The sequence below is a fragment of the Pseudomonas sp. 01L34 genome (assembly GCF_056400265.1).
Window position 1 is genome coordinate 228,590 of the sequence record NZ_JBFTSX010000008.1, and the last position, 56,895, is coordinate 285,484.

Sequence of the window (56,895 nt, forward strand, 5' to 3'; positions counted from 1 at the left end):
ATAGGCGTAAGCGGTGAGGAACGCATCCGGCTCGCCGTCAAAGCCCCACCAAGTGAAGCAGGCCGACGGCCCGGCCATTTGCACCAGACGCAGGCGGCTGTTCTGCATGATCAAACGCAAGCGATCACGGATCTGCGGGTTCGACGACAGCGTTGGATAGGCGATGCTCAGCGGCAGCAGACGGCTGGCGGTTTGTTCGACGCCGCCATACGGATAGCTCAGCAGATCATCGAGGGCCGAGCGGAACACTGCTTGCGGGCTGTCATCCAGACGCAGGCGAATATCCGTGGCGTCCGCCGGCAAGGTCAACGGCGTGTCGCCGCTGACCGCGTCCAGGCTTTGGCTCTGGGTCACCTGCCAGCCTTCGCCAGTCGCGGTCAGGCGTACGGCCAAGGCGTCAGCGGTTTTACCGTCCTGCACCAGCTCGGCGGTCCAATCGCCATTGGCCAATGTGAATGCCGGCAATGGGACGTAGTTGACGCCGTTGTTCAGTGTGACCGGCACACGTTGCTCGGCACCCGCGTAATGAATCACCAGCTCAGCCTTGACCGGTTTCTCGGCCTGACTGAAAGCGAATACGCCAAGATCCGGTTTGTCGCCGTTACGGAATTTGGTCGGGCCGCTCCACTTCAGGTACAGCGGTTTTTCCGAGCGCACGAATTGCTTCTTTTGCCCGACCTGACCGTCATCGGCGATGGCGCGGGCGGTGATGCGCCAGCGGGTCAAGGAGTCCGGCATCTTGAAGGTGAAGCGGGTCTTGCCGTTGGCGTCGGTGATCAATTCCGGCTGCCACGCGGCGGTGTCGACGTCTTCACGACGCGGCCGCTCCAGCACTTTCACCCCACGCTCGCTGCGGTTGGCTTTGCCCGGCGCGCCCGGGCTGCCCGGCAGTGCCACGTCGTAGCTGATGAACGACAAACTGGCGCTGGTGCGCACGTTGTTGCGGCGCGGGTGGTAGAAGAACTGGTCGATGGTCGGCGCCACTTCCGGTTGCAGCGCGTAGATCATTTCGTCGACCACGCTGACCGTCAGGTGCGCCGGAATCGGCTTGCCGGCGAACTGGGTGGAGAGGTCCACGGACACGGTATCGCCGGGTTGATACGCCTCTTTGTCGGTAGTGATCGCCACATCGATCTGTGGCGCGACCACCTTGATACCGGCGTTCTGGAAGCTGTACTGACCGCCCTTGGTATAGAGCACGGAGAACGTCAGGTTCGGCGCGAAGTTGTCCTTCACCGCGATGCGCGCGCGGTATTGGGTGTCGCTGAGTTTTTCCATCTTCAGCCAGTCGCCGCCCTTGGACAGCAACGCCGTGGCCTCGACCTTGTCGCGCTCGAGCGACAACAACGCATCGCTGACCGGCTCGGGGAAAGTGATCAACGCGAGGGCTTCGTCACCGGCCTTGTACTCGGGTTTGTCGAGGACGATTTCCACGGTGCCGGGCACGGCTTTGACGCCATCACCCGTGACCGAATGACCGGTCGCGCCAAGCACGCGGCCATGATCATCCTTCAACGTCAGGTTGTAAGTGCCCGGACGGTCGAAGGCCAGGCTGAAGCCTTTGTCCTTGGCGGCGAGTTTTCCTTCGCCAGTGGTCTGATCTTCGAGTCGCACCCAGCTGTAGCTGCTCGGGTTGACTGCTTTGCTCTGCTCGCTGCCACCTTCATTGGCGTAGCTGAAGGCAACCTTGTCGCCCACCGCGCTGAACCGTTGCGGCGCGCTCAGGCGGAAACTGGCGGCACCACGGTCGATGAGGATTTCCTTGGTGGTCTTGACCCGGTACGCCGCGCCATCACTGGCGAACACGGTGAGCATGTAGCGGCTCGGTTTCTCGGCGGCGGGCAGGTCAAGCGTCGCGTTGCCCTTGGCGTCGGTGGTCAGTTCGGCGCTGGTCAGCTCCACCGGGAATTGCCCCAGGTATTGCAATTCGTTATCGACCATCGACAACTGCTGGGCGCGCAGGCTCAGGCTCACCTTGGCGTCGGCCACCGGTTTACCGTCCGGGTACAACAACACCAGGCTGCCTTTGACCGGCTCGCCAGTGCGGTAATCCTGCTTCGCCAGGTTCAGGGATATCTCGAAGTGCGGCTTGATGTACTCAGCCACGCGGAAGGCGCTGCTGTAGGCCTGATCCTTGTAGCTGAAACGCAGCTCATAACCGCCCGCCACCGCATTGTCCGGCAACTGGAAACGGCCCTGACTACCGGCCTTGGAATCGAGCTTCAACGCCAACGACTGCAGCGCAGTACCGGTGGCATCGAGCACCGTCACATTGACATCGGCAGCGGTCGGCGCCACGGAATCCCGGGCATTCTTGAACTCGCGACCAACGATTTTCAACGACACCCAATCACCCGGCCGGTACAGCGGTCGATCGGTAAACGCATAGAGTTTGGTGTCGTAGATTTCGCTGTCGTAATAGAAGTTCTCGGAGACGAACACCCCGCCCTCTTCGTCCTCGCCGATCACGAACGAACGCTCGGGGCTGACGTGTTTCAGGCGCAGCAAACCATCGGCATCGGTCGCGCCACTGCTCATCACGCCCAGGCCGTCGGTCCATAGCACATTAACCTTGGGCACCGAACTGCCTTCGTGTTTGCGCGCAGCCCACACCAGCAATTCATCACCGGCAATCTTGCTCACGGCCACGGTGTTGGAGACGAACACCATGGTGGTCGCGCGGTACTTGCCGATCAGCGCTTCCACCAGATACAGGCCCGGTTTCAGGTTGCCCAACGGGATATAAACGTTGCCCGGCGAGACGCTGACGAACTCACTGGAAGAACCAACCAGTTTCACACCTTCAGGCGGCTGGATCGGTTTGGCTTGCCATAGCGGATAACGGAATTGGCTGACCACCGGCAGACCCGGAATCAACGCGAATTGCGGCTGTGCGTCGTAGGGCGTTGGCGCGGCGATGGCGGTGCCCATCTTCAGTTCCGGCACTTCCTCGGTGACTTGTTTACGCGACTCGTAGGAAAACGCCCGCTGCATCACCCGACGGGATTTGCGGTACCAGTTGTCCCACAGGTACGCGAGGGTGTTCGACAGGCCTTCGCCCTTGAACTGGCCGTCGCTGACCACACGGTGCAGGTTCTTCTGGCGCTTGAGGAAATCCAGCGGCTTGTCGATGCGATACACCCGAATGTCCGCACCGCCGTAAGGCTCCATACGGAACCGGCGATAGTCACGACCCGGCGCTTCGAGGCGTACCACCGCCTGTTCGTCGCTGGCGAAACTGCTGTCGGCCAACAGGAAAAAGCTTTCACCGGCCACCGGCGTATAGCCGCTCGGCTCGACGGTGTCTTCGGCGTTGACTGCCGACAGAGGCAGAACCAACGCAAGCAAAAGAGGCAGTTTTGAGCAAATGCGCAGCATGCGGGCACCGATCATTGGGAGAGAAAGTTCAGTCGATAGACGCCGATGAAGTTGGGGTTGGCTGCGTCGGGTATCCATCGGGTGTCCTTCCATGTCATGAGTTGCTGCAGGCTTGCGGAGCGCATGCCGTTGTCGGTGGGGGTGGTGGTGCCGGTGTGATAGGCGATGAAGCGGCCCATCCAGATCATCAGGTGCTGGTCATCGCCCTGATCGAAAAACATCAGGTCGCCGGGCCGGGCCTGGGCCAGGTCTCGGCCGACCAGATGACTGTTGAACTGAATCAGTTTGATCGCGTTGACGTAGGGCCCGACCTTGCCGCCGCCCTGCTGCCATTGCTGGGCGAGGCCGCGTTGGGCGTCACTCAGCTGCAACTCCGGCGGCAGGTAGCGGTTGGACAGGCCATTGCTGCGCAGCCATTTGTCGTCATGGACTTTCAGCGCTTCGTTGGCGGCAAACCGCACCAGCCCGGCGCAGTCCTGCTGATACCAGCGCGGGCTCGGGCCTTGGGTCAATTGTTCCTGGGCGATGCGCACGAACCAGGCACGGAATACCTGGGATTGCTGCGGATCGAGCGCGGCGGCTTCGCTGGCGAATGTGCGGGTCCCCAGCAGCAACGCCAGCAAGCCGAGGCCTCGGATGAGTGCGGTCACAGGGCTTTCCACTCCAGCGGCAACCATTGCCAATGGCCGTCGGGCTCGCTGCCTTTGGGCAAGGTCAGGGCGTATTTGCCGTAGCCGCCAAGGGTGCGCAGTTTCGGGATCAGGTAGGTTTGCGCGGCGTTGTAGAACACCGGTTCCATGTCCTGCGGCAGGCTGTCGAGGGTTTCCTGCTGCATCAGTTGCGCCATGGAATCGGGGCCGAAATAGATCGGCATCAGCAGGTCTTTCGGCAGCACGTCAGCCAGCGGCGGGAAGCGTTTGTCGAGGGTGCCCAGCGCTTTGTCGACGAGTTTGTCGTCGAGGGAGAACAGCAGCGTCGAACCGTGGCGCGCCAGACTGACGCGCATGAAGGCTTTGCCGGTGATCGCGTCCGGCTGCTCGGCATCCTTGGCCTTATAGGGGCCGAAGTTGGAGCTGACCTGGCGCTGCCACTGGTGGGTTTTACCGTCCTGTTTCTCGACCACCGGGAATGCGTGCTCGGCAACATTGCCTTCGTAGGCACCGACCATCGAGCCGAACAGGTTGCCCAAGTCACCGTCGAGTTTGGCACTGTCATCGTCATTCAGGCTGGCCACCAGCAGCGGCGTGTACAGCCGCGAATCGGCGTACCAGCACAGGCCGGCGGCACCGGCCATATGTTCGGTCAGGGCCTGGGCCACGGACTCTTCGGCGCCAAGTTTCACCAGCAGCGGTTTCTGTTGTTCGGCGGCCAATGGCAAAGCCACGCAAGCGCTGGCGCCCATCGGCATGGCTTGCCAGATCGGTTTGAAGTCGAAGTCCGGCTGCTTGTCCAGTTCGTCCATGGCGAGGAAGCTGTGCCAGCCCTTGTCATCCATGTCGAAACGCAGGCCGGCAAAGTTCGGGATGAAGCGCTGATAACCCATGGCCAACACGCTGGAGTTGACCGAGAGGCGTTGTTTTACCTCGGGCGCACGCGGCGGCAGGCCGAAGGCTTCGGGGAACAGTTTGTCGCCGTTGAGCAAGGCGGCGATCGCCTTGGTCGAAACGCCGCCGGTTTCCTCCAAAGCCCCGTTATCCGGGTCGTAGAGTTTGGCCGGATTGGACAGCACCACCAATTTGTCGCCATGGGAAGCAAACACCAACGACTTGCTGGCGTTGTAGTTGAGCTGATAGAGGGTGACGGCGTCGGCACCGACTTTCACTTCGCCGAGCTTGCTCAGTTGCGAATCATCCAGCGCCACTTTCGCCAGCGGCTCCAGCACCTTGGCCAGTCCGCCGCGATCCATCACCAACAGGAAATCCTTGAGACGCCCATCCGCCCCACGCCACAGCGCCACATCCGCCGGTTGGTCGAAGAGCTGCTCGATCAGACTGTCCTGCAGCTTCAGGTCATGCTCGTAAATAATCCGCCGCAGACTGCCAATCAAACCGAGACGGTCGGCGTGAGCTTCGTAATAGAAGACGAAATCTTCGGTCAGGGTTTCCTTGAGGAACGGCACGGCCAGCAAATCCTTGGGCAGCTGACTCAAGGAATGGGTTTCGAGCAGACCGTCCGGCCGGCTCATGCCCAGTTTGTCACTGGCCAATTGCGCAGGCGGGGCCTTGGGTTTGTGCAGGAACCAGCCCAATCCGCCCGCCACGCCGGCCACCAGGCATAGCCCGATCACCAGCGCTGGCCAGCGGCGAGGAGGTTTGGCAGCGGGTGCGGCGGCCGGGGAAGCTGCTGGTGGAATCGTGTTATCACTCATGTTCACGCTCATTTTCACAAGGCTGAATTCAACCGTGGTGCGGGATGTTTAATAGTTGAAAGTCTTGACCAGCAGCAGGTCGCCGATCGCCCGCAAGGGCACGATGAACGTCTCGCGTTTTTCGTCGACGGTGTTTTCATTGAGCACCAGATTGATTTGCGAGGTGATCACCTCGTTCTGGTTGCTGTTCTCATCGAAGTTATAGCCACCGCTGCCATAGTTGCCCCAATAGTTCACGTAAACCAGATAGGTGCCGTGCATCGGCGCAGTCATGGTGAACATTTCCGGACCGGGGCCATCGACACCGTCCGGGTCCAGCCCACCACCGTTGCTCATCGCCGGACTGGCCCAGAACGCGTGCTGGCCGTCGGGGGTAATGATGTGCAGGTCGAGTTCGGCCTTGGGATCGTCCCAGCCCAGCACCACGCGAATCCGCGCCGGGGTGCGCAGGTTATTGGCTTCATAGAATTGAACGCGCTTGAGCGACTTGCCCTCGGAACTGCGCACTTCGACGCTGTTGGAACCGGCGCCGAACGCATACGGGCGGGCAAAACGCCCTTGATCGTCGGTGTACAGATTCAGGGGATTGCCGTTGACCGCCAGGCTGTGGGGCGGACGGAGCGTGCCGAGGGCCTTGAGCTGGCCTTCGATCATTGTGCGATTGCGCTGCACGCCCCGGTCGATAGGCGGTGTGGGATAGGCGACGCGAGGGTTTTCACTGCGGTCCAGCAAGCCGTGATAGCGCCAGCCGCCCACCGGTTCCGATAGCTCGGCCGTGGGCTCGGCCCGCGCCACTTGAGCGCAGACCAGCGTAATCAGCAGTGAAAGAACCCAACGCATGTGACGCCTCCTGCCATGCATAACGAAACCTGGCGCCTGATCCTCGGCGCGTTACAGATCAAAAAAACTGCGTTTCGTCAGAAGACCCTGAATATAGGGTCGTTGAAGGCGCGAAGATTAGCCATTCGGCAGTTTTTTAACAATCAGATACATCTATATTTGCGGTGAGAATCACGGTGTTTGTTGGGCGTGAGCCGAATAGCGATCTTATTCGGCTCATAAAGTGAGCCGAATAATCCACACAACCTATATAGACGACATACATCTGTGGCGAGGGAGCTTGCTCCCGCTGGGTAGCGTAGCGGCCCCAAAACCATACATCGCGTTTATTCAGGCCTACCGAGTCCAGAGGCTCGCGACTGCAGCGCAGCCGAACGGGAGCAAGCTCCCTCGCCCCAAGGTGTGTTGTCACCCCGGAACTGCTGCTCCAAATGGCCCAGCTCATTTGCCCATACCCCCCATGTCTGCTAGTGTCGCGCCGGTTTAACGTCAACCGGAAATAGCCGCCATGGCCCGCAAAAAAGCTGCACTGGATTTCGAACAATCCCTCGCTGACCTGCAAACGCTGGTGGAGCGTCTGGAGAACGGCGAATTGTCGCTGGAAGACTCGCTGACCGCTTTCGAGCAGGGCATCGGGCTGACCCGTGATTGCCAGGCGGCGCTGGCCCAGGCCGAGCAGAAGGTTCAAGTGCTGCTCGAGCGTGATGGCGAGTTGGCCGAGGAACCCTTCGACGCGGATCAGCCAGAATGATTGCAGCGTATTCGGCAGCCAGCCAGGCCCGCGTCAATGCAGCACTGGAAACCCTGTTCAACCCGCCGAGCCCTGAGCTCGCCCGCCTCTATGAAGCCATGCGCTACAGCGTGATGAATGGCGGCAAGCGTGTACGTCCGCTGCTGGCCTACGCCGCGTGTGAAGCGCTGGGCGGCAAGGCCGAGCAAGCCAACGGCGCAGCCTGCGCGGTTGAGCTGATCCATGCCTATTCGCTGGTGCACGACGATTTGCCGGCCATGGACGATGACGACCTGCGTCGCGGCCAGCCGACCACCCACAAGAAATTCGACGAAGCCTGCGCGATTCTCGCCGGCGACGGTTTGCAGAGCCTGGCCTTCAGCGCCCTGCTCGATCCGCACCTGAGCTCGCCGGATGCCGAAACCCGGCTGCAGATGGTCAGCGCCCTGGCGCTGGCGGCAGGCCCGGCGGGCATGGTCGGCGGGCAAGCCATCGATCTTGGCTCAGTGGGTCTGAAGCTCGATCAAAATGCCCTTGAATACATGCATCGGCACAAGACCGGCGCGCTGATCGAAGTCAGCGTCAAGCTCGGCGCCCTGGCCAGCGGGCATGCCGAGCAGGACGAGCTGAAGTCCCTGCAGAGTTATGCACAGGCCATCGGCCTGGCATTTCAGGTCCAGGACGACATTCTCGACGTCGAAAGTGACACCGCCACCCTCGGTAAACGCCAGGGCGCCGATATTGCCCGGGACAAGCCGACCTACCCGGCGCTGCTCGGTCTCGACGCGGCCAAGGCCTACGCTCTGGAACTGCGCGACCAGGCCCTGCACGCGCTGCGACCGTTTGACGCGGCAGCCGAGCCCTTGCGCGATCTGGCCCGATACATCGTTGACCGCCGCAACTGACGGCGTATCCGCCAAAAAAGACCAACGCGTGGGCAGGGGGCGATGCATCAGGTAAACTGCCGCATCTTTTATACCTATAACGATTCGCCTGATGCCCACGACGTTTCATGAGATTCCCCGTAAGCGCCCGACCACGCCCCTGCTCGACCGTGCCAACACGCCGGACGGCCTGCGCCGGTTAGGCGAAGCCGAGCTGGAAACCCTGGCTGATGAGTTGCGCCTGGAATTGCTCTACACGGTCGGCCAGACCGGTGGGCATTTCGGTGCCGGCCTGGGCGTGATCGAGCTGACCATCGCGTTGCACTACGTTTTCGACACCCCGGACGACCGGCTGGTGTGGGACGTGGGTCATCAGGCCTATCCGCACAAAATCCTCACCGGCCGTCGCGCGCGCATGAGCACCCTGCGCCAGAAGGATGGCATCGCTGCCTTCCCGCGTCGTTCCGAGAGCGAGTACGACACCTTTGGCGTCGGCCACTCCAGCACCTCGATCAGCGCAGCGCTGGGCATGGCGATTGCCGCCCGCCTGCAACACAGTGATCGCAAGGCGATCGCGGTGATCGGCGACGGCGCACTGACCGCCGGCATGGCCTTCGAGGCGCTGAACCACGCGCCGGAAGTGGACGCCAACATGCTGGTGATCCTCAACGACAACGATATGTCGATCTCGCGCAACGTCGGCGGGTTGTCGAACTATCTGGCGAAAATCCTTTCCAGCCGCACTTACGCGAGCATGCGCGAAGGCAGCAAAAAGGTCCTGTCGCGCCTGCCCGGCGCCTGGGAAATCGCCCGTCGCACCGAAGAATATGCCAAAGGCATGCTGGTCCCTGGCACGCTGTTCGAAGAGCTGGGCTGGAACTACATCGGCCCGATCGATGGCCACGACCTGCCGACCCTGATCGCCACCCTGCGCAACATGCGCGATCTGAAAGGCCCGCAATTCCTGCACGTGGTCACCAAGAAGGGCAAAGGCTTCGCCCCGGCGGAAGTCGACCCGATCGGTTACCACGCCATTACCAAACTCGAACCGCTGGACGCTCCGGCCGCCGCGCCGAAAAAAGCCAGCGGGCCGAAATATTCCGGTGTGTTTGGTGAGTGGCTGTGCGACATGGCCGCAGCCGATCCGCGCCTGGTCGGGATCACCCCGGCGATGAAGGAAGGCTCCGACCTGGTGGCCTTCAGTGAACGCTTCCCGACGCGCTATTTCGACGTGGCGATTGCCGAGCAACACGCCGTGACCCTGGCAGCCGGCATGGCCTGTGAAGGCGCCAAACCGGTGGTGGCGATCTATTCGACCTTCCTGCAACGCGGTTACGACCAGCTGATTCATGACGTCGCGGTACAAAACCTCGACGTACTGTTCGCCATCGACCGCGCCGGCCTGGTGGGCGAAGACGGCCCGACGCACGCAGGCAGCTTCGACCTGTCGTTCCTGCGTTGCATCCCCGGCATGCTGGTGATGACCCCGAGCGACGAAAACGAACTGCGCAAAATGCTCAGCACCGGCCACCTGTACAACGGCCCGGCGGCGGTGCGTTACCCGCGTGGCACCGGCCCGAATGCACCGATCGCGAAAGACCTCGAACCGATTGAGATCGGCAAGGGTGTGGTTCGCCGTCAGGGCAACAAAGTCGCCCTGCTGGTGTTCGGCGTACAACTGGCCGAGGCACTGAAAGTCGCTGAGAAGCTGGATGCAACGGTGGTCGACATGCGCTTCGTCAAGCCCCTCGACGAAGCACTGGTACGCGAAATCGCCGGCAGTCACGAGTTGCTGGTGACTGTCGAAGAGAACGCGATCATGGGCGGCGCCGGCGGCGCGGTCAGCGAATTCCTCGCCCGCGAGAACATCCTCAAGTCGGTGCTGCACCTGGGCTTGCCAGACATCTACGTCGAACACGCCAAGCCTGCGCAAATGCTCGCCGAATGCGGGCTGGATGAAGCCGGGATCGAAGAGGCGGTGCGTCAGCGCCTGCAATTGCTGAATATCTGATCCTCTGGCTACATGCAAAACCCTGTGGCGAGGGAGCTTGCTCCCTCGCCCCAGGTTAAAGATCGGGGGCGATCAACTGACAGAGCTTGGCCGTCGCTTCGATCATCTGCCCACTCGGTCGTTCCAGGCCTTTATCCGTCACCAACAGCAATTGCCCCTGCGCCACCGCCTTCACCTGGGGCCAGGCCTTCCACGCCTCGAGCTGCGCCTGATCGCTGGCCAGAATCACCTCGGGGTTGCGCTGCAACACCGCCTCCACACTGACCTGCGGTGCAGGCTGTGGCAGATCGGCAAACACATTGCTTGCCCCGCAAACCTGTAGCGCATCGCTGATGATCTGCCCACCGCCCACGGTGTACAGCGGCCGATCCCAGACTTGATAAAACACCCGCAGCGGCTCGTCCCTTCGATAGCGCTGGCGTAGGGAGTCGAGTCGCTGACGCAGTTTTTTGGCCAATGCAACGCCCCGCGCCGCTCGCCCTAGTTGCGTGGCTATCGCTTCGATCTGCACAGTGAGTTGTTCGAGGTTATGCGGTTCGGCGACATAGGTGGGAATGTTCAGCCGTTTGAGCTGTTCACGCTGAGCCGGCCCCACACTGCCCGGCCAGAGCAGCAGTAAATCGGGCTTGAGGCTGAGCAACCGTTCGATGTCCAACTGACCGTAGCGGCCCACCGAAGGAAAGTCTTTGAGCTCGGCCGGACGCTCACCGGCATCCAGCACTCCGACCAGCAGGTCAGCCGAATTCAGTTCAATCACGATTTCGGAAAGCGACGGTGCCAGGCTGACAACACGCTCGGCCGCAGCCGCCGGACCACCGATGGCCAGCAACAGGACTGCCAGCCAGACGCAGCGCATCAGCCGAGTTGACGCGGGATACGGTAGAGGTAGAACAGCACCGCCGTCGACAACGCCAGCAGCATCAGCGGCACGGCTTCCAGACCAACGAAGACTGCCAGTGCGCCGATCCAGGCGGGCAGGCCGGCGACCAGAAACGCGGTGCGGCGTTTCGCGGCCAGGGCGATCCAGGCGGCAGGTTCTTCAGGAGTGTCGAGGGCTTTCTGGGTAGCGATCAGTGCATGTTTGTAGCCGCCAAAGAACTTCAGGCTGACAAACATCGACGCCACACCGGCAATGAATAACGGCATGGCCAGCACCGGCAGAATCGCCTCGCCTTGACCGAATACGCCGTTGATCACGAACAACGGCAGCAAGGCCAACGCCAGGTATTGCCACCAGCTGACGGACAGTCGCCGCCGTACCTGACCGCGGGTCACGCCCTGTCAGCCTCGCCCTGGTGCTCGTTGCCCATCATGTGGTCGAGCTTGCTGGCCTTGGTCGCCAGGTAGAGTTTGTTATGCGGGTTGTGCCCGGTGTGCAACGGCACGCGCTCGGCCACCACAATGCCCATGTCGGTCAAGGCTTTGACCTTGCGTGGGTTGTTGGTCATCAGTCGCAGGGATTTCACGCCCAGATGCTCCAGCATCGGCAGGCACATGGCGTAGTCGCGCTGGTCGGCGGCGAAGCCCAGACGTTCGTTGGCTTCAACGGTGTCAGCACCGCCGTCCTGCAATTCATAGGCACGGATCTTGTTCAGCAGGCCAATGCCGCGACCTTCCTGACGCAAGTAGAGCAATACGCCACGGCCTTCACGGGCGATCGCCTGCAACGCCGCCTCGAGTTGCGAACCGCAGTCGCAACGCTGGCTGAACAAGGCATCGCCGGTCAGGCATTCGGAGTGCAACCGGCCGAGTACCGGCGCACCGTCGGCGATTTCACCCAGACTCAGCACCACGTGCTCGCGCCCGTTTTCTTCATCGAGAAAGCCGTGCATGGTGAATTGCGCAAAAGGCGTTGGCAGCTTGGAAGCGGCGACAAAAACGACAGGCACCGGTGTGCTCCTGATCTATAAGTACTGAAGATTCGCAGAGGCGGCATTGTAACAGCACGTTCCTACAGACGCTTAGGCTGAATTATCGGCCATAACGATCAAAAAGTTTGATATCTGCCCCGCGCCCGCATTGAACGTTTTCATTTCGAGCCGAACGGATAGGGCTGCTTCCAGCGTTCGAAGACCGGTTTCAGCTGACCGCTTTTTACCAGCAGTTCCATACGCTGGTCGAACAGCACCATCAACTGCCGTGCCCGAGGGGTATCGGCGAAGCACAGGTACAGCGGTAAATCCGCGATGTGCGTGCGGCGGAACTGCGACGGATCCTTGGCTCGACTGACGATAGAGTTAACCTCGTCCAGCGCGTCAATGTAGTAGTCGACGTGGTTGTGGATCAGCATCGGCAGAATCCCGGTACGTCGCGCGACTTCGTTATAGCGCTGCACGTTGGGCAGGTAAGCCTGGTACTTGTAGCCGCGTACCCAGGCCAAACGGTAATTGCCCAGATTTTCCGGGGTCGGCGCCGGATTGGTGGCCAGGCCCAGTGCATAGATCGGATCGGTATCGAAACTCCAGCGCGGATAGAGCACGTCACTGACTTCATCCCGATAGGCACCGACACACGCGTCCACTTCGCCACGCTGTGCCAGGCCCGTGGCGCGTGTATACGGTTCGATTCGAATATCCAGTTTGACGCCCGCAGGCTCGAACACTTCGCGCAACACGTCCCAGCCCAAACCACGACCATCGGCGGCGGTAAAGTCTTCCCACGCTTCGCTGGCCAGGTGAATCACAGACGGCGTCGTCGGTGCATCCCCCGCCTGGGCGAACGAGCAAAACGTCGCGAAAACCATCACCATCAACCAGCGAGCCATCTTTCGTCCTCGACTGCAGCCTTCAGGCGAAAAGCCAGACCAGCCCTTGCATCGCCAACCACGCGAACACCCCCGCCAGCACGTCGTCGAGCATGATCCCGACGCCACCGTGCACATGCCGGTCGATCCAGCGAATCGGCCACGGCTTGAGGATGTCGAAGAAGCGGAACATCAGGAACCCCGCCAGCAACCAATACCAACCTTGCGGCACCAACCACAGGGTGATCCACATCCCGACCATTTCGTCCCAGACGATGCCTTCATGGTCGTGCACGCGCAAATCGTCGGCGACCTTGCCGCACAGCCAGAAGCCGAACAGCATGGTGATGCCGAGCATCAGCCAGTAGCCCCAGTCGGGCAGCATCTGCCACAACGGAATAAAGGGTAACGCCACTAACGAACCCCAGGTGCCCGGCGCTTTTGGCAGGGTGCCCGAGCCGAAGCCGAACGCCAGGAAATGCCACGGATTGCGCCAGACCGACGGCGGTACGAACTCCGACGGAACCTGTTTGGGATGATCTGTCACGGTGTCTCCCGAAAATGTTGGTAACCCCGGATTGGCGGGGTGATGTCGTGTCCGTCGGCGTCCAGCAGAATCACGCCCTGCCCTGCAACCACCTGCCCGAGCACATGGATCGGCCAGCCGTCCGCCAGTAACGATGGCAACTCGGCAGGCGGCAAGGTGAAGGCCAGCACGTAATCGTCACCGCCACTCAGGGCGGCTTGCTCCGCGTCGGATTGACCGAGGAAAGCCAGCAGCGCCTTCGACAACGGCAGCCTGCTGCGCTCTACCCGAATCCCGACTTTCGACGCCAGGGCAATATGCCCGCAGTCGGCGAGCAGGCCGTCGGAGATGTCCAGCGCGGCGGTGGCCTTGCCACGCAAGGCCTGGCCCAACGCCAGTTGCGGTTGCGGCGACCAGTAGTGGGCCAGCAATGGATCGGCGATGGCCGCTTCGACAGTCCGCTGGCCGAGCACCAGCGGCAATGCGCCCGCGCCGTTACCCAGTTCACCGCCCACACAGAGTAAATCGCCCGGCCGTGCGCCGCTGCGGGTCAACGCCAGACCGGTCGGCACCCGGCCGAACACGGTCATGGTCAGGCTCAACGGCCCGCGAGTGGTATCGCCGCCCACCAGTGCCACACGGCAATTCTGCGCCATGAGGTTCAAACCACGGGCGAACGCTTCCAGCCAATCGGAAGTCCCGGTCGGCAAGGTCAAGGCAAGGGTAAAGGCAACGGGGGTGGCGCCCATGGCGGCCAGGTCGCTGACGGCCACGGCCAGCGAGCGCTGGCCGAGCAGAAACGGATCGCAGGGGTCGGCGAAATGCACACCGGCCACCAGCGTATCGGTAGAAATCGCCAACTGCTCCCCGGGAGGAATAGCCAGCAAGGCGCAGTCGTCGCCGATCCCGAGGGCAACGCCTTCACCGCCCTGCGCGCAAGGCGCGGCGGCGAAGAAGTTGCGGATCAGCTCAAACTCACCCATGGCAATGGCAGTTCAAGCGCCAATCAGCGCTTGAACGCCTTCACTTCGGCTTCACGCAGACGCGGGGCCAGCTTGTCGAGCACACCGTTGACGAACTTGTGGCCGTCGGTGGAACCGAAGACCTTGGCCAGTTCGATACCTTCGTTGATCACCACGCGGTACGGCACGTCGACACGCTTGAGCAGTTCCCAGGTGGACAGGCGCAGAACCGCCAGTTCAACCGGGTCCAGCTCTTCGATGGTCAAGTCCAGGCAAGGCTTGAGCGCGGTGTCGATCTCGGTCTTGAACTGCGGAACCCCGTGCAGGATTTCGCGGAAGTACGCGCCATCGACATCGGTAAAATCGTTATCGACCCGGAACTGCGCTTCGATCTCGTTCAGCGACTGCTTGGCCATGTGCCATTGGTACAGCGCCTGGGTCGCGAGCTGACGGGCCTCGCGACGCTTTGCGCTTTTCGATGGCTTGCCGGCATCCGCAGGCTTTGGATCGCGCGGGTTGAAACGATCGCTATCGTCGCTAATCACTTGGCCTCCAACTGCGCCAGCAGGCTGACCATTTCCAGAGCGGACAGGGCAGCTTCAGCACCTTTGTTACCGGCCTTGGTGCCGGAACGTTCGATGGCTTGTTCGATGGAATCAACGGTCAGTACGCCGAAAGCGACCGGTACGCCGAACTCCATGGACACCTGGGCCAGGCCCTTGGTGCACTCGCCAGCCACGTATTCGAAGTGCGGAGTACCGCCACGAATGACCGCGCCCAGGGCGATGATTGCCGCGAACTCGCCCTTCTGAGCGACTTTCTGCGCAACCAGCGGGATTTCGAAGGCGCCAGGCGCACGGATGATGGTGATGTCGCTTTCGCTCACGCCATGGCGAACCAGGGCATCAACTGCACCGCTGACCAGGCTTTCAACCACGAAGCTGTTGAAACGGCCCACTACCAGAGCGTAGCGGCCTTTAGGGGCGATGAAGGTACCTTCGATGGTCTTCAGGGTCATTCGTTAGATCTCTTAAAGAGCCGGGACGCGTTTTCTACGCATCCCTCAGTGATGTGTTAGCCGCGAATCAAGGACTGGAAACAACCGGTCATTATTCGGAGGGCACGTATTCTACAACTTCCAGATCGAAACCGGATATCGCATTAAATTTCATCGGCGCAGACATCAGGCGCATTTTACGCACGCCCAGGTCCCGAAGGATCTGCGAACCGGCACCCACAGTGCTGTAGGTGGTCGGCTTTTTCACCGCCAGGTGGTCGGCGGTTTCGCGGATGTGCGCCAGCAACACGTCGCCATCGAGCGGGTGACCGAGCAACAGCACCACACCGCTGCCAGCCTCGGCAACCGCGGCCATGGCGGCGCGCAGGCTCCAGCGGCCCGGTTGCTTGACCATCAGCAGGTCACGCAGCGGGTCCATGTTGTGCACCCGAACCAGGGTCGGTTCTTCGGCGCACACGTTGCCCAGGGTCAGGGCCATGTGCACGTCGCCTTCCACCGAATCACGATAGGTCACCAGGTTGAACTGGCCCAGTTCGCTGTCCAATGGCTGCTCGGCAATCCGCTGAACGGTACGTTCGTGGATCATCCGGTAGTGGATCAGGTCGGCAATGGTGCCGATCTTGATGTTGTGCTCGGCGGCAAACGCTTCGAGTTCGGCGCGACGGGACATGGTGCCGTCGTCGTTCATCACTTCGCAGATCACACCGCTCGGTTCAAAACCGGCCATGCGCGCCAGGTCGCAGGCCGCTTCGGTATGGCCGGCGCGGGCCAGGGTGCCGCCGGCCTGGGCCATCAGCGGGAAGATGTGGCCGGGGCTGACGATGTCTTCAGCCTTGGCGTCTTTGGCGGCAGCGGCTTGTACGGTACGCGCACGGTCGGCCGCGGAGATACCGGTGGTCACGCCTTCGGCGGCTTCGATGGACACGGTGAACTTGGTGCCGAAACCGGAGCCGTTGCGTGGCGCCATCAACGGCAGCTTGAGCAGTTCGCAGCGCTCGCGGCTCATTGGCATGCAGATCAGGCCACGGGCGTGCTTGGCCATGAAGTTGATGTGCTCGGCCTTGCAGCACTCGGCGGCCATGATCAGGTCGCCTTCGTTCTCGCGGTCTTCGTCATCCATAAGGATGACCATCTTGCCTTGGCGGATGTCTTCAACCAGTTCTTCGATGCTATTGAGCGCCACAAGGCACCCCCTTGAGTCAGGATTTGAGGTAGCCGTTTTGGGCCAGAAAGCTTTCAGTAATAGTGCCGCCAGACTTCTGCGAAGAGCCAGGCTCAGCAGCTTTGTCACCCAGCAGCAGGCGCTCCAGATAACGGGCCAGCAGATCGACCTCCAGGTTCACCCGGCGACCTGGCTTGTAAGAAGCCATGATGGTTTCGCTCAGGGTGTGCGGAATGATCGTCAGCAGGAATTCGGCGCCATCGACCGCGTTCACCGTCAGGCTGGTGCCGTCGACGGTGATCGAACCTTTATGGGCGATGTACTTGGCCAGTTCTTTCGGCGCACGGATGCGAAATTCCACGGCGCGGGCATTGTCGGTGCGCGAGACCACTTCGCCGACACCATCGACATGACCGCTGACCAAGTGCCCACCGAGGCGGGTGGTCGGGGTCAGGGCTTTTTCCAGATTCACTGGGCTGCCGCTCTTGAGGTCATTCATGGCGGTGCAGTCGAGGGTTTCGCGACTGACGTCCGCCGCAAAGCCATTGCCCGGCAGTTCAACCGCCGTCAGGCACACGCCGTTGACGGCAATGCTGTCGCCCAGTTTGACGTCGCTCAGGTCGAGCTTGCCGGTTTCGACGTAAACCCGCACATCTCCGCCTTTTGGGGTCAATGCACGAATACTGCCGATGGATTCGATGATGCCGGTAAACATGGAGTCCTCCTCGAGAACAGGGCCTTCTGGGCTGCAGCCGGGAATTATACGCTGACCGTTGGGACAGGTATGGCAATGACTCGCCAGTCATCGCCAACCGCGCGGATTTCGGTAATTTTGAGCTCGGGCGCATCTTTCATCTGCGCCAGCGGCCAGTCCAGCAACGGTCGCGCCGTGGAGCCGAGAAACTTGCCGGCAATGAAAATCTGGAACTCGTCCACCAACCCTTGCTGAGCAAACGCCCCGGCCAGACGTGGGCCAGCCTCGACCAGCACCTCGTTGACGTCACGGGCAGCCAGTTCAACCAGCAACTTGCGCAGGTCGACCTGGCCATCGTCGCCCGCCACGATCAGGCACTCCGGACCGTTGGCGTATTGCTCTTCGATCGCCATGCACGTCGCAACCAACGCCGGACCAGCCTTGAAAAACGGCGCGTCCAGAGGCACCCGCAGGCGACCGTCGATCAGCACGCGCAGTGGCGGACGGCTCATGGCCAAGGCGGTTTGTTCGGGATCGAGGCCCAATTCATCGGCACGCACGGTCAAACGGGCATTGTCCGCCAGCACCGTGTCGGCGCCGGTCAGCACCACGCTGGCCTGCGCGCGCAGCCGCTGTACCGCCGAGCGCGCCGCCGGGCCGGTAATCCATTGGCTCTCGCCGCTTTCCATCGCTGTGCGACCGTCGAGGCTCATGGCCAACTTGACCCGCACGAACGGCAAGCCGTGTTCCATGCGCTTGAGGAAGCCTTCATTGAGCTTGCGCGCCTCACCTTCCAGCACGCCGCTTTCGGTGGCGATTCCCGCCTGGGCCAGACGTTGCAGACCGCGACCGGCAACTTCCGGGTTCGGGTCCTGCATCGCCGCAACGACGCGCGCCACACCGGCATTCACCAGCGCATCGGCGCAGGGCGGCGTACGTCCGTGGTGGCTGCACGGTTCCAGGGTCACGTAAGCCGTGGCGCCTCGCGCCTTGTCACCGGCGGCACGCAAGGCGTGGACTTCGGCATGGGGCTCGCCGGCGCGCACATGCCAGCCTTCGCCGACAATCTGCCCGTCACGCACCACCACGCAGCCAACCCGAGGGTTGGGGTGCGTCGTGTAATGACCTTTGCGCGCCAGTTCCAGGGCACGGGCCATGTAATGGGCGTCGAGGATGGCTTGTTCCGGGGAGGTGGTCATTCTTTCACCGGTTCACGGGCGAGGCGATCGATCTCTTCGCGGAACTCGTTGAGGTCCTGGAAGCGTCGGTACACCGAAGCGAAGCGGATATAGGCGACTTCATCAAGCTTTTTCAGCTCGGCCATCACCAGTTCGCCGACCACGAGGGATTTGACCTCGCGCTCGCCAGTGGCGCGCAGCTTGTGTTTGATGTGCACCAGCGACGATTCCAGGCGCTCGACACTCACCGGGCGCTTCTCCAGCGCTCGCTGCATGCCGGCACGAAGTTTTTCTTCGTCGAACGGCTGGCGACTGCCGTCGGTTTTGATCAGGCGCGGCAACACCAGTTCAGCGGTTTCGAACGTCGTGAAGCGTTCGCCGCAGGCCAGGCATTCACGCCGGCGGCGCACCTGTTCGCCCTCGGCGACCAGACGCGAGTCGATGACCTTGGTGTCGTTGGCACCGCAGAAGGGACAGTGCATGGTGGCAGGCAACAAAAAATGGGAGGGCCATGGTAGCGCATCCCCGTGGCAAGACAAGCCATAGGGTTTGCGGTATACAGACGGGCTATAATGTTTTCACCTTGCTGGAGCCGCCAATGTCGTTACGACCGCTCGTTTTGCTCAGTCTTTTCAGCCTGCTGGTGGCCTGTGGCAGCGATGCACCCAAGCCCCAGCCACCAACACCAGGCCCAGCGCCGCAACAGGCGCAGAAGAAAGCCAAGGCGTCTGCCGAGCTCGGCCCGCTACCGGCATACCAACGTGAAATCAGTGGCACCCTGATGGGCGTGCCGGCCGACGCTGAAGTCGAACTGGCGCTGCTGGTGATCGACGAAAAGGATCGCCCGCAACAATTGCTCGCCAGTGCCAACCTGATCGGCACCAATCAGGTGTTGCCGTTTCGCCTGCGTTTCAACCCTGAATCCTTCCCGGTTGGCGCTCGCGTTGAACTGCGCGGCCGCGCCAGCCAGTCCGGACAGTTGATTCTGCATCTGCCGGCGCAACTCATCACCCAGCCGACAACCCAGGCCCTGGGTCAGTTGCAATTCGTCAAAGCGCCATGATTGCACCGCTCGGCCTGCAACAGGCGTTGGGTGAACTGCTCGGTGACGCACAGCTTGTAGCCTGTGAATTGCCGGGCACCGAGCTGAAACTCTGGCTGATCGACGGCGACAACATGGACCGCGCTTTCAGCCCCGAAGAAACCCGGCGGATTCTCCACGAGCCGCCGTACTGGAGTTTCTGCTGGGCCAGTGGGCTGGCCGTGGCCCGCTATCTCGCCGAACACCCGCACTGGGTCGTAGGCAAACGGGTGCTGGATTTCGGCGCCGGTTCCGGCGTGGCTGCGATTGCGGCCGTGAAGGCCGGGGCGCTGGAAGTGGTGGCCTGTGACCTGGACCCGCTGGCGATTGCCGCGTGTCGGGCGAACGCCGAACTCAATGATGTGCAGCTGCGCTACTCGACGGATTTTTTCGCCGAAGCGGATCGATTTGATCTGGTTCTGGTGGCCGACGTGTTGTACGACCGGGAGAATCTGCCGCTACTCGACGAGTTTCTCAGCCGTGGCCGGGAAGCGTTGGTGGCGGATTCACGGGTGCGGGATTTTCGCCATCCGCTGTATCGGCGCATCGAGATGCTGGAGGCGATGACCTTGCCGGACCTGGCCGAGCCCGAAGAGTTTCGGCATGTGAGCCTTTACCACGCGCGGCGCGGTTAGCAAAAAGCTTCGCGGGCAAGCCTCGCTCCTACAGGGTTGGGTGGCGATTTCGAAATCAGCGCGGACCTGTAGGAGCGAGGCTTGCCCGCGAAGACGTCCTGCCTGGCAGCACATCACTCAATGATCACCCCGCTTTCAGCCGCCCCCCACCAAGCCTTATAGTGGCCTCATCCACGCTTTTACGAGATCCCCCATGAGTCAGGAAACGCCGTACATCTTCGACGCCACGACTGCCGATTTCGACCAGTCGGTGATCGAGAACTCTTTCCACAAACCGGTACTGGTGGATTTCTGGGCCGAATGGTGTGCGCCGTGCAAGGCCTTGATGCCGATGCTGCAAACCATCGCCGAGAGCTATCAGGGTGAGTTGCTGCTGGCCAAGGTCAACTGCGACATCGAGCAGGACATTGTTGCGCGTTTCGGCATTCGCAGCCTGCCGACCGTGGTGCTGTTCAAGGACGGTCAGCCGGTGGACGGTTTTGCCGGTGCGCAACCGGAATCCGCAGTGCGCACGATGCTCGAACCTCATGTGCAAATGCCGCCGCCAGCCGCCGCCGACCCGTTCGAACAGGCTCAGGCGCTGTTCGATGAAGGCCGTTTCGCCGACACCGAAGCCACGCTCAAAATCTTGCTGACTGAAGACAACACCAATGCCAAGGCACTGATCCTCTACGCCCGCTGCCTTACCGAGCGCGGCGAACTGAGTGAAGCGCAGGCCGTACTCGACGCGGTCAAGACCGATGAACACAAGGCCGCGCTGGCTGGCGCCAAGGCGCAGATCCAGTTTCTCGGCCAGGCCAGGGATTTGCCGGATGCGGCAGACCTGAAAGCACGCCTGGCGAAAAACCCGCAGGACGATGAGGCGGTCTATCAACTAGCGATCCAGCAACTGGCCCGTCAGCAATACGACGCGGCGCTGGATGCGTTGCTGAAACTGTTCATCCGCAATCGCAGCTACAACGAAGGCTTGCCACACAAGACCTTGCTGCAAGTGTTCGAACTGCTGGGCAACGATCACCCGTTGGTGACCACGTACCGTCGCAAGCTGTTTGCCGCGCTCTATTAAGCTCTTTTTTGCGGCTTACTCGATCCAGCTGTAGAGCGGTGTATCCCCGCCGCTCACCACTTTGACATCTGCGCAGTGGCGCAAGCGCACCAACAAGCGCTTGCCCGCCGCTGCGCTGCCGGTCAGCCCTTCCAGTTGCTCCAGCAAATCCGGCCCACTCAATTGCCCGGCCTTGCGCAGCAATTCTTTGGCGATCTGCCATAGCGCATCATCCTGATTCACCGGTTTGACCGGTGTTGCACTCGCCTCGGGTTTGGCAGCCTGCAACTGCGCACCGAGCTGCGCCCAGTCGCCCTCATCCAGTTCCAGGGTCAAATCCACCGGCCAGTCGCCGATGCTTCCGCGTATTCGCAACATAAGTCTGCTCCAGCACATACCTGACTCTCATGCTCCCATGGGTCTTGCACAACGCCAAGCAGACGGTCAAACTCTCGGCACTTTCGTTATAAGATTACATAACAAATTTTTCATTTTACTTTTCGGAGACCCGTCATGCGCCGTCTGCTGCTCGCTTTGCCGTTTGCCTTGTTGCCGCTGGCTGTCGCTCACGCGGCTGTCGAGCAAGATCACGACCATGAGCACGGCAGCCTCGGTGCCCACGAACACGGCGTCGGTCGTTTGAATGCGGCGCTGGACAGCCAGACCCTGGAGCTGGAACTGGAAAGCCCGGCAATGAACCTGGTGGGTTTCGAGCACGCCGCCACCACCGATGCCGACAAGGCCAAAGTCGCCGCCGTCCGTGCTCAACTGGAAAAACCACTGACACTGTTCAACCTGCCGAAAGCCGCCGGTTGCGTGGTCGCGACCCAGGAGCTGGAAAGCCCGTTGTTCGGTGACAAACCGGATGCCGACGATGAGCATGAAGAAGCCAAGGATGGTCACGAGCATCAACATGACCACAGCGAAATCCACGCCCGTTACCAATTCAGCTGCTCGGCCCCGGGCGCGCTGAAGACCCTGGACCTGGCGACTGTCTTCAACACGTTCCCGGCTACCCAGAAGATTCAGGTACAACTGATCAGCCCGAGCGGACAGCAAGGGGTTGAAGTGACGGCCAAAACCGCCGCCCTGAAATTCTGATCCGACACCGCTCCCACAGGGTTCACCATCAACCTGACCGGTTTCACATGACCCAAGCACTCATCGAACTGTCCGACCTGGGCTTCAGCTGGCCCGGTCACCCGCCGTTGCTGGACATCCCGGCGTTTAGCCTGGAGCCTGGTGAAACCCTGTTCCTCAAAGGCCCCAGCGGCAGCGGCAAGACCACCCTGCTCGGCTTGCTCGGCGGTGTGCAAAAGCCTGATCGCGGCAGCATCCGGCTGCTCGGCCAGGAATTGACCGAACTGTCTGCCGGGGCTCGCGACCACTTCCGGGTCGATCACACCGGCTACATCTTCCAGCAGTTCAACTTGCTGCCGTTTCTGTCGGTGCGGGAGAACGTCGAATTGCCCTGTCACTTCTCGAAACTGCGCGCCGAGCGGGCGAAACAGCGCCACGGCAGCGTCGATCAGGCCGCCGCCACCCTGCTCGCCCATCTGGGCCTGAAGGATGAAAACATTCTGGGCCGCCGCGCCGATTCACTGTCCATCGGCCAGCAGCAGCGGGTCGCTGCCGCGCGTGCACTGATCGGTCAGCCGGAACTGGTGATCGCCGACGAACCGACCTCGGCACTGGATTACGACGCTCGCGAAAACTTCATTCGCCTGTTGTTCGCCGAATGCCGCGAAGCCGGCTCGAGCCTGTTGTTCGTCAGCCACGATCAGAGCCTCGCGCCGCTGTTCGATCGCCACCTGTCGCTGGCCGATCTCAATCGCGCCGCCACCCCGTCCGAGGTTTGAGATGTATTTGTTTCGTCTTGCCATGGCCAGCCTCGCTAACCGTCGCTTCACCGCGATCCTCACCGCGTTCGCCATCGCCCTGTCGGTCTGCCTGCTGCTGGCGGTGGAGCGGGTGCGCACCGAGGCCAAGGCCAGTTTCGCCAGCACCATCAGCGGCACCGACCTGATCGTCGGCGCGCGTTCCGGCTCGGTGAACCTGCTGCTGTATTCGGTATTCCGTATCGGCAACGCCACCAACAACATCCGCTGGGACAGCTTCGAGCAGTTCGCCAACAACCCGAAAGTGAAGTGGGCGATCCCGATGTCCCTCGGCGATTCCCATCGTGGTTATCGGGTGATGGGCACCACTGAGGCGTACTTCGAGCATTACCAGTACGGCCATCAACAGCATCTGGAACTGGCTGACGGCCGGGCTTTCGCCAGCGATCCGTTCGAAGTGGTGCTCGGTGCCGAAGTGGCCGACGCGCTGCACTACAAACTCGGCGACAAACTGGTGCTGGCCCATGGCGTGGCGGCGATCAGCCTGGTCAAGCACGACGACAAGCCGTTCACCGTGGTCGGCATCCTCAAACGCACCGGCACCCCGGTGGACCGCACGCTGCACATCAGCCTCGGCGGCATGGAAGCGATCCACATCGACTGGCACAACGGTGTACCGGCGCGGGGTAACGGTCGGGTCAGTGCCGATCAGGCGCGCAACATGGACCTGACGCCGCAAGCGATCACCGCGTTCATGCTCGGCCTTAACAACAAGATTTCGACCTTCGCGCTGCAACGTGAAATCAACGAATTCCGTGGCGAACCGATGCTGGCGATCCTGCCGGGTGTGGCGTTGCAGGAGCTGTGGAGTTTGATGAGCACGGCGGAAAAAGCCTTGTTCGTCGTCTCGCTGTTCGTGGTGCTGACCGGGTTGATCGGCATGCTCACGGCGATTCTCACCAGCCTCAACGAGCGGCGCCGGGAGATGGCGATTCTGCGTTCGGTGGGCGCGCGGCCATGGCATATCGCGACTTTACTGGTGCTGGAAGCGTTTGCCCTGGCGCTGTCGGGAGTGATTGCCGGCGTGGCGCTGCTGTATGTGGGCATCGCCGTGGCGCAGGGTTACGTGCAGTCGAATTACGGTTTGTACCTGCCGCTGGCCTGGCCAAGCGAATATGAATGGACGCTGCTCGGTGGCATCCTGATCGCCGCGCTGCTGATGGGCAGCGTGCCGGCCTGGCGCGCTTATCGCCAATCCTTGGCCGATGGCCTGTCGATCCGCCTGTGAGGACGTTGAACATGCCCCGCGCTCTGCTTGCGCTGTTGATGCTGGTTGCTCTGCCGCTGTGGGCCGCCGAGCCGAAAGACCTGACCTGGTCGGAAATGATCCCGCCGGATGCCCCGCCGGAAGTGCCGAACATGACGCCGCTGCACGACCTGTCGAAGATGAGCGACGCATTGTCCGCGGAGTCGGCCCCGGCCGCCAAACAGGACATGCCCAACGCGCCGGTGGTGAAAAGTCTCGATGGCCAGAACATTCGCTTGCCGGGGTACATCGTACCGCTGGAGGTCAGTGAAGAAGGCCGCACCACGGAGTTTCTGCTGGTGCCGTATTTCGGCGCCTGCATCCACGTACCGCCTCCGCCGTCGAACCAGATCGTGCACGTCAAAAGCGAAGTCGGCGTGAAGCTCGATGAGCTGTACCAGCCGTACTGGGTCGAAGGTGCGTTGCAGGTCAAGGCGTCCACCAGCGAATTGGCGGATGCCGGGTATCAGATGGAGGCGCAGAAGATTTATGTGTATGAACTGCCGGAGTGAACACCGGTAGTTCGGTGTTGAATGAAAGGACGCCTTCGCGGGCAAGCCTCGCTCCTACAAGGCAATGTTGAACCTGTAGGAGCGAGGCTTGCCCGCGAAGAGGCCCTCGAAGGTTCCGCAAAAATCTGGGCCATCACTGTTTCGTTGAGCTGAGTCAAAAGACCGTATCAGTTGGATCCCTACCATTGGACATCAAGCATTTTTAACGTCCTTTGGAGCCCCCATGCACAAGTCCCTGCTCAGCGCTTCACTGCTTGCCCTCGCGCTCGCAGCCCCGCTCACCCATGCCCATGAGGCTGGCAATATCATCGTTCGGGCCGGTGCGATCACCGTCAATCCGACAGCCGACAGCTCCAGCGTCAAGGTCGATCAAGGCCCGCTGAAGGGCGCCGACCTGGGTGGCAAGGCCACCATGAGCAGCGACACGCAACTGGGCCTGAACTTCGCCTACATGATCACCAACCACCTGGGGATCGAACTGCTCGCGGCCTCGCCGTTCGAGCATGACGTGAAGCTCAAAGGCACCGCGCTCGGCGCCGCCAACGGCAAACTCGGCACCCTGAAACACCTGCCGCCGACCCTGAGCCTGGTCTACTATCCGATGGATGCCAAGTCCGCATTCCAGCCGTATGTCGGCGGCGGGATCAACTACACCTGGATCTACGACGAGCACGTCAGCAGCGAAGCCAGCGCCAATGGCTTCAGCAACTTCAACGCGAAAAACTCCTGGGGCCTGGCCTGGGAAGTCGGTGCCGACTACATGCTGACCGACAATGTGATGATCAACGCCCAGGTGCGCTACATCGACATCGACACCCGTGCCACCGTGGAAAACAACGCCGTGGCTCCGGGCACCCGCGCACGGGTGAACGTGGACGTCGATCCGTTCATCTACATGGTCGGTCTGGGTTACAAGTTCTAAAGAACCGTGGCGAGGGGGCTTGCCCCCGTTCGCCTGCGCAGCAGGCGCCATCCAGCCGATGAGGACGTCAGGCGAAATGCAGTGGGGCTGCTTCGCAACCCAACGGGGGCAAGCCCCCTCACCACAAGGAACTGCACCGGTCATATTCGACACACAAAAAAGGCGCCTTCAAGGCGCCTTTTTCACAACTGTGTAAAACCTCAGCGCCCCAACAACCGCGCCAGGCCAACGCTCATCGGCGTCTGCTCCGGGTAGGTGAACCGCTCCAGCAAACGCCGGTTATTCGCTCGTGAATGGCGGATGTCACCGGAACGCGCCGGGCCATAGCTAACGGGCGGCAGCTTGCCAACTACGGCTTCAAGGGCTTCAAGCATTTGCTTGAGGGTCGTCGCCTGATTCCAGCCGACATTCACCGCGCCGACCTCGACCTGCGGTTTCTCGATGGCTTGCACCAGCACGTCCACCAGATCCTCGACGTAGACAAAATCCCGAGTCTGCTCGCCATCACCGAACACGGTGATCGGCAGGCCTTTCTGCGCGCGCTCGCTGAAAATGCTGATCACACCGGAGTATGGCGAAGACGGATCCTGACGCGGGCCGAAGATGTTGAAGAAGCGGAAAATCACCGGTTCCAGACCATGCTGGCGGCGATAGAAATCGAAGTAATGCTCGCTCGCCAACTTGTCCACCGCATACGGCGTCAACGGTGCCTTGGGCGTGTCTTCGTCGATCGACTCGCCCTCGCCATTGTTGCCATAGACCGCTGCGCTGGACGCGTACAACACGCGTTTGACACCGGCCTGACGCATGGCCTCGCAGACGTTCAGCGAGCCGATGAAGTTGCTCTGGTGAGTTTTCACCGGGTCATCCACCGAAGCCTGCACCGAAGCCACCGCGGCCAGATGCGCCACCGCGCTGCAACCGAGCATCGCCTGCGCCACCAGGGCGGCATCAGCGACATCGCCTTCGATCAGTTCAACGAGGGGATTGTCCATCGGCAGGTTGCTGCGCTTGCCGGTGGACAGGTCATCGAGAATTCGCACCGAATGCCCTTTGGCAAGCAAGGCGTCGGTCAGATGCGAACCGATGAAACCGGCGCCGCCGGTGATTAAAACAGGGCCGTCAGCCATGGCGATAAAACCTATCCAGTAAGCCCGGGAGTGCCGCGCGCCAGGCACGGGGCTTGATCCCGAAAGTGTGCAGAATTTTCTTGCAGGCCAGCACCGCGTGTTGCGGTTCTTCGGCAGCGTCGGGCCGCGCGGCGTGAGCCTGGGCGGTCGGCGCTTCGATGGCCAGCGGATGCAGGGCACGCGCTTCAGTGAGAATCGCCTGCCCCAGTGCCAACGGTGTGGTCGCCTCATGCCCGGCGTAGTGGTAGGTGCCCCACAGCGGCGCAGCACAATCGAGTTGTTTGAGCACCGAAATGATCACTCGGGCAGCGTCGTCCACCGGCGTCGGATTACCGCGACGATCATCCGCCAACAGCAGTTCTTCCGCTTTCTCGGCCCGGGCGAGGAATCGCCCGAGGGTGCCCTCGGGGCTGTCATCGAGCAGCCAGCCGAAACGCAGCAACACATGCTGTGGACAAGTGGCGCGCACGCTTTGCTCAATGCGCCACAAAGCTTGACCGCGTAGACCCAACGGTACCGGTTCGTCTTTTTCGCTGTAGGCGGTCGCCCGGGAGCCATCGAACACGCGATAACTCGACGGTTGCACCAGCACGATGTTGTGATGCTGGCACAATTCGGCCAGACGCTCGATGGCGCGCTCCTGCCCGGCCAGACGCTGTTCGCTGACGGTCTCCGCCTGGAACCAGTCGAAATAGTAGGCGAGATTGATCAACGCATCCGGACGGGTATCGTCGAGCAGTTGCGTCAGGCTCGCGGCGTCCCAGCCGTCTTGTGGTGGGCGGGGGGCGAGGAAACCGATGTCTTCCTCCGCACCGAGGCGAATCAGCGCCTGCCCAAGGGCATTTCCGCCGCCCAGTAACATAAGGCGCATTCGCATAGAGTCAGCAGGCCCAGTCTGATTGGAACGATGGCTTTATCGACAGCGCCCGCAGGCGATGTCCTCAATAATTGCCGGAATCGTTGCATTTTGCGGGTTTAGTGCGCAACCGTCACCCGTAAAGTGTAGTTCCCGGGGATTTGTGGTGCCGCTACTGGCCTCAGGAGCAACACAGAGCCTGAGCGGTACTTGCAACTTCCCGTCCCCACCCGCATAAATTGGTTCATGAACCTGCCCATCCCCGCAGACAGCGCGCTGAACGGTTTCCACCCCGCCGTCAGCGCCTGGTTCAGCAACACCTTCGCGACGGCTACCGCCGCCCAGGCCCGGGCGTGGCCGTTGATCCGCCAGCGCCGTTCAACGCTGATTGCCGCGCCCACCGGCTCCGGCAAAACCCTCACCGCGTTTCTGGCCGTGCTCGACGATCTGGTCCATCGCGGCCTGGAAAACCCGGATGGCCTGCCGGACGAAACCCTGGTGGTCTACGTTTCGCCACTCAAGGCGCTGTCTAACGACATCCAGATCAACCTGCAAAACCCGCTGGCCGGCATCACCGAACAGTTACGCGTGATGGGCCTGCCCGACGTGCCGATCAGCACTGCCGTGCGCACCGGCGATACGCCGCAAAAAGACCGTTCGGCCATGCGCAAAACCGCGCCGCACATTCTGGTGACCACTCCGGAATCCCTATACGTGCTGCTCGGCTCCGACTCCGGACGGAAAATGCTCGGCACCACGCAAACGGTGATCGTCGACGAAATCCACGCCATCGCCGCCAGCAAACGCGGCAGTCACCTGGCCCTGAGCCTGGAGCGCTTGCAAGCGCTTTGCCCGCAACCGCTGGTGCGGATCGGCCTGTCTGCCACGCAAAAACCCATCGAGGCGGTGTCGCGTTTTTTGGTTGGTCGTGATCGCGACTGCGAAATCATCGACATCGGCCATGCCCGCCCACGGGATCTCGATATCGAAGTGCCGCCCGTGCCGCTGTCGGCGGTGATGGCCAACGACGTGTGGGAGCTGGTCTATGACCGCCTCGCCGCCCTCGCCCGCGAACACCGGACCACGCTGATTTTCGTCAACACCCGGCGCCTGGCCGAACGCCTGAGCCGACACTTGAGCGAACGCCTCGGCAAAGACGCGGTGGCCGCCCACCATGGCAGCCTGGCCAAGGAGTTTCGTCTGGACGCCGAGCAACGGCTCAAGCGCGGCGAGCTGCAAGTGCTGATCGCCACCGCCTCGCTGGAACTGGGGATTGATATCGGCGACGTCGACCTGGTGTGCCAGATCGCTTCGCCACGCTCGATTGCCGGTTTTCTGCAACGGGTCGGCCGCTCCGGGCACCAGGTCGGCGGCACACCCAAGGGCCGATTGTTCGCCACCACCCGCGACGACCTGATCGAATGCGCCGCTTTGCTCGATTGCGTGCGCCGTGGCGAACTCGACACCTTGTTGATCCCCGAAGCGCCGCTGGACGTGCTGGCCCAGCAGATCATCGCCGAGGTCAGTTGCCAGGAATGGCACGAGCAGGCATTGCTGGAGACGCTGCGTAAAGCCTCGCCTTACGCCAAGCTCGACGAAAAGCATTATCAGGCGCTGCTGCACATGCTCGCCGAGGGCTACAACGGTCGCCAGGGCATACGTAGCGCGTACCTGCACCGGGACGCCGTAAGCCGCACCTTGCGCGGTCGTCGGGGCGCCAAGCTGACCGCCGTGACCAGCGGCGGGACGATTCCCGACAACGCCGACTACAGCGTGTTGCTGGAGCCTCAGGGGCTGAACATCGGCAGCGTCAACGAAGACTTCGCGGTGGAAAGCATCGCCGGGGATATCTTTCAGCTGGGCAATACGTCGTATCGAATCCTGCGGGTCGAAACCGGCAAGGTCCGGGTCGAAGATGCTCAGGGCCAGCCGCCGACCATTCCGTTCTGGCTCGGTGAAGCACCCGGTCGCAGCAATGAACTGTCGTTCGCCGTGGCCCGCCTGCAAGCGCAACTCGATGAACTGCTCGCCACCACACCCGGCGATCTGCAACCGGCCCTCGACTGGCTGACCGACACCCTCGGCCTGAACCTCGCCAGCGCCGAGCAACTGGTCGACTACCTGGCCCGGGCCCGCCTGACCCTCGGCGCCTTGCCGTCCCAGGACACACTGGTGATGGAGCGCTTTTTCGACGAGTCAGGCGGTACGCAACTGATCATCCACTCACCGTTCGGCAGCCGCATCAACCGCGCCTGGGGCCTGGCCCTGCGCAAGCGTTTCTGCCGCACCTTCAACTTCGAATTGCAGGCCGCCGCCAGCGAGGACGCCATCGTGTTGTCGCTGTCCACCAGCCACAGCTTCGAGCTGGACGACGTCTGGCGCTACCTGCACAGCAACAGCGCCGAACATATCCTGACTCAAGCGGTGCTCGAAGCCCCGCTGTTCGGCGTACGCTGGCGCTGGAATGCCGGGGTCGCCCTCGCGCTGCCACGCTACAGCGGCGGCCGCAAAGTGCCGCCGCAGATCCAACGGATGAAAAGCGAAGACCTGATCGCCAGCGTGTTTCCCGATCAGATCGCCTGCGTGGAAAACCTCGCCGGCGAGCGCGAGATTCCCGACCATCCGCTGGTGGAACAAACCCTCGACGATTGCCTGCACGAGGCCATGGACAGCGAAGGCTGGCTGGCGTTGTTGCGGCGCATGGAACAGGGCGATATCCGCCTGATCAGCCGCGACCTGCCGGCGCCTTCGCCACTGGCGGCGGAAATCCTCAGTGCCCGCCCCTACACCTTCCTCGACGACGCGCCGCTGGAAGAACGCCGTACTCAGGCGGTACTCAACCGTCGCTGGAGCGATCCGCAGTCCACCGACGACCTCGGTGCGCTGGACGCCGACGCGATTGCCGCGGTGCGCGACGAAGCCTGGCCAACGCCAACCGGCCTCGATGAAATGCATGAGGCCTTGATGAGCCTGGCGTGCATCACCGACGACGAGGCCCGGGCCAACCCCAATTGGCTCGAATGGCTGAACACCCTGGCCAACAGTGGCCGTGCCAGCCGTTTGCAGATCAACGCCAAGCAATCGCTGTGGCTGCCACTGGAGCGACTGACCTGCCTGCGGGCGATTTATCCACAGGCCACGTTGTTTCCGTCGTTGGAGGCGTTGCCCGGTTTCAATGAAATCTGGGAGCCGGACGAAGCAGTCCTGGAAGTGGTCCGCGCGCGGCTCAGCGCGTTTGGTCCGTTACCGCTGAAGGCGATTGCCGAACCGCTTGGATTACCGGCGACTCAAGTCACTCAGGCCCTGGCCCAACTGGAACGCGAAGGCTACGTGTTGCGCGGGCAATTCACCCCGCGCGCAGGTGAAGACGAATGGTGCGAACGGCATCTGCTGGCGCGGATTCATCGCTACACGGTCAAACGGCTGCGACGGGAAATCGAGCCAGTGGCGTTGCAGGATTTCATGCGTTTCCTGTTCGACTGGCAGCATCTTTCCACCGTGAGCCGAGGCCAGGGCAGCGCAGTGTTGCCGGCGATTATCAGCCAGTTCGAAGGCTACCCCGCCGCCGCTTCGGCATGGGACAGCGACATTCTGCCGGCGCGGCTCAAAGACTATTCGGCGAGCTGGCTGGATGAGTTATGCCGCAGCGGCAAACTGGTCTGGACCCGCCTGACCGCGCGCAACAAGAGCGCCGGCACGGCATTGCGCAGCACGCCGATTCTGCTGCTGCCGCGTAGTCAGGTCGGGTTGTGGAGCAGCTTGACCGAGCAGACCCCAGTCAGCGAACTGTCGCCCAAAACACAAAAGGTCTATACAGCGCTCAGCCAGCACGGCGCACTGTTTTTCGATGAGCTGATGCACGAGGCCCATCTGCTGCGCTCGGAACTGGAAATCGCCTTGCAGGAACTGGTCGGTGCCGGACTGGTCAACGCCGACAGTTTCGCCGGGTTGCGGGGGCTGATCACCCCGGCCAGCAAACGCCAGAATCGCAGCAGTCGACGCGGGCGTGGAGCGTTTGTCGGCGGGATGGAAGACGCCGGGCGCTGGGCCTTGCTGCGCCGCGGCGCTGCCGCATCGATCATGGATAAGCCGGTTGTGGATAAACAACGCCCGACGTCCACACCCACAGAAACCCTGGAACACATCGCCATGACCTTGCTGCGCCGGTACGGCGTGGTGTTCTGGCGCTTGCTGGAGCGCGAGGCGGACTGGTTGCCGAGTTGGCGGGAATTGCTGCGCACGTTCCATCGGCTGGAGGCCCGGGGCGAGATTCGTGGCGGGCGGTTTGTCAGTGGCCTGGCCGGCGAACAGTTTGCCCTGCCCGAGGCGATCCCGTTGCTGCGCGAAGTCAGGCGGCGTCCCCATGACGGCAGTCTGATTGCGGTGTGCGGGGTCGATCCGCTGAACCTCGCCGGCACCCTGTTGCCGGGCGCGAAGGTACCGGCGCTGGCGAGCAATCGGCTGGTGTATCGCGATGGCTTGCCGGCTGCCGCCGAGATCGCCGGCAAGCAGCAGTTCTGGCTGGAGCTGGATCAGCAATCGACTACAGAAGTACGCAATACACTGATCCGCCACTCCCCCCTGTAGGATTCAATCTCCTGTGGCGAGGGAGCTTGCTCCCGCTGGGGTGCGAAGCGCCCCCAAAACCTGTAAACCAATTTCTCCCGGATGCACCGCGCTGTATGGCTTTGCGACTGCTCCGCAGCCGAGCGGGAGCAAGCTCCCTCGCCACAAGGTTTAATACCAGCCGTGAGATATTTGACCTGCACGCAAATATCAAATGCCCATCCCTGTATTTTTCCGCACGTCCCAAACCCCGACACTGCGCTCCATCAATCAATCCATCGGAGTTGCAGCCATGCCCATTGCCTTGCTGGCGCTGACCCTTAGCGCTTTCGCCATCGGGACGACGGAGTTCGTCATCGTTGGCCTATTACCCACCATCGGCGCCGACCTCGGCGTCAGCCTGCCGTCTGCCGGTTTGCTGGTCAGTTTGTATGCACTCGGGGTGGCCGTCGGCGCGCCGGTACTGACCGCCCTCACCGGCAAAGTCCCGCGTAAATTGCTGCTGTTGTCGCTGATGGTGCTGTTCACCCTCGGCAACTTGTTGGCCTGGAAAGCGCCGAGCTACGAGTCGCTGATCATTGCGCGGATCGTCACCGGCCTGGCCCACGGGGTGTTTTTCTCAATTGGCTCGATCATCGCCACCAGCCTGGTGCCTAAGGAAAAAGCCGCCAGCGCGATCGCCATCATGTTCACCGGACTGACCGTGGCGCTGGTCACTGGCGTGCCGCTGGGGACGTTTATCGGTCAGCATTTCGGCTGGCGTGAAACTTTCCTCGCGGTGTCTGCACTGGGTGTGATCGCCTTCATCGGCAGCCTGCTCTACGTACCGAAGAACATCGCCCACAGCAAACCGGCTTCGCTGTTGCAGCAGTTGCAAGTGCTCAAGCAACCGCGCCTGTTGTTGGTGTATGCCATGACGGCGGTCGGCTACGGCGGCTCGTTCATCGCCTTCACCTTTCTGGCACCGATTCTTCAGGACATTGCGGGCTTCAGCGCCAGCACCGTCAGCCTGGTGCTGCTGGTGTACGGCATCTCGGTGGCCGTCGGCAACATCTGGGGCGGCAAGCTGGCGGACAAGCGCGGCCCGATCGGCGCCCTGAAAATCATCTTCGCCCTGCTCGCCGCCGTACTGTTCGCACTGACCTTCACCGCCGCCAATCCATGGCTGGCCCTGGCCACTGTGCTGGTCTGGGGTGCGGTGGCGTTCGGCAACGTGCCGGGGCTGCAGGTATATGTGGTGCGTCAGGCCGAACATCACACCCCGCATGCGGTGGACGTGGCGTCGGGCCTGAACATCGCGGCGTTCAACCTCGGCATTGCCGGTGGTGCGTGGGGTGGTGGTTTGATCGTGGCGCATATGGGCCTGATCCATACCGCGTGGATCGGTGGCCTGGTGGTGTTGGTGGCATTGGCACTGACCGCCTGGAGTGGTCGTCTCGATCGATTGGGTCCGGTGTATGCCGAGCCGGCTGAAGGTTCGGCCCGGATCGTCGCCGGACACTGATAGATCAAAAGATCGTAGCCTTCGGCAACGCCTGCGCGCCTGTGGGAGCTGCCGAAGGCTGCGATCTTTTGCCCGTCCGTAGCCCCGTCGAAACTTTCTCACACGCCTGGCAGTCATCAAAAGACAGGGCTGTCCGAGGATGGGAGGCGACATGGCGGCGATTCATATCGGTATTTCAGGCTGGCGCTACACGCCCTGGCGGGGAGGCTTCTACCCGAAGGGGCTGACCCACAAACGCGAATTGCAATTCGCGTCACGGGCAGTCAACAGCATCGAAATCAATGGATCGTTCTACGCCCTGCAACGGCCCGAACGTTACGCCCAGTGGTACGCCGAAACCCCGGCGGGCTTCGTGTTCAGCGTCAAGGCGCCGCGTTTCATCACCCACATCAAGCGCTTGCGGGAGATCCATAAACCCCTGGCGAATTTCTTCGCCTCCGGGGTGCTGGAACTCAAGGAAAAACTCGGCCCGATCCTTTGGCAGTTCCCGCCCAGCTTCAAATTCGACCCGGAGCTGTTCGAACACTTTCTTGAACAACTGCCCCACGACACCGAACAGGCCGCCGCCCTTGCCCGCCAGCACGAACCACGTCTGAACGGTCACGCCAGCATGAAGGCCTACGGCAAAAAACCAGTGCGTCATGCCGTGGAAATTCGCCACGAAAGCTTCGTCGATCCGGCCTTCGTCCGGCTGCTCAAACGCTACAACACCGCGTTGGTGATTGCCGACACCGCCGGCAAATGGCCGTACCGCGAAGACCTCACCAGCGATTTCGTCTACCTGCGCCTGCACGGCGCCGAAGAACTCTACGCCAGCGGTTACACCCCTCAAGCGCTGCAACGCTGGAGCGAGCGGATCGAGGCCTGGCATCACGGCCAGCAACCGGCAGATCCGCAATTGATCGCGCCCCGGCAAAAACCCAAGACTCGCAGATCCCGGGAAGTGTTCTGCTATTTCGATAACGACATCAAAGTCCGCGCGCCCTTCGATGCCCGCCACCTGCTTGAGCGTTTGCATCTCGACAAAGACCTGGTCACGGCCCCCGGCGAGCCGGTTGCCGAAGGAGCGCTGCCATGAGCATTCCCGAACCGGTCGGCGGGACGGATGAGCAGCAACCCATCAGCAATGCCGTGAGCCGCTTCACCGTGCTGACGGTCAACACCCACAAGGGGTTCACCGCACTCAATCGGCGCTTCATCCTGCCCGAGTTGCGCGAAGCGGTGCGCAGTGTGTCCGCCGATGTGGTGTTTTTGCAGGAGGTCCACGGCACCCACGAACAGCATCCCCAGCGCTACAACAATTGGCCGGCGATGCCCCAGTACGAATTCCTTGCCGATAGCCTGTGGCCGCAATTCGCCTACGGGCGCAACGCGGTCTACCCGGCGGGCGATCACGGCAATGCACTGTTGTCGAAATTCCAGATCATTCGCCACGACAACCTCGACGTGTCCATCAGCGGCCATGAAAACCGTGGAGTCCTGCATTGCGTGTTGCGGATGCCCGGCGATGGCCGGGAAGTGCATGCCATTTGCGTCCATCTGGGTCTGCGCGAAAGCCACCGGACGGCACAGCTCAAGCTGCTGATCCGACGCCTGGAAGAGTTACCGCAAGATGCCCCGGTGGTGGTCGCCGGCGACTTCAACGACTGGCGCCAACGCGCCGATGCGTTGCTCAAGCCTTGCGGTTTGCGTGAGGTCTTTGCCGAGCAGCATGGCAAACCGGCGCGCAGTTTCCCCGCGCGTTTGCCGGCGTTACGCCTGGACCGCATCTACGTGCGCCATCTCAAGGCCAGCCATCCGCAAGTGCTGGCGGCACGCCCCTGGTCACACCTTTCCGACCATGCGCCCCTGTCGGTGGAGATCGAGTTATGAGCAGCCCATCGATGGAAAAAACCACGGTCGAACATGTCTCCCCACCTCCCCCCGTGCGCGAGCCCGCGGTGACTGATGTTGAATACGGCTGGCACGGTAACAACCGGGTCGAGTTGCTGGAAAACGGTGAGGCGTACTTTCCACGGGTGTTTGAAGTGCTGCGCCAGGCCCAGAGTGAAATTCTCCTGGAAACCTTCATTGTGTTCGAGGACAAGGTCGGCAATGAGCTTCAACAGATCCTGATTGAAGCGGCACAACGTGGCGTGCGTATCACGGTCAGTCTCGACGGCTTTGGTTGTGGCGAACTGAGTACGGCGTTCCTCGCCGCCCTGAGCAACGCAGGCGTGCGCCTGCAAATATTCGACCCCGCCCCGCTTCACCTGGGCATCCGCACCAACTGGTTCCGCCGTCTGCACCGCAAGATTGTGGTGGTCGACGGCACGATTGCGTTCCTCGGCGGGATCAATTTTTCCGCCGACCATCTGGCCGACTTCGGCCCCGAGGCCAAGCAGGATTATTCGGTTGAAGTGCAAGGCCCGGCAGTGGCCGATATTCATCATTTCGCCCTGCTAAAAAGCGGTCGACCGGCTCGGGCCAAATACTGGTGGCAGCGCCGCCGGCAGCGGCACGCTGAACTGGCGGTCAGCGATCATGACGGTCAGGTGCGGCTGGTGTATCGCGACAACGCAGAACACCCAAACGATATCGAAGAGGTGTATTTGCAGGTGCTGCGCAGTGCCCGGCGTCGCGTGGTGATCGCCAATGCCTACTTCTTTCCGGGCTATCGGCTGCTGCGCGAGATTCGCAATGCGGCACGCCGGGGGGTCGAGGTGCGCCTGATTCTTCAGGGACAACCGGACCTGCGGGTGGCCAGGCTCGCCGCGCGCATGACCTACGATTACCTGCTGCGGGCCGGGGTGGTGATCTACGAATATTGCGACCGCCCACTGCACGGCAAAGTCGCCCTGGTCGACGAGGACTGGAGCACTGTCGGCTCAAGCAACCTCGATCCGCTGAGCCTGTCCCTGAACCTGGAAGCCAACGTGCTGATCCGCGACCGTATCTTCAACCGCGATCTGTACGAGCGTCTCGACGAGTTGAGCAGCAACCATTGCAAGGTCATGTCGGTGGACACAGCCCCTCGCGGGCGGATCTGGGACATGACCATCGGCTTTCTGGTGTTTCACTTCCTGCGGCATTTCCCCGCATGGGCCGGTTGGTTGCCGGCGCATAAACCGCGCCTGAAGCCCTTCATCCACCCACCCGGGAGCGCCAAGGCATGAGCCATTCCGAAGCGCAGCCTGCGTCGCACTCCGACACGCCGGGCAAACACCACTGGCACCGCTGGAAAAGGCCGCTGACGATGCTGTTTTTCCTGGCGCTGATCGTTTTGTTCACGATGCTCGCCCAGCGCATCGAATGGAACGAAGTGTTCGATACCCTGGCTGATTTCAAAGTACGCACGTTGATCATTGCGTCAGGTGTGACCCTGGCAAGCTTTCTGGTCTATGCCTGTTTCGACCTGATCGGGCGCACCTACATCCGGCAGAACCTGACTTGGCGGCAGATCCTCCCGGTGGGGATCATCAGCTATGCCTTCAACCTCAACCTGAGCGCCTGGGTCGGCGGCGTCGCCATGCGTTATCGGCTGTATTCGCGGCTCGGCGTGAGCAAAGGCAACATCGCAAAAATCCTCGGGCTGAGCCTGGCGACCAACTGGTTCGGCTACATGGTGATTGCCGGCGCGGTGTTCAGCAGCGGCCTGATGCGAATGCCGCCGGGCTGGAAAGTGAGCAGCAATGCACTGCAGGACGTGGGGATTTTGTTGCTGTTGTTGAGCATGGGATATCTGGCGGCCTGCCGGTATTCCAGGCGCCGGAAATGGTCGGTTCGCGGCGTGGATATCATTCTGCCGTCGCTACGCATGGCAATCCTGCAACTGGCCCTCGGCGCACTGAACTGGGCGCTGATGGCGGCGGTGATCTTCACGTTGCTGCCGAGCAAACTGGACTATCCGCCGGTGCTTGGTGTGTTGCTGATCAGCGCCATTGCCGGGGTCATCACCCATATCCCGGCCGGGCTCGGTGTGTTGGAGGCGGTGTTCGTGGCGCTGCTGCAGCACGAAGTATCGCGGGGCAGCCTGGTGGCGGGGTTGATCGCTTATCGGGCGATCTATTTCATTCTGCCGCTGTTGATAACGGTGTTGATGTATCTGGTGGTGGAAGCCAAGGCCAAGTCGTTGCGGATCTCGAAGAAACCTCGGTGAGATGTGGTTTGCCTGCGAACGACCGCAAGACCACCGCCTCTCTCAACTCGATTGAATGATGCTCAACCGCTCACCCACCACCATCTCGGTGATCCAATCCACCAGAATCGAGGTGTACGCCTGTTGCGAAACCGGGTCGCTCAAGGCGTGATCCGCACCATCGATGATCCGGTGAGTCAGCGAGTGAGTCTGCTGACACGCGGCGCGGTAACTCATGATCGTCGCGTGGGGTACATAGGCATCGGTCTCGGACTCCACCAGCAACACATCCCCGGTGAATTGCGAGCAGGCGTGCAACGCGCGATTGCTGTCGGCGCGCACCAGCGTGCCGCGATAGTCGCGCAAGTCGGCTTTGTCCAACTCACGCTTGGGCGTGTGCCACAAGTCGTCGCGATACAATGCCGGCACCCGCAGCGCCAACCAGCGCACCGGACGCAACGTCGTCAGGATCGCCGCCAGATAACCGCCATAACTGGTGCCGACCACCGCGATCGCAGAGGTGTCGAGCGCCGGGTGGGCGAGCAAGCGGTCGTAGGCTGCCAGCAGGTCGCGCAGGTTGTCTTCGCGGGAGACCCGGGACAACGGAATGCCGGTCCCGCCGGTATGGCCACGCAAGTCGAACGTCAGGCACACACAACCCAACCCGGCAATGCCTTTGGCGCGCTCCAGGTCGCGCTCCTGGCTACCGCCCCAGCCGTGGACGAAAAGCACCCCCGGGACTTTCGATTTGGGGCTGAGGAAGGTCCCGCTCATCTGTTCATCGTCGATGTCGATCTGAATGGTTTCGCTTCTAGCCGTCATAGGATTTGACCGTCACGTACTTGAGAAGAAAATCACTGTGTTCCGCCGGCCCGCGGTACACCTCGATAGCGTTCGCCGGCAGCGTTTGATCGCTATAGGTTTCGACCGACGACACGCGAATGGCACGCAGGCCGGGGTCGTAGACAAAGCTCTGCAACGCCGCGACTTCGGCGCTGCTGGCACCGCCCAAACGCCAGGATTGTTCGAGCACGCCGCTGCGTTGTCGGCCGTTGCAGTCCAGCCCCTGGGCGATGTCGTAGTTGCGCCGCGAAGCATAGAAACCGGGGTAGGCTTCATCCGCCGCACTGTCGAATACCTGTGCCTGCTGGATCGCCAGCCTCACGTCATCCGGCAGTTCCAGCGCCAGCAGGTCCTCGTAATAACCCTGCACCACCAACAGATTGGACCCTCCATAAACCTGCTCGCCCTGAGCGTCTTCGGTCAAGTATTGATCACCGCAATAACTCAGCACCGTGTCGCCGATGAAGCTTTGGCCGACGCTGTGGGTGATCACCTCGGTCAAGTCCTGCTCCAGCACCACGCCTTCGGTGAACAGTGCCTTGGCCTCGGGGCGAGCGAGGATGGCGTCGAACTGGTCGAGGCTCTTGATCACTTCCTGACCGCGTCCGGCGCAGGCGTGAATAGGCTTGATGCGGATCGGGCCGCTGTAGAGCAGGTGCTCCGCCGCCGGGCGCGCATCGTCCAGGGAGAACACGCTGAGGCCATCGAGCACGACGCTGCGCACCCGTTCGCAAAACAACGTTGCCCAGCCTTCGGGCGCGAACGCATAGCGGTTCAACAGCCCATGACTGATGGCTTTGGTGCAGATGAAATCGTGGTCGACGTAACCGCCCCACAAATCCTCCGGCCCTTTGACGCCCAGCTTCCGGGCGATAGCGGCGCCCACCAGCGTCTGGGTCGGCAACAGATAGCGGTCACGACCGCTGTGCAGTTGCGGGTCGTAACTGCCGCCGTATTCGAGCCCGACGATCTGCGCCAGCCAACGAGCCAGCGCCCGATTGGTTTCAACTTCGTGCAGCGGGGCATCGGGCCGTACCGAATGGGCGAGTACCAGTTTCTGGCGATTTGTTGGGGTCATGCGTCCCCCTTCAATCTGCGTTGGATAAATGTAGCTGGAGGGGTGCAGGGATCAGGCCAATGGCGGCTGATGAAGAACGACTGTTAAATCAGCCGGTTGCCCAGACAGTAATGGCATTACGCCTGTTTGATTATGCACGACGCCCTTCAGGACTCCGGCATTTTGCACGACTCAAACCTCCCACATTTTCTTGATCTGGCGTGCTCTGGCTACCGGGCCACAACAGCTGGCGGCGTCACGCCAAACCGCGTCCGGTAATCACTCGGCGCCAGCCCGGTAATCTTTTTGAACGTCGCACGAAACGCACTCGGGTCCTGATAACCCACGGTCCAGGCAATGTGATCAATGGTGCCGTTGGTGAATTCGAGCATCTCGCGCGCCTTGCCGACGCGCAGGTGCTGGCAGTACTCGGTGGGTTTCAACCCGGTCGCCGCGCGGAATCGCCGCAGGAAGGTGCGCTCTTCCAGCCCCGCCCGATCGGCCATTGCCGCCAGCGAGACATCGACCGCCCCGGTGCTTTGCAGCCAATGCTGGACCTTGAGAATCGAGGCATCGCCATGGCTGAGAATCGGTGAAAAATTACTGCCGCATTCGCTCGCGCTGTCGCTGTGCTCCACCACCAGAAAGCGTGCCGTGCTGGTGGCGATGCTCGGCCCCAGTAAACGGTTCACCAGGCGCAATCCCAGCTCTGACCAGGCCATCAGCCCGGCGGTGGTGATCAGATCGCCGTCGTCGACGATGGGCGTGTCGGCCTTGAGCTTGATCGCCGGATAACGCTCGGCGAAGGCTTTGGCCGAGGTCCAGTGGGTGGTGGCGCTCCGACCGTCGAGCAGACCGCTTTCGGCCAACAGTATAGAACCCACGCAAACTCCGCCGAGGGTCGCGCCGCTGGCGTGTTGCTGACGAATCCAGCGAATCAGTCCCTGCGGTGCCTGGCCCTTGGAAAAACCCCCAATCGAAGGCGGGATCAACACCGCCACCAGCGCGCCGTCCGGACCGGGTTGACTGTCGTAGACCCGCTCGGGCGCCTGATCGCCCTCGACCCGCCAATGGCTGATCCGCAACAACGGCAACTGCGCCGTCTGATGCTCGGCGGCAATCCGGTTGGCCACCCCGAACAGATCCGTCAGCCCATGCACCGCCGCCATCTGCGCGCCGGGATAGATCAGCACGCCCAATTCGACGACTGCCCTTTCTACGCCCATTGTCAGTTTTCCCCCTTCTATTGTCGGTGCGGCCAATCCTCGGACGGCCTGCAGAACCTGATACTTGAATCACACCCAACAAGCACTTCGAGGAAACACTCATGGCCAAGCAAGCACTCATCGTAGTCGATATCCAGAACGACTACTTCCCCCAGGGCAAGTGGCCTTTGGCGGGCGCCGATGCCGCCGCAGACAACGCTGCACGGCTGATCCAGGCCTTTCGCGAGGCCGGTGACGCGGTGGTGCACATCCGCCACGAATTCACCTCCGACGCCGCGCCGTTCTTCACCCCGGGCTCCGACGGCGCGAAGCTGCACCCCAAAGTCCTCAACCGCGCCGATGAACCGGTGGTGCTCAAGCACTTCGTCAACTCGTTCCGCGAAACCGAACTCAAGGACATCCTCGACCAGCAAGGTATCGAACACCTGGTGGTCGTCGGCAGCATGAGCCACATGTGCATCGACGGCGTCACCCGTGCCGCAGCGGACTTCGGCTATACGGTCACGGTGATCCACGACGCATGTGCCACCCTCGACCTGGAGTTCAACGGCGTCACCGTCCCAGCCGCCCACGTTCACGCCGCCTTCATGTCGGCTTTGGGTTTTGCCTATGCCAGCGTGGTGTCCACCGATGACTTTCTGGCTGGTTAGATGAGAAGCTCGTTCTACAGGATTGCGCTTAACTGATCGGAATCATGCTGCTTCCCTTCTTTTTCATACACCTGCGCAACCGTCGAAAAAATCTCACGCGTGAGCTATTGAGGGCTGCAAAAATAGCCTGTAGTGTTATCACGCGTGAGTTTTTCACAACGGGATCAGCACCATGAAAAGCAGCTCTCCATCAGATCCGCCTACCGGGTCTGTTACCGATTCAGCGAGCCGCAAAGGAGAGCGCTCGAAACCCTCCGCGAAAAAACCATCGAGCTTCTACATGAAGCAGATGCGCGCGGGCCTGGGTGCCGCCGGCTATGTGAAACACGAGACTTGGGTGCTTCCCGAAAATCGAAGCCTGCTCAAGCAGATGGAGAAACAGCTACGCCAACCGATTCTGGCTGGCTCATTCATGTCGGAGAATTACATGAGCGCAGGTAATAACTGGAACATCGATCGCCTCTACAGCGCCCTCCAGGCCCTCGACGAAGTGGTTGCGAACGAAATCACCCTCTCCCTCGTTCAAGGCTCCGAATCCAGCATCAAGCTGGAAATGAACGATTTCGGTGGCTTGCCGATTTACATCGCGGTGGTTGGCGATCAGATCATCGTCGATACGGTCCTGGTCGATGTCGAGTCGATCAACGACGTCCCGGCATTCAATGATGCCGTATTGCGCAGCCGGGAAATGTTCCCGCTGTCCTCGATCGGTATCGAGTCCATGCCCAACGGGCAGGTCGTTTACAACATGTTCGGCGCGCTGAGCTCCGACTCCAGCCTGACCAACGTCGTGACTGAGATCAAAACCCTCGTCGACAACGTCCAGCGCGCCAGCGAAGCCTTTGAACGCTTCTTCAATTAATTATTCGGGAACAGGATATATCCAATGACTCAGTCCATCTGGAGCAAATTGTTCACCGCGCTGCGTGGCGGTGCCAACGAAGTCGGCGAATCGATCGTCGACCAACAGGCCCTGCGCATTCTCGACCAGGAAATTCGCGATGCTGACAGCGCGCTGGCCAACGCCAAGCGTGAGCTGGTCACCATCATGGCCAAGCACAAACTGTCGGCTGACCGCGTCAGCGAGTACAACGCCAAGATCAAGGACCTGGAATCCAAAGCCCTGGCCGCGATCCAGGCCAACCGCGAAGACTTGGCACTGGAAGTGGCCGAAGCCATTTCGACCCTGACCAATGAACTGGATGTCGAGCAAAAGCAGGCCACCGAATTCGGCGGTTACGCCGACAACATGCGCAAAGACATCACCAAGGCTGAAAACCGCATCAAAAGCCTGCGCCAGCAAGTGGACATGGCCAAGGCTCGTGAAAGCGTACAGAAAGCCCAGGTCAGCGCCTCGATCGCCAGTGGCGGCGCCAACGGCAAGCTGGAAACCGCCGTCGGTACACTGAACCGCCTGCAGGCCAAGCAGCAGCAACGCGCCGCTGAACTACAAGCCCAGGACGAACTGGCCGATGCGTCGACCGGCACCGACCTGGAGCGCAAACTGCGCGAAGCCGGCATCACGCCGGACGCAGGCAGCGCCAATGCGATCCTGGAACGCCTGAAGAAAAAATCGGCCGAGTAAGCAATACCCCGGCAGAAAGGGCATTCATTGCCCTGATGCCAGTCAGTCAAGTGCACTGCCCCTGTGGCGAGGGAGCTTGCTCCCGCTGGACTGCGCAGCAGTCCCTTCTTTTTGGGGATAAGAGGGGCCGCTGCGCGGCCCAGCGGGAGCAAGCTCCCTCGCCACAACTTTACTCAGTGCTTGTTCTATCTCTTAACTGGCAGGCATTAATTGATCGCCCTTCTTTACTGCCGAATCGAGGTCAAGGATGGATGCCCTGAAGGGTTTCAAGACAATCGCCGGCCTGGCCATCTTCATGGTTGCGCTGCAACTGCTCAATGTGGCGACCGGCTACAGCCTTAACGCCTTCGGCCTGGTTCCGAGAACCTTGCACGGACTGGTCGGCATCATCACCTCGCCTTTCTTGCACACATCCTTTGCGCACCTGAGTGCCAACCTGATTGCCTTTTTGATCCTCGGCACCCTGGTCATCGCCGAAGGGCTCAACCGGTTCATGGCCGTCAGCGCTATCATCATTTTGCTGGGCGGTTCACTGATCTGGCTGTTCGGTTTTGCCGGCGTGCATATCGGTGCCAGCGGCTGGGTGTTCGGGCTGTGGGCGTATCTTCTTTCGCGCGCCTGGTTTCAGAGGAGCTGGAGCAACCTGATAACGGCCAGTGTCGTGGCCCTGCTCTATGGTGGGCTGATTGTTGGCTTCCTTCCGCGCCGGGGCATTTCCTTCGAAGGGCATATTTTTGCTGCAATCGCCGGGTATATTGCAGCCAAGGTACTGTTATCTACGCCGCGCAGCAGGTTTAATGCCGCCCGGTAACCACACTCGAGCACTCAAATGCCCGAGCGATTACGTCGCCAGGAATGAGCCCCCAAGGAGTCAGGGATGTAATGTCGATTTTCCTTTTATTGCGCGCGTACGCGGCGTCCTTCTTCCATCGCTTCGGCTGGGCCGGCCTGGCCATTGCGCTGGGCGTACACCTGAGCACGGCCTGGCTCGGCCTGGTGCTTCTGGGCGAACAACACCTCATCGCTCCCGCCACGTTCACCTACTTCTATCTCACCACCACGCTCACCGTCGGCTACGGCGATCTTGCGCCACAGACAGCCGCGGGACGGATTTTCGTGGCTACCTGGGTCATGCTCGGGGGCATTGCGCTGCTGACCGCAGCCATCGGCAAAACCACCAGCAGTGTCATCGATGTATGGAGAAAAGGCATGAAGGGTAAAGGCGATTTCACCGGCAAGGTCGGCCATACCGTTCTCATCGGCTGGGAAGGCGCGTCCAGCGAGCGGGTTATTGAGTTGCTGCTGCAGGACGAAACGTCCAATGACAACCTGATCGTCATTTGCGATTGCGACCTCGAAGAAAACCCCATGCCGGGCAAGGCGGCCTTTATCAAAGGTGAAAGCCTGTCCTCTGTCGCGCTTTTGCTGCGTGCCGGCGTGCCTGGCGCCGAACGCGTACTGGTGCGCACCCATTCAGACGATCTGACCCTGGCCACCGTGCTGGCGGTCAATCAACTGAGCCCGGTCGGGCATGTGGTCGCCCACTTCAATGAAAGTGAAATCGCCGCGCTCGCCAGCGCCTACGCGCCCAGCCTGGAATGCACCTCAAGCATGGCCATCGAGATGTTGGTGCGCGCCTCTCAGGATCCGGGCTCGTCAGTGGTCATCAATGAATTGCTGTGCGTGGGCCAAGGCGCCACCCAATACCTGATGAGACTGCCCGAAACCTTTGAAACAACGTTCGGCGATCTATACGCACAGATGAAAGAACGCCATAACGCGACCCTTATCGGCTACCGCGCCAAAGGCGCCCGACAGCCTTCAATCAACCCGCCCGGCGCCACTCGCGTCAAGGGCGGCGAACTCTTCTACATCGCCTCTACTCGCCTCAAGGAAATCTCCAATGGGATGGTTTAAACAGTTGCTGGGGCTTGAGGCCCCGAACGCGGGCACGAATACCGATTCGAAATGGACAGCCAACGATAACCTGCCAGTCACCGGCCCGCTGGGCCTGGCATTGGGCAAGGGCGTGATGTTCGACACGACCCTGAAACTGTTGCTCGACGAAAAAACCGCGGTAACCATTCCCGGCTCCCAGCAAATCTGGAGCGCCGGCACCATTGAGCTCGGGCAGTCGACCTGGTTGTCGCGCTATTACATGAACGACGAAGACTACTGGCTGCAAGTGCACACCACCGGCGACATCGCCGGGCAGGTCGAGTCGGTGATCCTGTTCAACTACCTCAGTTACGTCACCATCAACAGTGAAGCGGAGCTGCGGCGGCTGGCCGGCCCTCAAAGCCTGATCGGGCTGCCGACCTACACCCTCAACGGTGTCGAATACACCCGCGAATGGGGCACCGAGAACGGCCAGACCGAACTGGTGCCGTTGAGCGAACACCTGAAGAATCCGGACGAAACATACAGCATCCAGCACTGTTCGATGTTGTACGCCCGCGAAACCGGCCTGACCGATCGCCGGGAATTCCTGCTGTTTTCCGTCGAAGAAGACGCCGAAGGCACCATCAGCTTGAGCACTTCGCTGGGTATTTCGCTGTACACCACCGACCTGAACACTTTTTAAAAAGGAAGAAGTCCATGCTTGAAGCGCTCTCTATCTCCCTGAACAAAGCCGCCGTGCTCGGGTTTGTTTTGTACATCCTCGGCGCCGCCGTGTTGTTCGCGCTGTTCCAGTTCATCTACACCCGCATCACACCGCACCGGGAATTCGAGTTGATCCGTGCGGGCAACGTTGCGGCCGCCATCGCCCTGGGCGGCGCCATCATCGGATTCGCCATTCCGGCCAGCAATGTGATCGCCTACTCGATCAGCATTCTGGACTTCGTCGTCTGGGCGGTGATCGCCGCTTTCGTCCAACTGCTGGCGTTCCTGGTGACCAGCCTGGTGCTCAAAGGCGCCTCTGAACGCATCAAGAACGGCGAAATCGCAGCGGGTATCTATGTCGCGGCAGTGGCGATCAGCGTCGGCATGTTGAACGCCGCGTGCATGACCCCTTCCCAGAACTGATTGCGCCACGGAGATTGCGATGAAACGAAGCAAGTACGTTCAGCTCTCGCTGGCGGCATCGGTCGCCATGGCGATATCAGGCTGCGGGCCGACGGAAAAAACCTACGAGATACACAAAAAGTACAACTTCCAGTCCGTCCAGCAGTGCGCCGATGAAAAACTCCCGGTCGACATCTGTTCTGACGCCTATATGAAGGCCATGGCCCAGCATCGAAGCATTGCGCCGGTGTACGACAACCAGGCTGATTGCGACGCCGACTTTGTCGCCGACTGGTGCCAGCAGGATTCCGCCGGCAAATTCATCCCCAAGCTCGGCGGTTTCGAACTGAGTGCCGATGGCGAGGTGACGCAGTCCGAAGTGGACGCGGCCAAGGCTAAATTGCCCGCATCGGAAGCGAATGCCGCAGGGTCGGGTTTCTCCGGCAGTAGCCTGCTGACCGGGCTGCTGATCGGCAACATGCTCAGCAGCAACCGCAACAGCTACTACTCCGAACCGGTCTACCGCTATCGCGATGATCGCGGTGACTACTCGTCCTCGACACTCAGTCAGCGGGTATCGTCAGGTTCAACCTTCAACAGGTCCAATCAGGCGCGTTACGGCAGCAGTGGCAGTTACACCGACACCATCACTCGCAGCAAGCCGGTGTCCGTTGCATCGTCCACTTCCCGCGGCGGGTTCGGCAGCCAGGCCAGCGCACGCAGTGGCTGGGGTGGATCAGGCAAGAGCTTTGGCGGTTCGAGTAGCTAAGGGAACAAGGCCATGAAGAAAATCCTCTGCGCAGAGCGTCATGACTGGAAACAGACCGCCGAAAGCCTCGGTTTTCTGTTCCATACCATCGACGACGAACCCTATTGGGACGAGAGCGCGTACTACCAGTTCACGCTCAAGCAGATCGAGAACGACCTCGAAGACCCGACCACCGAGGTTCACGAGATGTGCATGGACCTGGTGGCGCGAGTGGTACAAAGCGAAGAGTTGCTGGAGCGCCTGAGCATCCCCGCGCCGTTCTTCGACATGGTTCGCACTTCATGGCTCGAAGGCCACCCGCACCTGTATGGGCGCATGGACTTCTCCTACAACGGCAGCGGACCGGCCAAGTTGCTGGAACTCAACTACGACACGCCGACCAGCCTGTATGAGGCCGCGGCGTTTCAGTGGGGCTGGCTGGAGCAATGCATCGAGCGTGGCTTGCTGCCCAGGCACGCCGACCAGTTCAACAGCATCGACACCAAGCTGCATCAGGCTTTTGCCCAACTGCAGCTCAAACAGCCCTTCTATTTCGCCTCGATGAAAGACTCGGTCGAAGACAAGGGCACCACTGATTACTTGCGCCTGGTCGCGGAAAAGGTCGGCATCGAATCGCGGCACATCGACATCGAAGACATTGGCCTCACCAGTGACGGACGTTTCGTCGACCTCGAAGATCGCTGGATCCCTCACCTGTTCAAACTGCATGCCTGGGAGTTCATCTTCCACGAACCCTTCGGCACAGCGATTGCCCAGAGCGATACGCAGTTTTTCGAACCGCCCTGGAAATCCATCATCTCCAACAAGGGCATCCTGCCGCTGCTGTGGGAGTTCAACCAAGGTCACCCGAACCTGCTCGCGGCGCACCTGGACTCCGACCCGAGTAAAGCGGTGCCCAAAGGTTGGGTGCGCAAGCCATTCTTCTCACGGGAAGGCGCGAACATTGAGCTGCAAACTGCCGATGGCCTGATCGTAAAAGAGGACGGCCCCTACACTGATGCGCCGTTTATCCTTCAGGAGTTTGCCCCGCTGCCGAAATTTGGCGACAGCTACACGCTGATCGGCTCCTGGGTGATCGGGGATCAGGCGGCCGGCATCGGCGTGCGTGAGGACAACAGCTTGATTACCAAGGATTCGAGCCGGTTCTTGCCGCATCTGATACTCGACTGAGCCCTTCATTGCCCACTAAAAAAGCCTGGTGTCGACATATCGTCAGACACCCACAAGACTTACTGCGCAAATGCCGGATAATGGCGGCCATTCGTTTAGCCGTTATTCTGGTAATCCCCCATGGAAATCAAGGTCAACTTTCTCGACAACCTGCGACTTGAAGCCAAGTTCGATGACTTCACGGTGGTGGCCGATCAACCTATCCGCTACAAGGGCGATGGCTCGGCACCGGGTCCGTTCGACTACTTCCTGGCTTCGTCGGCGCTGTGTGCGGCGTATTTTGTGAAGTTGTACTGCAACACGCGCAATATCCCCACGGATAACATCCGCCTGTCGCAGAACAATATTGTTGACCCTGAAAACCGCTACAACCAGATTTTCAAGATCCAGGTCGAGTTGCCGGCGGACATCTCCGACAAGGACCGCCAGGGCATCCTGCGCTCCATCGACCGATGCACCGTGAAGAAAGTGGTGCAAGCCGGGCCTGAGTTTGTGATCGAAGAAGTGGACAACCTCGACGCCGATGCCCAGGCGTTGCTGATGCCTGCTTCCAGCTCAGAGGCGAGCACCTATATTGCCGGCAAGGATCTGCCGCTGGAGCAAACCATCGCCAACATGTCGGCCATTCTGGCGGACCTGGGCATGAAGATTGAAATCGCCTCGTGGCGCAATATCGTGCCCAATGTGTGGTCGTTGCATATCCGCGATGCGCACTCGCCGATGTGCTTTACCAACGGCAAGGGTGCGACCAAGGAAGGCGCGTTGGCGTCGGCGTTGGGCGAGTTTATCGAGCGACTCAACTGCAACTTCTTCTACAACGACCAGTTCTGGGGCGAAGACATCGCCGACGCAGCGTTTGTGCACTACCCGGACGAACGCTGGTTCAAGCCTGGCCGTAAAGATGCACTGCCGACCGAAATCCTCGACGAGTACTGCCTGAAGATTTACAACCGCGACGGCGAGCTGCGTGGTTCCCACCTGATCGACACCAACTCGGGCAATGAAGAGCGTGGCATCTGCTCGCTGCCTTACGTGCGCCAGTCCGACGGCGAGGTGGTGTATTTCCCGTCCAACCTGATTGAAAACCTGTTCCTGAGCAACGGCATGAGTGCCGGTAACACGCTGGCCGAAGCCCAGGTGCAGTGCCTGTCGGAGATTTTCGAGCGCGCGGTAAAACGCGAAATCATCGAAGGTGAATTTGCCCTGCCGGATGTGCCGGCTCACGTGCTGGCGAAGTACCCCGGAATACTGGCCGGGATTCAGGCACTGGAAGAGCAAGGGTTCCCGGTGCTGGTGAAGGATGCGTCCCTGGGAGGTGAATTCCCGGTGATGTGCGTCACGTTGATGAACCCGCGTACCGGCGGTGTGTTCGCCTCGTTCGGTGCGCACCCGAGCCTGGAAGTGGCGCTGGAACGCAGCCTGACCGAATTGCTGCAAGGCCGCAGCTTCGAAGGCCTCAACGACCTGCCCCAGCCGACATTTGAAGGTCATGCGGTGACCGAGCCGAATAACTTCGTCGAGCACTTTATCGACTCCAGCGGCGTGGTGTCGTGGCGCTTCTTCAGCTCAAAATCGGATTACGAATTCGTGGAGTGGGACTTCTCCGGCCAGGGTGAAAACTCCAATGCCGAGGAAGCCGCGACCTTGTTCGGCATTCTCGAAGGCATGGGCAAAGAAGTGTACATGGCGGTCTACGAGCATATCGGTGCAACGGCCTGCCGCATCCTGGTGCCAGACTATTCGGAAATTTATCCAGTAGACGATCTGATCTGGGATAACACCAACAAAGCGCTGTTCTTCCGCGCCGACATCCTGAACCTGCATCGCCTGGACGAAGAAGAGCTGCAAGCGCTGGTTGAGCGTCTGGTGGAAAGTGAGCTGGACGACTACACCGACATCACCACCTTGATCGGCATCGAATTTGACGACAATACCGCCTGGGGTCAGCTGACGATTCTGGAGTTGAAGCTGCTGATTTATCTCGCCTTGCAGCGGTTTGAAGAGGCGAAAGAAGCGGTAGAAATGTTCCTGCAGTACAACGACAACACGGTTGAGCGCGGCTTGTTCTATCAAGCCGTGAATGTGGTGCTGGAGATGAAACTGGACGAAGACCTGGAACTGGAAGACTACGAGGCCAACTTCCGCCGGATGTTTGGCAACGAGCGGATGGATGCAGCGATCGGATCGGTAGATGGCAGCGTGCGCTTCCATGGCTTGACGCCGACCAGCATGAAACTGGAGGGGCTCGATAGGCATTTGCGCTTGATCGAGAGCTACAAAAAACTGCACATGGCGCGGGCCAACATGACCGCCCTGTAGGAGCCGGCTTGCTGGCGATCCAGGCGCCGCGGTTAACCAGGCAAACCGAGTTATCGTTCATCGCCAGCAAGCCGGCTCCTACAATATGGTGCGCAAAAGAAAACCCCCGACCAGTCGAGAGGACTGATCGGGGGTTCCAGACCTAAACTTTACAAAAAAGTCTCTGGTGGATCTCAGAACGGAATATCGTCATCAAAGCTGTCGAAATCCGGAGCCGGTTGCGGAGCAGCCTGCGGTGGAGCCGGGCGCGACTGTTGCGGTGCCGACTGCTGCGGACGCGGAGCCTGCTGGCGTGGGGCTGGAGCGGATTGCTGGTAGTTATTCCCGCCTTGTTGGTCGCCCTGTTGTGGACGGCCGCCCAGCAGTTGCATGGTGCCTTGCATGTCGACCACGATTTCAGTGGTGTAACGCTTGATACCGTCTTTTTCCCACTCGCGGGTCTGCAGCTTGCCTTCGATGTAGACTTGCGAACCTTTACGCAGGTATTCGCCGGCGATTTCGGCCACTTTGCCGAACATCGAAACACGGTGCCATTCGGTCTTCTCGACCTTCTGACCGGTTTGCTTGTCGGTCCACTGTTCGCTGGTTGCCAGACTCAGGTTGGTCACGGCGTTACCGTTAGGCAAGTAGCGAACTTCGGGATCCTGGCCGCAAGTGCCGACCAATATGACTTTGTTAACCCCACGGGCCATAACGTTCTCCTAGGCTACGCACGCTGCCTCGGCCGGGTTGTTCACCAGGCGCTCAAGGGTCGTGCGATCCAATAGTTCTGTGTCCAATTTGATGTAAATCGCCGCTTCATCAGCAACGATCACCGCATCTGTTACCCCTACAACGGCCTTCAGGCGCTCAACCAGACCCGCTTCGCGGATCGCCTCGGGCGACAACGGCAAGCGCAGGCTCGTGACGTAAGGTGGTTCGCGCATGGTAACAGCAAAGGCCAGCCAGAGGGCAGCCAGGCCGGCGCATCCGAGGAATACAACCGACAAACCGCCGTGCTGGAACATCCAGCCGCCGAGGATCCCACCCAGCGCCGAACCAAGGAACTGGCTGGTGGAATAAACCCCCATCGCCGTGCCTTTGCCACCTGCCGGTGAAACCTTGCTGATCAGCGACGGCAAGGACGCTTCCAGCAGATTGAACGCGGTGAAAAACACCACCGTGCCGATTACCAGAGCCCGCAAGCTGTCGCCGAACTGCCAGAAGAATAGCTCAGTGAGCATCAGCGTCAGCACCGCGCCCAATAAAACTCGTTTCATTTTGCGTTTCTTCTCGCCGTAGATAATGAACGGGATCATGGCGAAGAAGGAAATCAGCAGCGCAGCGAGGTACACCCACCAGTGCTGCTCCTTGGGCAAACCGGCTTTTTCGACCAGCGCCAGGGGCAATGCAACGAAGCTCGACATCAACATCGCGTGCAACACAAAAATGCCCAGGTCCAGGCGCAGCAGGTCCGGGTGCTTGAGCGTCGGGATCAGTGCCTGACGCGCGACACCGGACTCGCGGTGCTGCAATGGCCCGGTGGCGCGCGGCACCATGAACATCACGATGACGATACCGAGCAGCGCCATGCCGCCGGTGGCGAAGAACAGCCCCGAGAGGCCGAAGGCACGGGTCAGCAATGGCCCTACCACCATGGCAATCGCGAACGACAGACCGATCGTCATGCCGATCATGGCCATGGCTTTGGTCCGATGCTGTTCCCGGGTCAGGTCCGACAGCAATGCCATGACCGCCGCAGAAATCGCCCCGGCGCCCTGCAGGATGCGTCCGGCGATGACGCCCCAGATCGAATCGGCATTGGCCGCCAGCACGCTGCCCAGGGCGAAGACGATCAGCCCCAGGTAAATCACCGGACGACGACCGATGCGGTCGGAAATGAAGCCAAAGGGAATCTGAAAAATCGCCTGGGTCAGGCCGTAAGCGCCAATCGCCAACCCGATGAGGGCCGGGGTCGCGCCTGCCAGGTCCATCCCATAGGTCGCCAGCACCGGCAACACCATGAACATGCCAAGCATACGGAAGGCGAACACCAGGGCCAGACCGCTTGCTGCGCGGGTCTCACTGCCACTCATGCGTTCGCTGTGGGGATCGTGCATGGAAAAACCTCATCTGAACCGGCGGCGATTCTACCAGTCCCATCGATTGACGGGGTATATAGCGACGCTATGACGCGCGCAGATGACGCAATCTTCATGCAAGGTTGCGCGCCCCTCATTTGATAGTGTGCATCCATCCAGTATTTGGCCGTATACTCCTACGTTTTCGACGCCCGCCGAGCGAGGCCACTTTGGACAAGATCCTGATTCGTGGGGCCCGAACCCACAACCTGAAGAACATCGACCTGACCCTGCCACGGGACAAACTGATCGTCATCACCGGCCTGTCCGGATCCGGCAAGTCGTCCCTGGCCTTCGACACGCTGTACGCCGAAGGCCAGCGCCGCTATGTCGAATCGCTGTCGGCCTACGCCCGGCAATTCCTGTCGATGATGGAAAAGCCTGACGTCGACACCATCGAAGGTCTGTCGCCAGCGATCTCCATCGAACAGAAGTCGACCTCGCACAACCCGCGCTCGACGGTTGGCACCATTACCGAAATCTACGATTACCTGCGCCTGCTCTACGCTCGCGTCGGTATTCCGCGCTGCCCGGACCACGACATTCCCCTGGAAGCCCAGACTGTCAGCCAGATGGTCGACCTGGTGCTGGCGCAACCGGAAGGCAGCAAACTGATGCTGTTGGCTCCGGTAATCCGCGAGCGCAAGGGTGAGCACCTCTCAGTCTTCGAAGAACTGCGGGCCCAGGGCTTTGTGCGCGCCCGGGTCAACGGCAAGCTCTGTGAGCTGGACGAGTTGCCGAAGCTGGATAAACAGAAGAAGCATTCGATCGACGTCGTGGTCGACCGCTTCAAGGTCCGCGCCGATCTGCAACAGCGCCTGGCCGAATCGTTCGAGACCGCGCTGAAACTGGCGGACGGCATCGCTCTGGTGGCGCCAATGGACGACGAGCCCGGCGAAGAAATCATCTTCTCCGCACGCTTTGCCTGTCCGATCTGCGGCCACGCCATCAGCGAGCTGGAACCCAAGCTGTTTTCCTTCAACAACCCAGCCGGCGCCTGCCCGACCTGCGATGGCCTGGGGGTTAAACAGTTCTTCGACACTAAACGATTGGTTAACGGTGAACTGACCTTGGCCGAAGGCGCGATCCGCGGCTGGGACCGGCGCAACGTCTATTACTTCCAGATGCTTGGCTCGCTGGCCGCCCACTACAAGTTCAGCCTCGAAGTGCCGTTCAACGAACTGCCGGCCGATCAGCAGAAATTCATCCTGCATGGTAGCGGCTCGCAGAATGTCGACTTCAAGTACCTGAACGACCGTGGCGACATCGTCAAACGCTCGCACCCGTTCGAAGGCATCGTGCCGAACCTGGAACGCCGCTACCGCGAAACCGAATCGGCTTCGGTCCGCGAAGAACTGGCCAAATTCCTCAGCACCCAGCCTTGCCCGGATTGCCGTGGCACCCGCCTGCGTCGCGAGGCGCGACACGTGTGGGTTGGCGAGAAGACCTTGCCGGCGGTGACCAACTTGCCGATCGGCGATGCCTGCGAATACTTCGGCGTGCTGAAGCTGACCGGCCGCCGTGGCGAAATTGCCGACAAGATCCTCAAGGAAATCCGCGAACGCCTGCAGTTTCTGGTCAACGTTGGCCTGGACTATCTGTCACTGGATCGCAGTGCCGACACGCTGTCCGGCGGTGAGGCCCAGCGCATTCGCCTGGCCAGTCAGATTGGCGCCGGTCTGGTGGGGGTTCTGTACATCCTCGATGAACCGTCAATTGGCCTGCACCAGCGGGACAACGACCGATTGCTCGGCACACTCAAGCACCTGCGTGACATCGGCAACACGGTGATCGTGGTCGAGCACGATGAAGACGCGATTCGTCTGGCTGATTATGTGGTGGATATCGGCCCGGGCGCGGGTGTGCACGGTGGACATATCGTTGCCGAAGGCACGCCGGACGAAGTCATGGCTCACCCTGATTCGCTGACCGGCAAGTATTTGTCGGGCCGGGTGAAGATCGCCGTTCCAGCCAAACGCACACCCCGTAACAAGAAGCTGTCGCTGTCCCTCAAGGGTGCTCGCGGTAACAATTTGCGCAATGTCGATCTGGAGATTCCAATCGGCCTGCTGACCTGCGTGACCGGCGTGTCCGGCTCGGGCAAATCGACGCTGATCAACAACACGTTGTTTCCCTTGAGCGCTACCGCACTCAACGGGGCAACGACCCTGGAAGCGGCGGCTCACGACAGCATCAAGGGCCTTGAGCACCTGGATAAAGTCGTCGACATCGATCAGAGCCCGATCGGTCGCACACCGCGCTCCAACCCGGCGACCTACACCGGCTTGTTCACGCCAATTCGCGAGTTGTTCGCCGGCGTACCGGAATCGCGCTCCCGCGGTTACGGGCCGGGGCGTTTCTCCTTCAACGTGAAGGGCGGACGCTGTGAAGCCTGCCAGGGCGATGGCCTGATCAAAGTGGAGATGCACTTCCTGCCGGACATCTATGTCCCGTGCGACGTCTGCAAGAGCAAGCGCTACAACCGCGAAACCCTTGAGATCAAATACAAGGGCAAGAGCATCCACGAAACCCTCGAGATGACCATCGAGGAAGCCCGAGTGTTCTTCGACGCAGTTCCGGCCTTGGCGCGCAAGCTTCAGACGCTGATGGACGTAGGCCTTTCGTACATCAAGCTGGGACAATCGGCAACGACGCTGTCGGGTGGTGAGGCCCAGCGGGTGAAACTGTCCCGCGAGCTGTCCAAGCGCGATACCGGCAAGACCCTGTATATCCTCGATGAGCCAACTACCGGCCTGCACTTTGCGGATATCCAGCAACTGCTCGATGTTTTGCATCGCTTGCGCGACCATGGCAATACCGTGGTGGTGATCGAACACAACCTGGATGTGATCAAGACCGCCGACTGGTTGGTGGACCTGGGGCCGGAAGGCGGCTCCAAGGGCGGCCAGATTATTGCCGTCGGCACGCCGGAAGACGTGTCCGAGATGAAGCAGTCTCACACTGGCTACTACCTCAAACCACTGCTGGCTCGCGACAAGGCCTGAATCAGGCCCATGAAAAAGCCCCTGTCACTTTGTCGGTGACAGGGGCTTTTTTGTGCGTCGTCGGCCTAAAAATCAGAACTGCGATTGCAGGTAATTCTCCAATCCGATCAACTTGATCAAACCCAGCTGTTTCTCCAGCCAATAGGTGTGATCTTCCTCGGTGTCGTTCAGCTGAATGCGCAAGATCTCGCGGGTGACATAGTCCTTGTGCCGCTCGCAAAGCTCGATGCCTTTGCACAGAGCTGCACGAACTTTATATTCCAGACGCAGGTCAGCGGCGAGCATGTCCGGCACGGTGGTGCCGACATCGAGATCGTCCGGACGCATGCGCGGCGTACCTTCGAGCATCAGGATCCGACGCATCAGCGCATCAGCGTGCTGAGCCTCTTCTTCCATCTCGTGGTTGATACGTTCGTAGAGCTCGGTGAACCCCCAGTCCTCGTACATCCGCGAATGGATGAAATATTGATCACGCGCTGCCAGTTCGCCTGTCAGCAACGTGTTGAGGTAATCGATTACGTCTGGGTGACCTTGCATCGCCCTACATCTCCCTGCTTGAAAGGCTGTAGTTTGAACCAACCTGACCTGAAGGTCACTCATCCGCCGCAATAAAAGCGAAGATATTCTGAGAAAATGGGTTCAAATAACGCAAAAAACCGCCCTAATGAGGGCGGTTCTGCTTCTCGTTTAGACTTCGTTAAGCTGTACGCCCAACGCCTTCGCGATGCCTTCTCCATAAGCCGGATCGGCCTTGAAGAAATGCTGTAGCTGACGATCAACCACGTCGCCGGAAACCCCAGCCATTGCACCGGCAATGTTGTTGATCAGCAGCGCTTTCTGCTCATCGTTCATCAGACGGAACAGCGCACCCGCGTGACTGTAGTAGTCGGTATCTTCGCGATGATCGTAACGGTCAGCCGCGCCGCTCAAGGCCAAGGCAGGTTCTGCGTAGTGCGGTGCCTGTTTCGGTGATTCAACGTAGCTGTTCGGCTCGTAGTTCGGCGCCGCACCGCCATTACTGCCAAACGCCATCGAACCATCGCGCTGGTAAGTGTTGACCGGACTGCGAGGTGCATTCACTGGCAGCTGCTGGTGATTGGTGCCCACACGGTACCGGTGGGCATCCGCGTAAGCGAACA

The 56,895-nt window shown here is 61.0% G+C and carries 54 protein-coding genes (2 of these 54 only partly in view); 28 read left to right on the top strand and 26 right to left on the bottom strand.

Translation table 11 applies throughout. The annotated features are described in order from the left end of the window. The 4 genes in view from AC1DQM_RS24735 to AC1DQM_RS24750 are tightly spaced (at most 48 nt apart) and all read right to left on the bottom strand, a layout consistent with a single transcriptional unit that may run on beyond the window. On the bottom strand, positions 1-3,378 hold the 5' portion of the coding sequence (locus tag AC1DQM_RS24735) for an alpha-2-macroglobulin family protein (protein ID WP_477746994.1). 1,182 nt of this gene lie to the left of the window's left edge; only the first 3,378 of its 4,560 coding nucleotides appear in the window; it begins with the start codon at positions 3,376-3,378; its stop codon lies beyond the left edge, outside the window. Between the two features lie 11 nt (positions 3,379-3,389). Next, positions 3,390-4,055, bottom strand: coding sequence for a DUF1175 domain-containing protein (locus AC1DQM_RS24740; protein ID WP_477746995.1), 666 nt, complete (start codon positions 4,053-4,055; stop codon positions 3,390-3,392). After that, complete coding sequence (locus tag AC1DQM_RS24745; protein WP_064620641.1) at positions 4,025-5,746, bottom strand: DUF2138 domain-containing protein; 1,722 nt, start codon at positions 5,744-5,746, stop codon at positions 4,025-4,027. Before AC1DQM_RS24745 ends, AC1DQM_RS24740 begins: the two co-directional genes overlap by 31 nt. Before the next feature lie 48 nt (positions 5,747-5,794). Continuing rightward, complete coding sequence (locus tag AC1DQM_RS24750) at positions 5,795-6,586, bottom strand: YfaP family protein (protein WP_018925700.1); 792 nt, start codon at positions 6,584-6,586, stop codon at positions 5,795-5,797. Positions 6,587-7,094: 508 nt separating this feature from the next. On the opposite strand from AC1DQM_RS24750, the gene AC1DQM_RS24755 reads away from it, so the two are divergent. The 3 genes from AC1DQM_RS24755 to dxs all read left to right on the top strand — a co-directional run bounded on the left by AC1DQM_RS24755 (position 7,095) and on the right by dxs (position 10,211). After that, entirely contained in the window at positions 7,095-7,337 is a 243-nt protein-coding gene (locus AC1DQM_RS24755; protein WP_007894317.1) for an exodeoxyribonuclease VII small subunit, read from the top strand. Further along, positions 7,334-8,221: a (2E,6E)-farnesyl diphosphate synthase gene (gene ispA, locus AC1DQM_RS24760; protein ID WP_477746996.1), complete on the top strand. Its 888-nt coding sequence runs from the start codon at positions 7,334-7,336 to the stop codon at positions 8,219-8,221. Before AC1DQM_RS24755 ends, ispA begins: the two co-directional genes overlap by 4 nt. 91 nt (positions 8,222-8,312) lie before the next feature. Further along, positions 8,313-10,211 carry a 1-deoxy-D-xylulose-5-phosphate synthase gene (gene dxs, locus AC1DQM_RS24765; RefSeq protein WP_477746997.1) on the top strand — a complete coding sequence of 633 codons (1,899 nt, stop codon included), beginning with the start codon at positions 8,313-8,315 and terminating at the stop codon, positions 10,209-10,211. Positions 10,212-10,266: 55 nt separating this feature from the next. Here dxs and AC1DQM_RS24770 read toward each other — a convergent pair whose 3' ends face one another. The 12 genes from AC1DQM_RS24770 to nrdR form a co-directional block, all read right to left on the bottom strand. Further along, positions 10,267-11,067 (bottom strand): cobalamin-binding protein, encoded by an 801-nt coding sequence (locus AC1DQM_RS24770; RefSeq protein ID WP_477746998.1) that lies wholly within the window; start codon positions 11,065-11,067, stop codon positions 10,267-10,269. Next, positions 11,067-11,486, bottom strand: coding sequence for an MFS transporter (locus tag AC1DQM_RS24775; protein WP_305479186.1), 420 nt, complete (start codon positions 11,484-11,486; stop codon positions 11,067-11,069). Before AC1DQM_RS24775 ends, AC1DQM_RS24770 begins: the two co-directional genes overlap by 1 nt. Beyond that, positions 11,483-12,100, bottom strand: coding sequence for a GTP cyclohydrolase II (gene ribA / locus AC1DQM_RS24780; RefSeq protein WP_018925694.1), 618 nt, complete (start codon positions 12,098-12,100; stop codon positions 11,483-11,485). The genes AC1DQM_RS24775 and ribA overlap by 4 nt, the downstream gene beginning before the upstream one ends. 140 nt (positions 12,101-12,240) lie before the next feature. Next, positions 12,241-12,975, bottom strand: a complete 735-nt coding sequence (locus AC1DQM_RS24785; protein ID WP_064620650.1) for a type 2 periplasmic-binding domain-containing protein — start codon at positions 12,973-12,975, stop codon at positions 12,241-12,243. A gap of 22 nt (positions 12,976-12,997) precedes the next feature. After that, positions 12,998-13,501: a phosphatidylglycerophosphatase A family protein gene (locus AC1DQM_RS24790; RefSeq protein WP_018925692.1), complete on the bottom strand. Its 504-nt coding sequence runs from the start codon at positions 13,499-13,501 to the stop codon at positions 12,998-13,000. Then, on the bottom strand, positions 13,498-14,463 hold the full coding sequence (gene thiL, locus AC1DQM_RS24795) for a thiamine-phosphate kinase (RefSeq protein ID WP_477746999.1): 966 nt from the start codon (positions 14,461-14,463) through the stop codon (positions 13,498-13,500). Before thiL ends, AC1DQM_RS24790 begins: the two co-directional genes overlap by 4 nt. Positions 14,464-14,486: 23 nt before the next feature. Next, entirely contained in the window at positions 14,487-14,987 is a 501-nt protein-coding gene (gene nusB, locus AC1DQM_RS24800) for a transcription antitermination factor NusB (RefSeq protein ID WP_007933632.1), read from the bottom strand. Then, positions 14,984-15,460, bottom strand: a complete 477-nt coding sequence (ribH, locus tag AC1DQM_RS24805) for a 6,7-dimethyl-8-ribityllumazine synthase (RefSeq protein WP_003228649.1) — start codon at positions 15,458-15,460, stop codon at positions 14,984-14,986. The genes nusB and ribH overlap by 4 nt, the downstream gene beginning before the upstream one ends. Before the next feature lie 91 nt (positions 15,461-15,551). Continuing rightward, positions 15,552-16,643: a bifunctional 3,4-dihydroxy-2-butanone-4-phosphate synthase/GTP cyclohydrolase II gene (ribBA, locus tag AC1DQM_RS24810; protein WP_019581380.1), complete on the bottom strand. Its 1,092-nt coding sequence runs from the start codon at positions 16,641-16,643 to the stop codon at positions 15,552-15,554. Between the two features lie 16 nt (positions 16,644-16,659). Next, positions 16,660-17,337, bottom strand: coding sequence for a riboflavin synthase (locus AC1DQM_RS24815; protein WP_064620656.1), 678 nt, complete (start codon positions 17,335-17,337; stop codon positions 16,660-16,662). A 44-nt stretch (positions 17,338-17,381) separates the two neighbouring features. Further along, positions 17,382-18,515 (bottom strand): bifunctional diaminohydroxyphosphoribosylaminopyrimidine deaminase/5-amino-6-(5-phosphoribosylamino)uracil reductase RibD, encoded by a 1,134-nt coding sequence (ribD, locus tag AC1DQM_RS24820; RefSeq protein WP_018925688.1) that lies wholly within the window; start codon positions 18,513-18,515, stop codon positions 17,382-17,384. Then, a complete protein-coding gene (nrdR, locus tag AC1DQM_RS24825) occupies positions 18,512-18,976 on the bottom strand; it encodes a transcriptional regulator NrdR (RefSeq protein WP_007906838.1) in 465 nt (154 codons plus the stop codon). The genes ribD and nrdR overlap by 4 nt, the downstream gene beginning before the upstream one ends. Before the next feature lie 116 nt (positions 18,977-19,092). Between nrdR and AC1DQM_RS24830 the strand changes: the two genes are divergently transcribed. The 3 genes from AC1DQM_RS24830 (at position 19,093) to trxA (ending at position 21,276) form a co-directional block, all read left to right on the top strand. After that, positions 19,093-19,557 carry a YbaY family lipoprotein gene (locus tag AC1DQM_RS24830; RefSeq protein ID WP_018925687.1) on the top strand — a complete coding sequence of 155 codons (465 nt, stop codon included), beginning with the start codon at positions 19,093-19,095 and terminating at the stop codon, positions 19,555-19,557. Then, the gene (locus AC1DQM_RS24835; protein WP_477747000.1) at positions 19,554-20,210 is read left to right on the top strand and encodes a class I SAM-dependent methyltransferase; all 657 of its coding nucleotides are present in this window, start codon (positions 19,554-19,556) and stop codon (positions 20,208-20,210) included. Before AC1DQM_RS24830 ends, AC1DQM_RS24835 begins: the two co-directional genes overlap by 4 nt. Before the next feature lie 193 nt (positions 20,211-20,403). After that, the gene (gene trxA, locus AC1DQM_RS24840) at positions 20,404-21,276 is read left to right on the top strand and encodes a thioredoxin (protein WP_477747001.1); all 873 of its coding nucleotides are present in this window, start codon (positions 20,404-20,406) and stop codon (positions 21,274-21,276) included. A 15-nt stretch (positions 21,277-21,291) separates the two neighbouring features. Here the strand turns inward: trxA and AC1DQM_RS24845 are convergent, their stop codons facing one another. Then, positions 21,292-21,633 (bottom strand): hypothetical protein, encoded by a 342-nt coding sequence (locus AC1DQM_RS24845; protein WP_111454190.1) that lies wholly within the window; start codon positions 21,631-21,633, stop codon positions 21,292-21,294. A 135-nt stretch (positions 21,634-21,768) separates the two neighbouring features. Between AC1DQM_RS24845 and AC1DQM_RS24850 the strand changes: the two genes are divergently transcribed. From AC1DQM_RS24850 to AC1DQM_RS24870, 5 genes are all read left to right on the top strand, one after another. Next, positions 21,769-22,356 carry a DUF2796 domain-containing protein gene (locus tag AC1DQM_RS24850; RefSeq protein WP_477747002.1) on the top strand — a complete coding sequence of 196 codons (588 nt, stop codon included), beginning with the start codon at positions 21,769-21,771 and terminating at the stop codon, positions 22,354-22,356. A gap of 47 nt (positions 22,357-22,403) precedes the next feature. Beyond that, entirely contained in the window at positions 22,404-23,114 is a 711-nt protein-coding gene (locus AC1DQM_RS24855) for an ABC transporter ATP-binding protein (RefSeq protein ID WP_477747003.1), read from the top strand. 1 nt (position 23,115) lies between these two features. Then, complete coding sequence (locus tag AC1DQM_RS24860) at positions 23,116-24,381, top strand: ABC transporter permease (protein WP_007933653.1); 1,266 nt, start codon at positions 23,116-23,118, stop codon at positions 24,379-24,381. A gap of 11 nt (positions 24,382-24,392) precedes the next feature. Continuing rightward, on the top strand, positions 24,393-24,911 hold the full coding sequence (locus AC1DQM_RS24865) for a DUF3299 domain-containing protein (protein ID WP_018925681.1): 519 nt from the start codon (positions 24,393-24,395) through the stop codon (positions 24,909-24,911). Between the two features lie 223 nt (positions 24,912-25,134). Then, entirely contained in the window at positions 25,135-25,833 is a 699-nt protein-coding gene (locus tag AC1DQM_RS24870; RefSeq protein WP_258671280.1) for an OmpW/AlkL family protein, read from the top strand. Between the two features lie 200 nt (positions 25,834-26,033). Here AC1DQM_RS24870 and AC1DQM_RS24875 read toward each other — a convergent pair whose 3' ends face one another. After that, positions 26,034-26,963, bottom strand: coding sequence for an NAD-dependent epimerase/dehydratase family protein (locus tag AC1DQM_RS24875; protein ID WP_019650850.1), 930 nt, complete (start codon positions 26,961-26,963; stop codon positions 26,034-26,036). Continuing rightward, the gene (locus tag AC1DQM_RS24880; protein WP_032833719.1) at positions 26,956-27,840 is read right to left on the bottom strand and encodes a sugar nucleotide-binding protein; all 885 of its coding nucleotides are present in this window, start codon (positions 27,838-27,840) and stop codon (positions 26,956-26,958) included. Before AC1DQM_RS24880 ends, AC1DQM_RS24875 begins: the two co-directional genes overlap by 8 nt. Positions 27,841-28,065: 225 nt before the next feature. On the opposite strand from AC1DQM_RS24880, the gene AC1DQM_RS24885 reads away from it, so the two are divergent. From AC1DQM_RS24885 to AC1DQM_RS24910, 6 genes are all read left to right on the top strand, one after another. Beyond that, positions 28,066-32,406, top strand: a complete 4,341-nt coding sequence (locus AC1DQM_RS24885; RefSeq protein WP_477747004.1) for a DNA glycosylase AlkZ-like family protein — start codon at positions 28,066-28,068, stop codon at positions 32,404-32,406. A gap of 271 nt (positions 32,407-32,677) precedes the next feature. Continuing rightward, positions 32,678-33,889, top strand: a complete 1,212-nt coding sequence (locus tag AC1DQM_RS24890) for an MFS transporter (RefSeq protein ID WP_019581394.1) — start codon at positions 32,678-32,680, stop codon at positions 33,887-33,889. Between the two features lie 151 nt (positions 33,890-34,040). After that, a complete protein-coding gene (locus AC1DQM_RS24895) occupies positions 34,041-34,967 on the top strand; it encodes a DUF72 domain-containing protein (RefSeq protein WP_258612735.1) in 927 nt (308 codons plus the stop codon). Then, positions 34,964-35,761: an endonuclease/exonuclease/phosphatase family protein gene (locus tag AC1DQM_RS24900; protein ID WP_477747005.1), complete on the top strand. Its 798-nt coding sequence runs from the start codon at positions 34,964-34,966 to the stop codon at positions 35,759-35,761. The genes AC1DQM_RS24895 and AC1DQM_RS24900 overlap by 4 nt, the downstream gene beginning before the upstream one ends. Then, positions 35,758-37,044: a cardiolipin synthase ClsB gene (gene clsB / locus AC1DQM_RS24905; RefSeq protein ID WP_477747006.1), complete on the top strand. Its 1,287-nt coding sequence runs from the start codon at positions 35,758-35,760 to the stop codon at positions 37,042-37,044. The genes AC1DQM_RS24900 and clsB overlap by 4 nt, the downstream gene beginning before the upstream one ends. Further along, positions 37,041-38,027 (top strand): lysylphosphatidylglycerol synthase domain-containing protein, encoded by a 987-nt coding sequence (locus AC1DQM_RS24910; protein ID WP_477747007.1) that lies wholly within the window; start codon positions 37,041-37,043, stop codon positions 38,025-38,027. Before clsB ends, AC1DQM_RS24910 begins: the two co-directional genes overlap by 4 nt. Before the next feature lie 42 nt (positions 38,028-38,069). Here AC1DQM_RS24910 and AC1DQM_RS24915 read toward each other — a convergent pair whose 3' ends face one another. The 3 genes from AC1DQM_RS24915 to AC1DQM_RS24925 form a co-directional block, all read right to left on the bottom strand. Further along, entirely contained in the window at positions 38,070-38,828 is a 759-nt protein-coding gene (locus AC1DQM_RS24915) for an alpha/beta hydrolase family protein (protein WP_477747008.1), read from the bottom strand. Then, positions 38,818-39,927, bottom strand: a complete 1,110-nt coding sequence (locus tag AC1DQM_RS24920) for a DUF3182 family protein (RefSeq protein ID WP_477747009.1) — start codon at positions 39,925-39,927, stop codon at positions 38,818-38,820. The genes AC1DQM_RS24915 and AC1DQM_RS24920 overlap by 11 nt, the downstream gene beginning before the upstream one ends. 209 nt (positions 39,928-40,136) lie before the next feature. Beyond that, positions 40,137-41,132, bottom strand: a complete 996-nt coding sequence (locus tag AC1DQM_RS24925; protein ID WP_477747010.1) for a GlxA family transcriptional regulator — start codon at positions 41,130-41,132, stop codon at positions 40,137-40,139. A 101-nt stretch (positions 41,133-41,233) separates the two neighbouring features. On the opposite strand from AC1DQM_RS24925, the gene AC1DQM_RS24930 reads away from it, so the two are divergent. From AC1DQM_RS24930 to AC1DQM_RS24975, 10 genes are all read left to right on the top strand, one after another. After that, complete coding sequence (locus tag AC1DQM_RS24930; protein ID WP_007933671.1) at positions 41,234-41,782, top strand: cysteine hydrolase family protein; 549 nt, start codon at positions 41,234-41,236, stop codon at positions 41,780-41,782. A gap of 280 nt (positions 41,783-42,062) precedes the next feature. Continuing rightward, entirely contained in the window at positions 42,063-42,644 is a 582-nt protein-coding gene (locus tag AC1DQM_RS24935; RefSeq protein ID WP_018925667.1) for a YjfI family protein, read from the top strand. 24 nt (positions 42,645-42,668) lie between these two features. Next, positions 42,669-43,367 carry a PspA/IM30 family protein gene (locus AC1DQM_RS24940; RefSeq protein WP_138866379.1) on the top strand — a complete coding sequence of 233 codons (699 nt, stop codon included), beginning with the start codon at positions 42,669-42,671 and terminating at the stop codon, positions 43,365-43,367. Positions 43,368-43,614: 247 nt separating this feature from the next. Then, positions 43,615-44,178 carry a rhomboid family intramembrane serine protease gene (locus AC1DQM_RS24945; protein ID WP_111454180.1) on the top strand — a complete coding sequence of 188 codons (564 nt, stop codon included), beginning with the start codon at positions 43,615-43,617 and terminating at the stop codon, positions 44,176-44,178. A gap of 71 nt (positions 44,179-44,249) precedes the next feature. Further along, complete coding sequence (locus tag AC1DQM_RS24950) at positions 44,250-45,284, top strand: ion channel (protein ID WP_111454179.1); 1,035 nt, start codon at positions 44,250-44,252, stop codon at positions 45,282-45,284. Beyond that, positions 45,271-45,951 carry a DUF2491 family protein gene (locus tag AC1DQM_RS24955; RefSeq protein WP_111454178.1) on the top strand — a complete coding sequence of 227 codons (681 nt, stop codon included), beginning with the start codon at positions 45,271-45,273 and terminating at the stop codon, positions 45,949-45,951. The genes AC1DQM_RS24950 and AC1DQM_RS24955 overlap by 14 nt, the downstream gene beginning before the upstream one ends. Positions 45,952-45,965: 14 nt before the next feature. Further along, entirely contained in the window at positions 45,966-46,394 is a 429-nt protein-coding gene (locus AC1DQM_RS24960; protein ID WP_018925663.1) for a DUF350 domain-containing protein, read from the top strand. 19 nt (positions 46,395-46,413) lie between these two features. Next, a complete protein-coding gene (locus AC1DQM_RS24965; RefSeq protein WP_018925662.1) occupies positions 46,414-47,142 on the top strand; it encodes a DUF1190 domain-containing protein in 729 nt (242 codons plus the stop codon). A 12-nt stretch (positions 47,143-47,154) separates the two neighbouring features. Beyond that, the gene (locus AC1DQM_RS24970; protein ID WP_018925661.1) at positions 47,155-48,312 is read left to right on the top strand and encodes a glutathionylspermidine synthase family protein; all 1,158 of its coding nucleotides are present in this window, start codon (positions 47,155-47,157) and stop codon (positions 48,310-48,312) included. A gap of 120 nt (positions 48,313-48,432) precedes the next feature. After that, positions 48,433-50,631: an OsmC domain/YcaO domain-containing protein gene (locus AC1DQM_RS24975; RefSeq protein ID WP_258612741.1), complete on the top strand. Its 2,199-nt coding sequence runs from the start codon at positions 48,433-48,435 to the stop codon at positions 50,629-50,631. A 173-nt stretch (positions 50,632-50,804) separates the two neighbouring features. Here AC1DQM_RS24975 and AC1DQM_RS24980 read toward each other — a convergent pair whose 3' ends face one another. Further along, complete coding sequence (locus AC1DQM_RS24980) at positions 50,805-51,323, bottom strand: single-stranded DNA-binding protein (RefSeq protein ID WP_064620707.1); 519 nt, start codon at positions 51,321-51,323, stop codon at positions 50,805-50,807. Between the two features lie 9 nt (positions 51,324-51,332). Then, positions 51,333-52,730, bottom strand: a complete 1,398-nt coding sequence (locus tag AC1DQM_RS24985) for an MFS transporter (RefSeq protein ID WP_018925659.1) — start codon at positions 52,728-52,730, stop codon at positions 51,333-51,335. Between the two features lie 191 nt (positions 52,731-52,921). Between AC1DQM_RS24985 and uvrA the strand changes: the two genes are divergently transcribed. Further along, entirely contained in the window at positions 52,922-55,756 is a 2,835-nt protein-coding gene (gene uvrA, locus AC1DQM_RS24990) for an excinuclease ABC subunit UvrA (RefSeq protein ID WP_018925658.1), read from the top strand. A 72-nt stretch (positions 55,757-55,828) separates the two neighbouring features. Here the strand turns inward: uvrA and bfr are convergent, their stop codons facing one another. Both bfr and AC1DQM_RS25000 read right to left on the bottom strand, forming a co-directional pair. Then, complete coding sequence (gene bfr, locus AC1DQM_RS24995; RefSeq protein WP_018925657.1) at positions 55,829-56,293, bottom strand: bacterioferritin; 465 nt, start codon at positions 56,291-56,293, stop codon at positions 55,829-55,831. A gap of 150 nt (positions 56,294-56,443) precedes the next feature. Next, positions 56,444-56,895, bottom strand: the 3' end of a protein-coding gene (locus AC1DQM_RS25000) for a catalase (protein ID WP_096479466.1). Its footprint extends 1,003 nt past the window's final position; the window shows 452 of its 1,455 coding nt (coding positions 1,004-1,455); its start codon lies beyond the right edge, outside the window; its stop codon occupies positions 56,444-56,446.

Bases quoted from the DNA above. Each gene is read 5' to 3' on its own strand.
- ispA (WP_477746996.1), top strand. From the start codon at position 7,334: ATGATTGCAGCGTATTCGGCAGCCAGCCAGGCCCGCGTCAATGCAGCA.
- AC1DQM_RS24920 (WP_477747009.1), bottom strand. From the start codon at position 39,927: ATGACCCCAACAAATCGCCAGAAACTGGTACTCGCCCATTCGGTACGG.
- AC1DQM_RS24815 (WP_064620656.1), bottom strand. From the start codon at position 17,337: ATGTTTACCGGCATCATCGAATCCATCGGCAGTATTCGTGCATTGACC.
- AC1DQM_RS24960 (WP_018925663.1), top strand. From the start codon at position 45,966: ATGCTTGAAGCGCTCTCTATCTCCCTGAACAAAGCCGCCGTGCTCGGG.
- AC1DQM_RS24875 (WP_019650850.1), bottom strand. From the start codon at position 26,963: ATGGCTGACGGCCCTGTTTTAATCACCGGCGGCGCCGGTTTCATCGGT.
- AC1DQM_RS24785 (WP_064620650.1), bottom strand. From the start codon at position 12,975: ATGGCTCGCTGGTTGATGGTGATGGTTTTCGCGACGTTTTGCTCGTTC.
- AC1DQM_RS24770 (WP_477746998.1), bottom strand. From the start codon at position 11,067: ATGCGCTGCGTCTGGCTGGCAGTCCTGTTGCTGGCCATCGGTGGTCCG.
- AC1DQM_RS24975 (WP_258612741.1), top strand. From the start codon at position 48,433: ATGGAAATCAAGGTCAACTTTCTCGACAACCTGCGACTTGAAGCCAAG.
- AC1DQM_RS24895 (WP_258612735.1), top strand. From the start codon at position 34,041: ATGGCGGCGATTCATATCGGTATTTCAGGCTGGCGCTACACGCCCTGG.
- AC1DQM_RS24890 (WP_019581394.1), top strand. From the start codon at position 32,678: ATGCCCATTGCCTTGCTGGCGCTGACCCTTAGCGCTTTCGCCATCGGG.
- AC1DQM_RS24945 (WP_111454180.1), top strand. From the start codon at position 43,615: ATGGATGCCCTGAAGGGTTTCAAGACAATCGCCGGCCTGGCCATCTTC.
- ribH (WP_003228649.1), bottom strand. From the start codon at position 15,460: ATGACCCTGAAGACCATCGAAGGTACCTTCATCGCCCCTAAAGGCCGC.
- AC1DQM_RS24845 (WP_111454190.1), bottom strand. From the start codon at position 21,633: ATGTTGCGAATACGCGGAAGCATCGGCGACTGGCCGGTGGATTTGACC.
- ribD (WP_018925688.1), bottom strand. From the start codon at position 18,515: ATGACCACCTCCCCGGAACAAGCCATCCTCGACGCCCATTACATGGCC.
- AC1DQM_RS24830 (WP_018925687.1), top strand. From the start codon at position 19,093: ATGTCGTTACGACCGCTCGTTTTGCTCAGTCTTTTCAGCCTGCTGGTG.
- AC1DQM_RS24985 (WP_018925659.1), bottom strand. From the start codon at position 52,730: ATGCACGATCCCCACAGCGAACGCATGAGTGGCAGTGAGACCCGCGCA.
- AC1DQM_RS24880 (WP_032833719.1), bottom strand. From the start codon at position 27,840: ATGCGAATGCGCCTTATGTTACTGGGCGGCGGAAATGCCCTTGGGCAG.
- AC1DQM_RS24745 (WP_064620641.1), bottom strand. From the start codon at position 5,746: ATGAGTGATAACACGATTCCACCAGCAGCTTCCCCGGCCGCCGCACCC.
- AC1DQM_RS24970 (WP_018925661.1), top strand. From the start codon at position 47,155: ATGAAGAAAATCCTCTGCGCAGAGCGTCATGACTGGAAACAGACCGCC.
- thiL (WP_477746999.1), bottom strand. From the start codon at position 14,463: ATGGGTGAGTTTGAGCTGATCCGCAACTTCTTCGCCGCCGCGCCTTGC.
- AC1DQM_RS24925 (WP_477747010.1), bottom strand. From the start codon at position 41,132: ATGGGCGTAGAAAGGGCAGTCGTCGAATTGGGCGTGCTGATCTATCCC.
- AC1DQM_RS24965 (WP_018925662.1), top strand. From the start codon at position 46,414: ATGAAACGAAGCAAGTACGTTCAGCTCTCGCTGGCGGCATCGGTCGCC.
- AC1DQM_RS24955 (WP_111454178.1), top strand. From the start codon at position 45,271: ATGGGATGGTTTAAACAGTTGCTGGGGCTTGAGGCCCCGAACGCGGGC.
- nrdR (WP_007906838.1), bottom strand. From the start codon at position 18,976: ATGCACTGTCCCTTCTGCGGTGCCAACGACACCAAGGTCATCGACTCG.
- AC1DQM_RS24865 (WP_018925681.1), top strand. From the start codon at position 24,393: ATGCCCCGCGCTCTGCTTGCGCTGTTGATGCTGGTTGCTCTGCCGCTG.
- AC1DQM_RS24935 (WP_018925667.1), top strand. From the start codon at position 42,063: ATGAAGCAGATGCGCGCGGGCCTGGGTGCCGCCGGCTATGTGAAACAC.
- AC1DQM_RS24860 (WP_007933653.1), top strand. From the start codon at position 23,116: ATGTATTTGTTTCGTCTTGCCATGGCCAGCCTCGCTAACCGTCGCTTC.
- AC1DQM_RS24980 (WP_064620707.1), bottom strand. From the start codon at position 51,323: ATGGCCCGTGGGGTTAACAAAGTCATATTGGTCGGCACTTGCGGCCAG.
- AC1DQM_RS24950 (WP_111454179.1), top strand. From the start codon at position 44,250: ATGTCGATTTTCCTTTTATTGCGCGCGTACGCGGCGTCCTTCTTCCAT.
- AC1DQM_RS24930 (WP_007933671.1), top strand. From the start codon at position 41,234: ATGGCCAAGCAAGCACTCATCGTAGTCGATATCCAGAACGACTACTTC.
- bfr (WP_018925657.1), bottom strand. From the start codon at position 56,293: ATGCAAGGTCACCCAGACGTAATCGATTACCTCAACACGTTGCTGACA.
- AC1DQM_RS24755 (WP_007894317.1), top strand. From the start codon at position 7,095: ATGGCCCGCAAAAAAGCTGCACTGGATTTCGAACAATCCCTCGCTGAC.
- AC1DQM_RS24740 (WP_477746995.1), bottom strand. From the start codon at position 4,055: ATGGTTGCCGCTGGAGTGGAAAGCCCTGTGACCGCACTCATCCGAGGC.
- AC1DQM_RS24940 (WP_138866379.1), top strand. From the start codon at position 42,669: ATGACTCAGTCCATCTGGAGCAAATTGTTCACCGCGCTGCGTGGCGGT.
- dxs (WP_477746997.1), top strand. From the start codon at position 8,313: ATGCCCACGACGTTTCATGAGATTCCCCGTAAGCGCCCGACCACGCCC.
- AC1DQM_RS24850 (WP_477747002.1), top strand. From the start codon at position 21,769: ATGCGCCGTCTGCTGCTCGCTTTGCCGTTTGCCTTGTTGCCGCTGGCT.
- AC1DQM_RS24915 (WP_477747008.1), bottom strand. From the start codon at position 38,828: ATGACGGCTAGAAGCGAAACCATTCAGATCGACATCGACGATGAACAG.
- clsB (WP_477747006.1), top strand. From the start codon at position 35,758: ATGAGCAGCCCATCGATGGAAAAAACCACGGTCGAACATGTCTCCCCA.
- AC1DQM_RS24870 (WP_258671280.1), top strand. From the start codon at position 25,135: ATGCACAAGTCCCTGCTCAGCGCTTCACTGCTTGCCCTCGCGCTCGCA.
- AC1DQM_RS24900 (WP_477747005.1), top strand. From the start codon at position 34,964: ATGAGCATTCCCGAACCGGTCGGCGGGACGGATGAGCAGCAACCCATC.
- AC1DQM_RS24855 (WP_477747003.1), top strand. From the start codon at position 22,404: ATGACCCAAGCACTCATCGAACTGTCCGACCTGGGCTTCAGCTGGCCC.
- AC1DQM_RS24835 (WP_477747000.1), top strand. From the start codon at position 19,554: ATGATTGCACCGCTCGGCCTGCAACAGGCGTTGGGTGAACTGCTCGGT.
- AC1DQM_RS24910 (WP_477747007.1), top strand. From the start codon at position 37,041: ATGAGCCATTCCGAAGCGCAGCCTGCGTCGCACTCCGACACGCCGGGC.
- trxA (WP_477747001.1), top strand. From the start codon at position 20,404: ATGAGTCAGGAAACGCCGTACATCTTCGACGCCACGACTGCCGATTTC.
- AC1DQM_RS24750 (WP_018925700.1), bottom strand. From the start codon at position 6,586: ATGCGTTGGGTTCTTTCACTGCTGATTACGCTGGTCTGCGCTCAAGTG.
- AC1DQM_RS24885 (WP_477747004.1), top strand. From the start codon at position 28,066: ATGAACCTGCCCATCCCCGCAGACAGCGCGCTGAACGGTTTCCACCCC.